45 protein-coding genes, 2 pseudogenes and 1 riboswitch (2 of these 48 only partly in view) are annotated in these 57,671 nt (G+C 59.7%); of the genes and pseudogenes, 18 read left to right on the top strand and 29 right to left on the bottom strand.

Going from position 1 to position 57,671, the window contains the following annotated elements:
* Positions 1-1,336: the start of an alpha-mannosidase gene (locus ACIOTN_RS15955; protein WP_402735695.1), read on the bottom strand. It extends 1,685 nt beyond the left edge of the window; the window shows 1,336 of its 3,021 coding nt (coding positions 1-1,336); it begins with the start codon at positions 1,334-1,336; the stop codon falls past the left edge of the window.
* 108 nt (positions 1,337-1,444) lie between these two features.
* The gene (locus tag ACIOTN_RS15950; RefSeq protein WP_105657364.1) at positions 1,445-2,113 is read right to left on the bottom strand and encodes a histidine phosphatase family protein; all 669 of its coding nucleotides are present in this window, start codon (positions 2,111-2,113) and stop codon (positions 1,445-1,447) included.
* A 207-nt stretch (positions 2,114-2,320) separates the two neighbouring features.
* On the opposite strand from ACIOTN_RS15950, the gene ACIOTN_RS15945 reads away from it, so the two are divergent.
* A complete protein-coding gene (locus ACIOTN_RS15945; RefSeq protein WP_133833191.1) occupies positions 2,321-2,890 on the top strand; it encodes a TetR/AcrR family transcriptional regulator in 570 nt (189 codons plus the stop codon).
* A gap of 49 nt (positions 2,891-2,939) precedes the next feature.
* Here the strand turns inward: ACIOTN_RS15945 and ACIOTN_RS15940 are convergent, their stop codons facing one another.
* Positions 2,940-4,277: an MFS transporter gene (locus ACIOTN_RS15940; protein WP_402735694.1), complete on the bottom strand. Its 1,338-nt coding sequence runs from the start codon at positions 4,275-4,277 to the stop codon at positions 2,940-2,942.
* Between the two features lie 187 nt (positions 4,278-4,464).
* On the opposite strand from ACIOTN_RS15940, the gene ACIOTN_RS15935 reads away from it, so the two are divergent.
* From ACIOTN_RS15935 to ACIOTN_RS15915, 5 genes are all read left to right on the top strand, one after another.
* Positions 4,465-5,202, top strand: coding sequence for a hypothetical protein (locus ACIOTN_RS15935; protein ID WP_146112913.1), 738 nt, complete (start codon positions 4,465-4,467; stop codon positions 5,200-5,202).
* A 97-nt stretch (positions 5,203-5,299) separates the two neighbouring features.
* Positions 5,300-6,970: a bifunctional phosphoribosylaminoimidazolecarboxamide formyltransferase/IMP cyclohydrolase gene (gene purH / locus ACIOTN_RS15930; protein WP_402735693.1), complete on the top strand. Its 1,671-nt coding sequence runs from the start codon at positions 5,300-5,302 to the stop codon at positions 6,968-6,970.
* Between the two features lie 357 nt (positions 6,971-7,327).
* Complete coding sequence (locus ACIOTN_RS15925; RefSeq protein WP_181148832.1) at positions 7,328-9,223, top strand: BCCT family transporter; 1,896 nt, start codon at positions 7,328-7,330, stop codon at positions 9,221-9,223.
* A 295-nt stretch (positions 9,224-9,518) separates the two neighbouring features.
* Positions 9,519-10,736, top strand: coding sequence for an NRAMP family divalent metal transporter (locus ACIOTN_RS15920; protein WP_105657371.1), 1,218 nt, complete (start codon positions 9,519-9,521; stop codon positions 10,734-10,736).
* Between the two features lie 13 nt (positions 10,737-10,749).
* Positions 10,750-11,559 (top strand): putative hydro-lyase, encoded by an 810-nt coding sequence (locus ACIOTN_RS15915; protein ID WP_402735692.1) that lies wholly within the window; start codon positions 10,750-10,752, stop codon positions 11,557-11,559.
* Positions 11,560-11,675: 116 nt separating this feature from the next.
* Here ACIOTN_RS15915 and ACIOTN_RS15910 read toward each other — a convergent pair whose 3' ends face one another.
* The 7 genes from ACIOTN_RS15910 to ACIOTN_RS15880 all read right to left on the bottom strand — a co-directional run bounded on the left by ACIOTN_RS15910 (position 11,676) and on the right by ACIOTN_RS15880 (position 20,128).
* Positions 11,676-12,671 carry an adenosine deaminase gene (locus ACIOTN_RS15910; RefSeq protein WP_402696597.1) on the bottom strand — a complete coding sequence of 332 codons (996 nt, stop codon included), beginning with the start codon at positions 12,669-12,671 and terminating at the stop codon, positions 11,676-11,678.
* A 395-nt stretch (positions 12,672-13,066) separates the two neighbouring features.
* Positions 13,067-13,741 (bottom strand): GntR family transcriptional regulator, encoded by a 675-nt coding sequence (locus ACIOTN_RS15905; protein WP_365945765.1) that lies wholly within the window; start codon positions 13,739-13,741, stop codon positions 13,067-13,069.
* Positions 13,742-13,793: 52 nt separating this feature from the next.
* Entirely contained in the window at positions 13,794-15,533 is a 1,740-nt protein-coding gene (locus tag ACIOTN_RS15900; protein WP_402735691.1) for an acetyl/propionyl/methylcrotonyl-CoA carboxylase subunit alpha, read from the bottom strand.
* A gap of 9 nt (positions 15,534-15,542) precedes the next feature.
* A complete protein-coding gene (locus ACIOTN_RS15895; RefSeq protein WP_402735690.1) occupies positions 15,543-17,147 on the bottom strand; it encodes a carboxyltransferase domain-containing protein in 1,605 nt (534 codons plus the stop codon).
* Entirely contained in the window at positions 17,144-17,902 is a 759-nt protein-coding gene (locus ACIOTN_RS15890; RefSeq protein ID WP_402735689.1) for a LamB/YcsF family protein, read from the bottom strand. Before ACIOTN_RS15890 ends, ACIOTN_RS15895 begins: the two co-directional genes overlap by 4 nt.
* Before the next feature lie 225 nt (positions 17,903-18,127).
* Positions 18,128-18,277 carry a hypothetical protein gene (locus ACIOTN_RS15885; RefSeq protein ID WP_402735688.1) on the bottom strand — a complete coding sequence of 50 codons (150 nt, stop codon included), beginning with the start codon at positions 18,275-18,277 and terminating at the stop codon, positions 18,128-18,130.
* A 165-nt stretch (positions 18,278-18,442) separates the two neighbouring features.
* Positions 18,443-20,128, bottom strand: a complete 1,686-nt coding sequence (locus ACIOTN_RS15880; RefSeq protein ID WP_402735687.1) for a formate--tetrahydrofolate ligase — start codon at positions 20,126-20,128, stop codon at positions 18,443-18,445.
* A gap of 460 nt (positions 20,129-20,588) precedes the next feature.
* Here ACIOTN_RS15880 and ACIOTN_RS15875 point away from each other — a divergent pair.
* Positions 20,589-20,791: pseudogene (locus tag ACIOTN_RS15875) on the top strand (transposase); the annotation flags it as partial.
* A gap of 160 nt (positions 20,792-20,951) precedes the next feature.
* Here the strand turns inward: ACIOTN_RS15875 and ACIOTN_RS15870 are convergent.
* The 5 genes from ACIOTN_RS15870 to ACIOTN_RS15850 form a co-directional block, all read right to left on the bottom strand.
* Complete coding sequence (locus ACIOTN_RS15870) at positions 20,952-21,518, bottom strand: type II toxin-antitoxin system RelE/ParE family toxin (RefSeq protein WP_208294216.1); 567 nt, start codon at positions 21,516-21,518, stop codon at positions 20,952-20,954.
* Positions 21,515-21,814, bottom strand: coding sequence for a prevent-host-death family protein (locus tag ACIOTN_RS15865; RefSeq protein WP_402735686.1), 300 nt, complete (start codon positions 21,812-21,814; stop codon positions 21,515-21,517). The genes ACIOTN_RS15870 and ACIOTN_RS15865 overlap by 4 nt, the downstream gene beginning before the upstream one ends.
* A 125-nt stretch (positions 21,815-21,939) precedes the next feature.
* Complete coding sequence (locus tag ACIOTN_RS15860) at positions 21,940-22,479, bottom strand: hypothetical protein (RefSeq protein ID WP_133833179.1); 540 nt, start codon at positions 22,477-22,479, stop codon at positions 21,940-21,942.
* Positions 22,480-22,492: 13 nt separating this feature from the next.
* Entirely contained in the window at positions 22,493-23,632 is a 1,140-nt protein-coding gene (locus ACIOTN_RS15855) for a hypothetical protein (protein ID WP_402735685.1), read from the bottom strand.
* A 790-nt stretch (positions 23,633-24,422) separates the two neighbouring features.
* A complete protein-coding gene (locus ACIOTN_RS15850; protein WP_402735684.1) occupies positions 24,423-25,883 on the bottom strand; it encodes an MDR family MFS transporter in 1,461 nt (486 codons plus the stop codon).
* Between the two features lie 147 nt (positions 25,884-26,030).
* On the opposite strand from ACIOTN_RS15850, the gene ACIOTN_RS15845 reads away from it, so the two are divergent.
* A complete protein-coding gene (locus ACIOTN_RS15845) occupies positions 26,031-26,624 on the top strand; it encodes a TetR/AcrR family transcriptional regulator (protein WP_402735683.1) in 594 nt (197 codons plus the stop codon).
* A 212-nt stretch (positions 26,625-26,836) separates the two neighbouring features.
* On the top strand, positions 26,837-29,059 hold the full coding sequence (locus ACIOTN_RS15840; protein ID WP_402735682.1) for an NADP-dependent isocitrate dehydrogenase: 2,223 nt from the start codon (positions 26,837-26,839) through the stop codon (positions 29,057-29,059).
* 167 nt (positions 29,060-29,226) lie between these two features.
* Here the strand turns inward: ACIOTN_RS15840 and ACIOTN_RS15835 are convergent, their stop codons facing one another.
* From ACIOTN_RS15835 to ACIOTN_RS15825, 3 genes are all read right to left on the bottom strand, one after another.
* The gene (locus ACIOTN_RS15835; RefSeq protein ID WP_402735681.1) at positions 29,227-30,249 is read right to left on the bottom strand and encodes a TIR domain-containing protein; all 1,023 of its coding nucleotides are present in this window, start codon (positions 30,247-30,249) and stop codon (positions 29,227-29,229) included.
* A 118-nt stretch (positions 30,250-30,367) separates the two neighbouring features.
* On the bottom strand, positions 30,368-31,900 hold the full coding sequence (locus ACIOTN_RS15830) for a deoxyguanosinetriphosphate triphosphohydrolase family protein (protein ID WP_402735680.1): 1,533 nt from the start codon (positions 31,898-31,900) through the stop codon (positions 30,368-30,370).
* Positions 31,901-31,940: 40 nt separating this feature from the next.
* Positions 31,941-32,861 (bottom strand): 2-hydroxyacid dehydrogenase, encoded by a 921-nt coding sequence (locus ACIOTN_RS15825; RefSeq protein WP_402735679.1) that lies wholly within the window; start codon positions 32,859-32,861, stop codon positions 31,941-31,943.
* Positions 32,862-32,993: 132 nt separating this feature from the next.
* Here ACIOTN_RS15825 and ACIOTN_RS15820 point away from each other — a divergent pair, with 132 nt between their 5' ends.
* Positions 32,994-33,224 carry a hypothetical protein gene (locus ACIOTN_RS15820; RefSeq protein ID WP_402735678.1) on the top strand — a complete coding sequence of 77 codons (231 nt, stop codon included), beginning with the start codon at positions 32,994-32,996 and terminating at the stop codon, positions 33,222-33,224.
* 382 nt (positions 33,225-33,606) lie between these two features.
* Here ACIOTN_RS15820 and ACIOTN_RS15815 read toward each other — a convergent pair.
* From ACIOTN_RS15815 to ACIOTN_RS15805, 3 genes and pseudogenes are all read right to left on the bottom strand, one after another.
* Positions 33,607-33,699: pseudogene (locus ACIOTN_RS15815) on the bottom strand (recombinase family protein); the annotation flags it as partial.
* A gap of 235 nt (positions 33,700-33,934) precedes the next feature.
* A complete protein-coding gene (locus tag ACIOTN_RS15810) occupies positions 33,935-36,340 on the bottom strand; it encodes a P-loop ATPase, Sll1717 family (protein WP_257745956.1) in 2,406 nt (801 codons plus the stop codon).
* A gap of 242 nt (positions 36,341-36,582) precedes the next feature.
* Positions 36,583-38,088: a toll/interleukin-1 receptor domain-containing protein gene (locus tag ACIOTN_RS15805; protein ID WP_402735677.1), complete on the bottom strand. Its 1,506-nt coding sequence runs from the start codon at positions 38,086-38,088 to the stop codon at positions 36,583-36,585.
* A gap of 1,197 nt (positions 38,089-39,285) precedes the next feature.
* Here ACIOTN_RS15805 and ACIOTN_RS15800 point away from each other — a divergent pair.
* Positions 39,286-40,452: a hypothetical protein gene (locus tag ACIOTN_RS15800; RefSeq protein ID WP_402735676.1), complete on the top strand. Its 1,167-nt coding sequence runs from the start codon at positions 39,286-39,288 to the stop codon at positions 40,450-40,452.
* A gap of 76 nt (positions 40,453-40,528) precedes the next feature.
* On the opposite strand, the gene ACIOTN_RS15795 is transcribed toward ACIOTN_RS15800, so the two are convergent.
* From ACIOTN_RS15795 to ACIOTN_RS15785, 3 genes are read right to left on the bottom strand one after another with little or no spacing between them, the layout of a single operon-like run.
* Positions 40,529-41,077 carry a flavin reductase family protein gene (locus tag ACIOTN_RS15795; RefSeq protein ID WP_257745961.1) on the bottom strand — a complete coding sequence of 183 codons (549 nt, stop codon included), beginning with the start codon at positions 41,075-41,077 and terminating at the stop codon, positions 40,529-40,531.
* Complete coding sequence (locus tag ACIOTN_RS15790) at positions 41,064-42,104, bottom strand: methionine synthase (protein WP_402735675.1); 1,041 nt, start codon at positions 42,102-42,104, stop codon at positions 41,064-41,066. The genes ACIOTN_RS15795 and ACIOTN_RS15790 overlap by 14 nt, the downstream gene beginning before the upstream one ends.
* 19 nt (positions 42,105-42,123) lie before the next feature.
* Positions 42,124-43,116 carry a DUF1852 domain-containing protein gene (locus ACIOTN_RS15785; protein WP_402735735.1) on the bottom strand — a complete coding sequence of 331 codons (993 nt, stop codon included), beginning with the start codon at positions 43,114-43,116 and terminating at the stop codon, positions 42,124-42,126.
* Positions 43,117-43,238: 122 nt separating this feature from the next.
* Between ACIOTN_RS15785 and ACIOTN_RS15780 the strand changes: the two genes are divergently transcribed.
* The 5 genes from ACIOTN_RS15780 to ACIOTN_RS15760 all read left to right on the top strand — a co-directional run bounded on the left by ACIOTN_RS15780 (position 43,239) and on the right by ACIOTN_RS15760 (position 49,808).
* Entirely contained in the window at positions 43,239-44,180 is a 942-nt protein-coding gene (locus ACIOTN_RS15780; RefSeq protein ID WP_402735674.1) for a LysR family transcriptional regulator, read from the top strand.
* Between the two features lie 228 nt (positions 44,181-44,408).
* A riboswitch (SAM riboswitch) is annotated at positions 44,409-44,499 on the top strand.
* 83 nt (positions 44,500-44,582) lie between these two features.
* The gene (locus tag ACIOTN_RS15775; protein WP_402735673.1) at positions 44,583-45,884 is read left to right on the top strand and encodes an O-acetylhomoserine aminocarboxypropyltransferase/cysteine synthase family protein; all 1,302 of its coding nucleotides are present in this window, start codon (positions 44,583-44,585) and stop codon (positions 45,882-45,884) included.
* Positions 45,884-47,095, top strand: a complete 1,212-nt coding sequence (locus tag ACIOTN_RS15770) for a cystathionine gamma-synthase (RefSeq protein WP_402735734.1) — start codon at positions 45,884-45,886, stop codon at positions 47,093-47,095. Before ACIOTN_RS15775 ends, ACIOTN_RS15770 begins: the two co-directional genes overlap by 1 nt.
* 71 nt (positions 47,096-47,166) lie before the next feature.
* Positions 47,167-48,036, top strand: coding sequence for a GyrI-like domain-containing protein (locus ACIOTN_RS15765; RefSeq protein ID WP_402735672.1), 870 nt, complete (start codon positions 47,167-47,169; stop codon positions 48,034-48,036).
* Positions 48,037-48,098: 62 nt separating this feature from the next.
* A complete protein-coding gene (locus ACIOTN_RS15760; protein WP_402735671.1) occupies positions 48,099-49,808 on the top strand; it encodes a DUF222 domain-containing protein in 1,710 nt (569 codons plus the stop codon).
* Between the two features lie 64 nt (positions 49,809-49,872).
* Here the strand turns inward: ACIOTN_RS15760 and ACIOTN_RS15755 are convergent, their stop codons facing one another.
* Entirely contained in the window at positions 49,873-50,391 is a 519-nt protein-coding gene (locus tag ACIOTN_RS15755; RefSeq protein ID WP_402735670.1) for a gamma carbonic anhydrase family protein, read from the bottom strand.
* A 37-nt stretch (positions 50,392-50,428) separates the two neighbouring features.
* Positions 50,429-51,271 carry a formyltetrahydrofolate deformylase gene (purU, locus tag ACIOTN_RS15750; RefSeq protein WP_400342512.1) on the bottom strand — a complete coding sequence of 281 codons (843 nt, stop codon included), beginning with the start codon at positions 51,269-51,271 and terminating at the stop codon, positions 50,429-50,431.
* Between the two features lie 215 nt (positions 51,272-51,486).
* Between purU and ACIOTN_RS15745 the strand changes: the two genes are divergently transcribed.
* Positions 51,487-53,343, top strand: coding sequence for a hypothetical protein (locus tag ACIOTN_RS15745; RefSeq protein ID WP_105657402.1), 1,857 nt, complete (start codon positions 51,487-51,489; stop codon positions 53,341-53,343).
* On the opposite strand, the gene ACIOTN_RS15740 is transcribed toward ACIOTN_RS15745, so the two are convergent.
* Positions 53,320-54,387: a flavin-containing monooxygenase gene (locus tag ACIOTN_RS15740; protein ID WP_402735669.1), complete on the bottom strand. Its 1,068-nt coding sequence runs from the start codon at positions 54,385-54,387 to the stop codon at positions 53,320-53,322. The two genes, ACIOTN_RS15745 and ACIOTN_RS15740, sit on opposite strands and share 24 nt — an antisense overlap.
* Positions 54,388-54,557: 170 nt before the next feature.
* Here ACIOTN_RS15740 and ACIOTN_RS15735 point away from each other — a divergent pair, with 170 nt between their 5' ends.
* Complete coding sequence (locus ACIOTN_RS15735) at positions 54,558-55,421, top strand: bifunctional methylenetetrahydrofolate dehydrogenase/methenyltetrahydrofolate cyclohydrolase (RefSeq protein WP_402735668.1); 864 nt, start codon at positions 54,558-54,560, stop codon at positions 55,419-55,421.
* 73 nt (positions 55,422-55,494) lie between these two features.
* Here the strand turns inward: ACIOTN_RS15735 and ACIOTN_RS15730 are convergent, their stop codons facing one another.
* A complete protein-coding gene (locus ACIOTN_RS15730; protein ID WP_402735667.1) occupies positions 55,495-56,871 on the bottom strand; it encodes an MFS transporter in 1,377 nt (458 codons plus the stop codon).
* A gap of 16 nt (positions 56,872-56,887) precedes the next feature.
* On the bottom strand, positions 56,888-57,671 hold the 3' portion of the coding sequence (locus ACIOTN_RS15725; RefSeq protein WP_402735666.1) for an NAD(P)/FAD-dependent oxidoreductase. Its footprint extends 422 nt past the window's final position; the window shows 784 of its 1,206 coding nt (coding positions 423-1,206); the start codon falls outside the window, past its right edge; its stop codon occupies positions 56,888-56,890.

Here is a 57,671-nt window from a genome sequence, read left to right as displayed (position 1 = left end):
GGCGCGAGGCCTTGGCGACTTCCTCCCCGGAGAGCTGCGAGTTGTAGGTGTCCATCGACGGGAAGTGGCTGAACACGCGCGAGCCGTCGATGCCTTCCCAATCGAAGGTGTGGTGCGGGAATTTGTTCTGCTGGTTCCAGGAGATCTTCTGGGTGAAGAACCATTCGAAGCCGGCCCGGCGCATCAGCTGGGGCAGGGCAGGGGAGTATCCGAAGGAATCGGGCAGCCATACGCCCTTTGAAGCGATGCCGAATTCGTCGCGGAAGAACTTCTGGCCGTAGAGGAACTGGCGGACCAGCGATTCACCCGAGGGCATCACGGTATCGGACTCGACCCACATGCCGCCCAGCGGCAGGAAGCGCCCGTCGGCAATGGCCTTCTTCACCCGATCCCAGACCTCGGGGCGATGGGTCTTGAGCCACTTGTACTGCTGGGCGCTGGACATGCCGTAGAGGAATTCTTCCTCGTCGCCCAGCAGCTCCACCATCGAGGAGCAGGTGCGGGAGACCTTGCGGATGGTTTCGCGCAGCGGCCACAGCCAGGCCGAGTCGATATGCGAGTGGCCAATCGCGGAAATCTGGTGCGCGCTGTGCTCGGCCGGGGCGGCCAGGACCGCTGCCAGCTCCTTGCGGGCGGCCTGCGCGGTCTGGGTAATCCGCTGCAGGTCGAGCACGTCCAACGCGTTGTCCATGGCCTGCAGGATCTGCATCTTGCGCGGGCCGGCCGGCAGCTGCTCTTGCAGATCCAGCAGCACTTCCAGATCCAGCGACAACTCGTGTACTACGGATTCAAAGACCGCCAGGTCCATGCGGCGGGTGGTGTACAGCCGGCGCGAAGACGAGGTAAGGATATCGCCCTGCTCGGTGGGGAGGAACGGGTGGTAGTCCAGCAGCACCGGGTTGGATGCCGCTTCCAGGTACAAGTCGATGACCTCATTGCCTTCGGCCTGACCGGCAATGGGCACCCACTGGTTGCGCGGGTTGATCGCCTTGATGGTGATGCCATCGGGCCGGTAAACCAGGCCCTCGCACTGGAAGCCGGTCATGTTGATGTCAAAGCCCAGATCAATCACGGCTTCCACCCGGCGTCCGGCCCAATGCGCCGGAACCTGGCCCTGCAGATGGAACCATGTGGTGCCCCAGGCCGCGCCCCACGGGGTACCCACCTCTGTGGGCTGGTAGTCCAGTGCAAGGCCCTGCGCAGGAGCTACCGGCTCTCCCGGCAATTCGTGCCAGGAGAGGGTCAATGGCATGGTTTCTGAATATATCGCTGGAAGGATACGTTCGGTCAGAACGCGGCGGACGCGTCCGGTGGTCAGGGAAATGTCGTCGTGCATGAGGGCCTTCCGTTTGTGCGCTCAGCGGAAAATGAGCTCCCCTGCCAGACTACCGAAAAAATAGATGCTGAGTTGGTGCAACTCGCGATCCCCGGTGGAGCGGGGTGCTCAGGGGATGCCGTCCTCGCCACCCGTCACGTCCTCGGTGAGAACATCGCGAACGAAGTCGCCACCGAGCGGTTCTGGATTCCACCGTTCCAAGGCCCACGTTCCGCCGATGCCCAATTCCAGCAAGGAGCCACCGGTATTCTCGATATGCAGCTCTGCGGCATCGGCAGGCGCCATCTTCGTAGCCCATGCGCTGAAGACGCGAATGGCGGCACCATGGCTGAATACCGCGACCGTGCCGGAGTAGTCCTGTGCCCGGGCGATGGTTTCCAGGGCCTTGGAATATCTTTCAATGAAGTCGTAGCCGTTCGGCCCGCCGGGCATCTTCTGCTCCCAGTCGCCATGCATCCACGAATGCAGGCACATGCCGTAGGCATAGCGTGAGGCCTCGTCGGCCTGCATCTCCAAGGTCCCGGCTGAAATCTCCTCGAGGCCGTCAATGACCTGCAGCTTCTGTCCGGTGGATTCGCTCAATGGCTGGGCCGTCAGCTGCGTGCGGTTCAGCGTCGAGGCATAGATGGACTGCAGCTGCCCGCCACTGAATGCCTGCGGCAGGGCACGAGCCTGGCGATGCCCCAGCGGAGTGAGGCTGGCACCCGGGTAAGCGGTATCAAGCTGCCCGGCAACATTCGATGGGGTTTGTCCGTGCCTGATGAGCTGAAAACGCATATCCGAGGATTCCTTGGCCTTGAGGTTCTAGATCCTAGGGATAGCACGGTTTCTGGAAATGCGGAATGGCTGGGCGAGGGCGCGGGGAGCAAACTTTTCGTTCTGGAAAGTTGATTTCCGCTTCGTCAGAGCACTGCCTGTCCGCTATCGTGAAATCGTCAGGTGGCAAGTCGTGCGCCAGAATTTCCTTCAGATCGGATTCCACTCATGCGTTCAGATGCTCTTCGGCGACGTGAGAACATCCTTCGAGCAGCTCGTGAATTATTTGCAGAACACGGCGCCCAGATTGCGATGGAAACTATTGCAGAGGCCAGCGGAGTGGGCATCGGCACACTGTATCGAAACTTTGCTGACCGGAATGCGCTGGTTGAAGAAGTCACCCTCGGCACGCTTGGGGATATCCGAATCGCTTCCCAATCAGCGGTTCAGCGGCTTGAAGACGGTGACACGGACGCTTGGGAAGTTCTGCTTGGCACGCTGGTCCAGCAGAATCTCGGGGCACTGAGCGAAGCGCTCGGGCTGCAATTACCACGGAAGATCAGCCCCCGCATTCTGGAGGTCCAGGCAGAGGCCGGCCAGTCCCTGCACTCCGCCTTGGACTTGGCCAAGAACGCGAATTTGGTCCGCAAAGACGTAACGGAGATAGAACTGATTGCCACCATCGGGGCCATGACCCGTCCACTGCCGCGGGCCTTCAGCAAGAGCCAGCCTGGTTTGGAGGACCGCATCGTGCAGATCATGCGCGACGGCTTGCGCCCGCAAACTACGCAGGACTAGCAAATGCCAGCACCAGAAGGTGCTGGCATTCGCCGCTGGCAGATGATCCTTAATCCAAACTCATGCCGCGGGTTTCTGGAGCGAATCGCGACATGAAGACGACGGCGACCAGCACCAGCGCAGTCGCGCCGGCAAAGAGCCAGCCCAGCCCGACCACTGGCCACAGGGCCGCGAAGAGCAGGGGACCGAAGCCGGCGGCAAAGCGGGACATGGTCGAGGCCCAGCCGAAACCGCTGGCGCGCAATTCGGTGGGGTACAGCTCGGAAACGTAGGCATACAGCACCGGAATAGCGACCTGGACCACCACGCCAAAGACCAGCACCCAGGCAATCGCGGTCGCTGGGATATGCAGGTTCTGGGCTACGATCACAAGCACGATGCCTGAGATTGGCGCGGAGATCGCCAGCAGCCATTTACGGCCAACCCGCTCCACCAGCAATGCTGCCAGAACAACGCCCACCAGCCCCATCAGGGCCATCACCGCGGTAGCGAAGAACGACGCTGACTGGGCCATTCCGGCCTCGGTCAGAATCGATGGCAACCAGGTCAATGCCAGGTAGTAGACCAGCAAAATGGTCATGAACAGCAGCCAGCTGGTGGCGGTGATCTTCCAGGAGTACCGCCACAGCGAAGCGACCTGCTCCCACCAGCGCGGTGCCTTTTCCAATTCCACAGGTGCAATTACGTACTCGCGCTCAGTGGCCCCGGTGCGTTCCACGAGCTGGTCGATGACCGCACGGGCCTCGGCGTCGCGGCCCTTGGCTGCCAAGAACAATGGGGATTCGGGCATGGAGCGTCGTACCAGGTACACCATGAACGCGGGCAGGATCATGACTGCCAGGATCAGCCGCCAATTATCGGCGGTGGCCATCACCCACCCCGAAACGAAGAAGGACAGTGCCGCGCCCACCGGCCACCAGCCATCCATGGCGGTGAGCACGCGTCCGCGCAGCTTGGCAGGGGTGAACTCGCCGACGAGCGCATAGTCCACCGGGATGCAGCCTCCCAGGCCGACGCCGGCCAGGAAGCGGAAGGCGACGAAGAAGCCGAAATTCGGGGACAGCGCGCCGAGGATGGTGAATAGCGAGAACATCAGAAGCGTCAGGCTGAAGGCGTTCTTGCGTCCATAGCGGTCGGCGATCCCGCCCCAGAGGAAGGCGCCCAGCGCCATGCCCACCAGATTGGAAGTGCCCAGCAAGGCCGCGGTGGGACGGTCAAGCCCCCACTCTTCGGCGACCAATGGAATCAACGCGCCGTTGAGGGTCACGTCCCAGGCATCGAACATGAAGCCGAGTCCGCCGATAATGAAAATGGTGCCCTGCACCTTCCATTTGAACGGCAGCTCTTGCACGATCGATGTGCCAGAAGGCAGGGGTGCGGAAGACACAGTGGTGCACCTTTCGGTGTGCGAGCAGAAATGGTTTGTACCGCGTGAAGCATAGCCGAAAACCAGGTTCCAGGTGTAGCTCTCTACGCTTCTTCTCCCGCCACGTCAAGGCCTGTTGTCTGCGCCGGCAAGGGGGTAATCTCTGGACATGGGAGTAGATTGGACCGCTCTCGAAGAGGCTATACGGGTGACTGCCCTTCGACACGCAGCGGAAGTGATAGCTGGACACCCCGACCAGGACTTCTATGCCATTGCCTTGCATGGAGTCAGCACCGAGGAAAGCGAAAGCATCGCCATGCCGTTGCTGGCCTTGAACTCGGTGCAGGCCCTGGAACGAGATCGCCTCACGGAGTCTCGCGAGCAATTGGTGGAACGCGGTGAAGACGCCGATGAGCCTGCCGATTACGAGGACCGTCCCGATGCCGAAGGCGATGGAAGCCTTGAACCTGAAACCGTCACATTGGAAGACGATTCGCTGCTGATCACGGATTCCGATGATGAAGACGAAGACCAGCCGGATGACGAGGATTCCGACGGGGAAGATCTCGACGACGTCTTGGCCTCCTTGGAAGCGGATCTGGAAGACAGCGACGAGGAGAGCTTCTACTCGGATAAGTGGGAACCCAGCGATTGGCACTGGTCATCCATTGATTTATGCGAAGATCCCGCGGCCACGCTATGGTCCGAGGCGATGACCGGACTGGCAGCGCGTGATGGCTGGGAACCTACCATCAAGCGCTATTATCACACGTTGGTTGCGGTAGCCCGGTCGTTGCGCGAAGAGCTGGGCGAACGGACCAAGGCAGATCTCGTGGCCTATGTCGCAGATGAAGAACATGCAGAAAAACTTCTGCAGCTTTGCCTGACTGACAAGCAGCTTTCTTCATATTTCCCGCACCTTTCCTCATTGCCGGAAGGGGCTTGACACGAACTGAAATTCCGGTGCCTTCCTTGGTTAGAATGAAGGCGGTGGCCTCTGCGCTGCCCGCCCCATTCATTCTCACCGCCGGGAGAAAAATTTCGTGAGTAAGACCGTGCTGGACAAAGTCGCTATCCGTCGCGCACTGATTTCCGTCTACGACAAGACCGGCTTGGAGGAGCTGGCCGCTGGATTGCACGCCGCAGGCGTGCAGCTGGTATCCACCGGCTCCACAGCCAAGAAAATCGCTGCCGCTGGAATTCCCGTGACCGAGGTCGAGCAGGTGACCGGTTCCCCTGAAATGCTCGATGGCCGCGTCAAGACCCTGCACCCGCGCATCCACGGCGGCATCCTTGCGGACCGCCGCGTCACCGAGCACATGGACATCCTCTCCACGATGGATATCGAGCAGATCGACCTGGTAGTGGTGAACCTGTACCCCTTCGTGCAGACCGTCGCCTCGGGTGCCTCGCAGGATGAAGTCGTCGAGCAGATCGACATCGGGGGCCCAGCCATGGTCCGCTCGGCAGCGAAGAACCACGCCGCCGTTTCCATCGTGGTTGATCCAGTTTTCTACCCGCAGGTCATCTCAGCAGCAGCCGAGGGCGGCTTCGATCTGAAGACCCGCCAGCGCCTGGCCGCCAAGGCCTACGCTCACACCGCAGCCTACGACACCGCGGTAGCCTCGTGGACCGCAAGCCAGTTCCTGGATGAGGACGGCGACGGCGTCATCGACTGGCCAGCCTACGCAGGCGTGGCCCTGCAGCGAGCCGATGTGCTGCGCTACGGCGAAAACCCGCACCAGCAGGCAGCGCTCTACGTTGACGAAGCCGCTCCAGCCGGCATCGCCCAGGCTGATCAGCTGCACGGCAAGCCAATGAGCTACAACAACTACGTGGATGCAGATGCTGCACTGCGTGCCGCATACGACTTCGAGAAGCCGGCTGTGGCTGTGGTCAAGCACGCCAACCCTTGCGGTGTGGCCGTCGCTTCGGATGACGCGGCAGATCCAATCGCTGATGCGCACCGCAAGGCCCACGCTACCGACCCGGTGTCCGCATTTGGCGGCGTGATCGCCGCGAACCGCACGGTCACCAAGGAAATGGCTGAAACCGTCAAGGGCATCTTCACCGAGGTGGTTATCGCCCCGGACTTCGAGGCCGAAGCCGTGCAGATCCTCTCGGCCAAGAAGAACATCCGCCTGCTGGCACTGCCAGATGGCTACGGCCGGAACAAGAACGAGTTCCGCCAGGTAAGCGGTGGCATGCTGGTCCAGGCCGGCGACAAGATCGACGCCGAGGGCGACAACCCGGGGAACTGGACCCTTGCTGCCGGCGAAGCAGCTGACGCTGCTACCTTGGCAGATCTGGAATTCGCCTGGAGCGCCGTGCGCGCTGCCAAATCCAACGCGATTCTGCTGGCCAAGAATGGTGCAGCAACGGGCATCGGCATGGGCCAGGTCAACCGCATCGACTCCTGCAAGCTGGCCGTGGAACGTGCCAACACCCTGGGCGTGAAGGTCGAGTCCGGCGCGGATGCAGCCGGTGGCGCTGAGAACGCTGACGCGGCTGCTTCGGAACAGCGTGCCGTGGGCTCCGTGGCCGCTTCGGATGCGTTCTTCCCATTCGCCGACGGCCTGCAGATCCTGATCGATGCCGGAGTGAAGGCTGTCGTGCAGCCCGGTGGTTCGGTGCGCGATGAGGAAGTCATCGCGGCAGCGAACGAAGCCGGTATCACGATGTACTTCACCGGTGCACGCCACTTCTTCCACTAGTCGATCCGCGTCGTGAGGAAGGCTGCTGCCAAGACATCCAAATGTCTTAGCAGCAGCCTTCTTCGCTTGCTGGCAAGCTGCCAGCAGATAGGCACCAAGCTCACTATGACGGCCGCCGTATGCGGGCTCTGCTCCCGTCCTCGGTGCAAACCGGCAAATCGACTAATCCATCTGATTGCCTAGGGAGAATGCCAGTTTCTGAACAGCCTAATGGGTAGGGTTCTCTTCGGGGGTCGAGCAGGTGGAATGGAATTAATCGGGTCCGACGCAATATTATGTGAAGTTATGGATACTGATAAGTCACGTCCAAGAAGTTCAGCAGACAGGTCTGGAGAAGTTTCTTCGGCTTCTCCAGATATGCAAGAAAGTTCGGGGAAGAAGGCCAACAAGGTTAAGAACGCATTGCGCGGTGTCGCGAAGGAACCAGCATTTGGGATCCACCCAGGTTTGATTCCGGGGATCAGCGTTGAGGACACCGGAATCAAGTTTTCGACGCGCCGCAGCGTCTTCGTTGTGGCGTTGCTGGTTTCAACCGCGGTCTTGGTCTGGGCCATTTTCGCGCCGAGCAATCTGAACCTGGTGGGAACGACCATGCAGAGCTGGGTCGTGGAAAACTTCGGCTGGCTCTTCAATCTCACCGTGGTTGGAATCGTCATTTTCATGCTGGTGGTCGGCTATGGTCCGACGGGGAAGATCCGCCTCGGCGCCGATGACAGCGTTCCCGAGTTCTCGACAATTTCCTGGATTTCGATGCTCTTCGCTGCGGGGTTGGGCATTGGCTTGATCTTCTACGGCCCGCTTGAGCCGTTGAGCCACTTCATCACGCCGCCGCCTTCGACAACTGCCGAAGCGGAATCCGCGGCAGCGGTGCTTCCAGCCATGACCGACTCGATTTTGCATCAAGCCAGCTTCGCATGGTGCATCTATGCGTTGGTGGGCGGAGCCTTGGCGTATGCGTCCTACCGTCGCGGTCGCCTGCCTCTGATCTCCTCGCTCTTCGAACCGGTATTCCCCGGAGGAAATAACAAGGTCCTGGGCAAGATCATCGACATCTTCGCGGTGCTGGTGACCCTGTTCGGCACTGCAACCTCGCTGGGCATCGGCGCGCTGCAGATTCGTACCGGAACGAACATCATTACCGGGCTGGAGCTGGGCAACGGATATGTTGTCGTCGTGATCAGCATTCTGACCGCGGTCTTCACGCTGTCGGCCGTAGCCGGCATCAAGAAGGGCATTCGCCTGCTTTCTAATGCGAATATGACCCTCGTCGTAGCCATGGCCTTGTTCGTGCTGGTCACCGGACCCACGGTCTTCATCCTGGACTTGGTTCCTACCTCACTGATTGCCCTGATCGGCAACTTGCCTGAGATGCTTACCGTTGCCGCGAGTCAGGGCGAGGTGCAGAAGGAATACTTGACCGCCTACACGACTCTGTATTGGGCATGGTGGATCTCGTGGTCGCCATTCGTGGGCATGTTCATTGCAAAGATTTCCAAGGGCCGCTCCCTGCGCCAATTCGTGACCGTGGTGGTCTTTGTGCCGGCCGCGATTTCCATCATCTGGTTCGTCGTTTTCGGTGGCAGTGCCATCTGGATGCGGATGACCGGGCAAGACATGGAGGTGAAGAACTCAGGTGAGAATGTCATGTTCGATCTGCTCTCGAATCTTCCGTTCAGCCCGGTGATGTGGGTGGTCTGTCTGGTGGCAATTCTGGTGTTCTTCGTGACGGCAGCGGATTCCGCAGCCAATGTCATGGGCTCGATGTCCCAGTCCGGTCGACCCGAGCCCTCCAAGCCCGTGACCATTGTGTGGGCTGTCGCCCTCGGCCTGATTGCCATGTTCCTGCTGCTGGCCGGCGGACGCAACGCGCTGTCTGGCTTGCAGTCGATCATGGTAACCTGCGCCTTGCCGTTCACCGTGATCCTGATCGGCGTGATGATCTCCTGGGCCATGGACCTGAGCAATGATCCGCTGATGATCCGCCACCGCTATGCGGTCGAGGCGATCCGCGGCGGTGTCCGCCGGGGCATCGACGAGCATGGCGATGACTTCGTCTTCGGCGTGGCCGCAGTGCCCGAGGAGGAAGGTGCGGGCGCGGACTTCGAAAGCGATGACCCGGCGCTAACCGAGTGGTACACGGATACCGGAGTGCTGGATATCGTGGAAGTGAAAAAGGAACTGACCGATGAGTCCGCGACGCCTAAGGGAATCGAGGCCAAGCACGAGGAGCTTGGCGATTCGAAGCAGTCCTGAACGCTGCGCTTCCTGGGATGCAGCGGCAAGAAACCTTTGGGGCCGGGCAGGGCACCGAGTAATCGAAGGCCCGCGCGGCCCCATTTGCCTGATCGCCGCACGGAGCCCTGATCACCTTCATATTGGCGTTTTCAGCTGAACCGGCATGCGGGTGAGCTGCCACAGTAATTTAAAAGCGCAAAAATTCGAAAATTGTTGAACAACCCGTTGCAATAGTTGTTCAACAACCTGTATTGTCTTGTGCGTTACATTGATTCTGTGACAGCTGTCACCACTATCGCATTGGAACGTCATCATGGCACTTCCTGAGTCAACATCCCAAAGCAGCAAGGCGCGGCGCACGGCGCTCCTAGGCGCCATGTTCCTGATGGCCACCAGCGCCATCGGACCGGGCTTCATCACCCAGACCACAGAGTTCACGGTCCAAATTGGCGCGGCCTTCGCCTTCGCCATTGTCGTCTCCATCCTTGTGGACATCGCGGTCCAGCTGAACGTCTGGCGCGTGATCGGGGTATCCGGAATGCGTGCCCAGGAACTGGGCAACAAAGTCGTCCCTGGCATCGGTTGGGTACTGGCCGCACTGGTATTCATCGGCGGCATGGTCTTCAACATCGGCAATATCGCCGGCACAGGCCTGGGGCTGAACGCCATGCTGGGTGTTGACGCCAAAATTGGCGGCGCCATCTCCGCGGCCATCGCCATTCTGGTCTTCCTTTCCAAGAAAGCCGGCATGGCATTGGACCGCATTGTGGTGATGCTGGGAGCCGTCATGATCCTGCTGATGCTGTACGTGGCAATTGTCGCTGCCCCACCGGTGGGCGATGCGATCCGCAACGTGGTGCTCCCCGAGAAGATCGATTTCTTGATCATCACCACCCTGATCGGCGGCACCGTTGGCGGCTACATCACCTACGCCGGCGCCCACCGCATGATCGATTCGGGCACATCGGGCGTGGAGCATGTCAAGGCGATCTCCAGCACTTCGACGCTGGCAATTATCGTCACCGGTGTCATGCGCGTACTGCTCTTCCTGGCGATCCTCGGCGTTGTGGCTGGAGGCGTAGCGCTGACCAGCGACAACAAGGCTGCCGAAGCTTTCGGCCACGCCGCGGGCCCCATCGGCATCCGTGCCTTCGGCGTCATCCTCTGGGCCGCTGCGCTGACCAGTGTGATCGGTGCCGCCTACACTTCGGTTTCCTTCATCACCAAGCGCACCACCCCGGAGCGCACCCGCAACCTGATCACCGTGGCTTTCATCGTGGTCTGCGGGATCATCTACCTGTTCCTGGGCAAGGCGCCGGCAACCCTGCTGATCTTCGCCGGAGCCTTCAACGGTCTGATCCTTCCGGTGGGCTTCGCAATACTGCTCTGGGTCGCATGGCGCCGCCGCGACCTGATGAACGGATACAACTACCCCAAGGCCCTGCTGGTCATCGGCGCCTTGACCTGGCTGCTCAGCGTGTACCTCGGCTGGAACTCGATTTCGGGTCTGGCAGCCCTCTGGAACGGCTAGGAGCCAAGCAACCATGAAGGACTTGAAGAATCTCGGGCATTCCGAACGTGCGGCGATGGCCCCGAGCGAAGCTCGCGAATTGTTCCGTGCCGGGCAGGTGCTGCCTACCGCCGGGATCAGCGCTGGATATGCGCAGGCAAATCTGATCATCGTTCCACGGGAACTGGCCTTCGATGTGCTGCTCTTTGCCCAGCGCAACCCCAAGTCCTGCCCGATCCTCGGTGTCCTGGAGGCGGGGCAGACCAGCAACGAGTTGCTGGCAGGCGGGGACATCCGTACCGACGCGCCGAAGTACATGGTTTACGAAAACGGGGTCAAGGTGGATGAGCCCACCGACCTGTCCATGTACTGGCGTGATGATCTGGTGACCTTCATTGTCGGTTGCTCGTTCACCTTCGAGAGCGCACTGATGGAAAGCGGCATTTCCATCGCGCATATCGACCAGGGCGTGAACGTGCCAATGTACAAGACCAATATCCGCTCGCAGTCGGCCGGAGCGATGTCCGGTCCGATGGTGGTCTCCATGCGTCCGATTCCTGCCTCGCAGGTTGCCGACGCGGTACGCATTACCTCGCGCTATCCAGCTGTGCACGGGGCTCCAGTGCATATCGGGAACCCCCAAGAGCTGGGCATAGCAGATCTGGGGTCACCTGACTTCGGAGATGCAGTGCAGATCCCGGAAGGGACGATTCCGGTGTTCTGGGCCTGCGGCGTCACGCCGCAGGCAGCAGTGATGGAGTCCCGCCCGGCCTTGGCCATCGGCCACGCACCGGGGCACATGCTCATTACGGATATCAGGGATTCCCAATACCAGGTTCCCTAGCCCATAGACCGAACGAGGCGGCCTCACCCCAAGGGGGCCGCCAAGTTCCCGCCAGGGCCTTTGGCACTGGATCGAACGCGGTGGCCTTCCCCCAAGAGGCCGCCGCGTTCCCATGTCTAAAGGCTTTGCCGCTGAACCCAGGCCTGGACTTCGGCAAGCAGTACCTGCTTGGATTCTTCATCCAGGAATGCGGATTCAAAGGAATTCCTTGCCAGCGTAGCCAACTGCCCGGTGCTGAAGTTGAAGCTTGCCATGAGCGAGGCAAAATTGGCATCCATGTATCCGCCGAAATAGGCAGGATCATCAGAATGCACCGAAACCTTCAAGCCCTTTTCGAGCATCTGCGGCAACGGATGATCGGCCATGGTGTCCACCGCACGCAAGCGGATGTTGGATAGCGGGCAGACAGTCAAAGGCATCTGCTCGTCGACCAAGCGCTGAACCAGCGTCGGGTCGTCCAGGCAACGGATGCCGTGGTCCACGCGCTCAACCTCCAGCAAGTCCAGCGCCTGCCAAATGTAGTCAGCAGGGCCTTCCTCGCCCGCATGGGCAACGACGTGCAGGCCGTGGGCGCGGGCATAGGCAAAGACTTCCTGGAACAGCTCGGGCGGGAAACCCACCTCCGAGGAATCCAGGCCGATGCCATCGATATCGTGCTTCTCGGCGACCAGCACCTTCATCAAGTCCATCGCTTCTTCCGCTGGGGCATGGCGCCAGAAGCACGCGATGAGCTTGTGGGAGATCCCCCAGCGTTCTGCGCCCTCGGCCAGGCCGGAACGGATGCCGGCGATGACCTCGCCCAGGCCCAGTCTGCGCTGGATGTGAGCCTGCGGATCGAAGAACAATTCCACATGGCGCACGCCGGAGTCATGGGCGCGCTGCAGGTAGGCCACGGTGATTTCGTGGAAGTCTCCAGCAGTGCGCAAGACCGCCATATTCGCATAGAACAGGTCGAGGAAGGATTGCAGATTGCTGAACTGGTACTTGGCACGCAGCTGGTCAACGGTGGCATAGGGCAGCTCAACACCGTTTTTTGCCGCCAGCGCCATGATCATTTCTGGCTCCAGCGTTCCCTCAAGGTGGATGTGCAATTCGGCTACAGGCAATTTCACGGGTGGTGCGACCTTCCAAGCAGGGGACGAGGGCCTAGGCCGTGATGAAACGGCGGTGGCGCGCAATGGTTTCGTTAAACCATACGTTGGCTATCTATGTGCTTGCTTGGTTTGTCCGTGCGTCGAGGAAACCCGCAGGGCGCTGGGCTTGCGGCTGTCCGCACCGGCAGGCAGGCGGCGGCGATAGCATCAAGGATCCGGAAAAACCGGTGATCGCAGTGAAAATTCCGCGGAGCAAACCCGGATTCGGCGTCGGGGGCATCCTTGGAAAACAAGGGTGCACAACCCGATGAGGCAAGCGCTGGAGGCTGGCATTTGCCGCAAAGCAGTGAGGAATGCACGGCGCGGATGAGATGGAAATCGCAAGTGGCATGGGCCAAGGCCCTGCTCCATGCCTACTCCGAGCGTTGGGCGATGTGGCTGAGCAATTCAGCTTCAGCGGTGTCGAGATAGCCGCGCAGGGTCTGGGCGGCTTCCAAGCGCTTTCCGGCGCGGAGCATGGCCAGCAGATTCGCATTGCGCTCTACGTAGTGCGAATGGAAATCCGGGGCGTCGCTCATGGCGTGGAAGACCAGGCGCATGCGGGCCAGCACGCGGCTCATCAGCTCCTGGAGCAGTTCGCTGTCGGAGGAGGCGACCAGCTGCTTGTGGAAGGCCTGATTGGCATTGGCCATCCGCGGCACGTCGCCGGCAGCCAGACCTGTGCGAGCCTCCTCGATGATCTTGCCCAACCGGTCCAGGTCGATGTCTTGGCCCCACGCCAGGCATGCCGGCTCGACGGTACGGCGCACCGCATAGATTTCCCGCACATCATCAGCATCCGGAGAAGCCACGAAAACACCCCGGTTGGGGATCCGGGTGATGATCAGCTCGCTATTGAGCAAGGTGAAGCTCTCGCGCAAGGTATTGCGCGAGAGCCCCAACGATTCAGCCAGGGTCTGCTCGGAAAGCTTGTCACCGGGCAGTAGCTCGCCTTCGGCAATGCGGCGGCGCAGCTCATTGGCAGCCCAGAGCCCGCTGTGCGCGTGTGGGGCCTTGGCTGGATGCGAGGTGCTGCTGGTGGCTTTCATGCTTCCAATTTATCCCAACTGGCCTGCGGCTACGGATTCCATGGCCTGGACGCTAGCCGATGGTGCCCAAGGTGTCGCCGCGGCGTACGGCTGACCCTGCGCTCAAGTCCGCTGCACGGAAGATGCCATCACGGTGCGCGGTGATGGTGGATTCCATCTTCATCGCCTCGACGATGGCAATGCTCTGCCCTTCGGCGACTGCACTGCCATCTTCAGCAGCGAAGCGGACGAGATTCCCGTCCATGGTGCTGCGTACCGCGGCGGCATCGACCTGGCCGGCAGCATCATCCTGGGTGGCGGCGGCGGTGCCGGCTCCCGGGGTATTGCGCAACGCGTTGGTCAGTGCAGCGGGAAGACCCAGCTGGACGGCCTTGCCATCGAGCTCAATGGTGATGGTTTCACGGCTGGTATCGCGCTGGTCCAGATCCATCTCGTCGCTGGCCTCCACCTCGTTGAGGAACTCGTCCTCGATCCACGTGGTGTAGACGCCCAGGGATTCGCCGTTGAACGCTTCGTGCTCGATGACAGCGCGGTGGAATGGCAGGACCGTGGGAACACCGGCAATGCTGATTTCTTCCAGCGCCAGGCGGGCACGGCGCAACGCCTGGTTCCGGTCGGCCCCGCGCACAATCAGCTTGGCGATCATCGAGTCGTAGAACGGCGGAATGACCGAGCCGCTGCGCACGCCCGAGTCCACGCGCACGCCGGCGCCGGTTGGCGCTTCGAACCGCTCCACGGTGCCCAGCGCAGGCAGGAAGCCGCGAGCCGGGTCCTCGGCATTGATGCGGAATTCGATGGCATGGCCGGTGGCCTGGGGGTCCTCGGTAATGGACAACGGCAGGCCATCGGCAATGCGGAACTGCTCGGCCACCAGATCGACGCCGGAAGTCTCCTCGGTGATCGGGTGCTCCACCTGCAAACGGGTATTGACCTCCAAGAAGGAGATCAGACCGTCCTGCGCCACCAGGTATTCCACGGTCCCGGCCCCGACATATCCGGCTTCCTTGCAGATCGCCTTCGCGGACTGATGGATCCGGGTCCGCTGCTCATCGGTCAAGAACGGGGCAGGCGCCTCTTCCACCAGCTTCTGGTGGCGGCGCTGCAAGGAGCAGTCGCGGGTGCCGACGACCACCACATTGCCGTGGGTATCGGCCAGCACCTGGGCCTCGACGTGGCGCGGCTTGGCCAGGAAACGTTCCACGAAGCATTCGCCACGGCCAAAGGCCACGGTGGCTTCGCGGGTGGCGGACTCGAAAGCATCGGAGATCTCATCGAGCGAGTAGGCGATCTTGATGCCGCGGCCACCGCCGCCGAAGGCCGCCTTGATGGCGACCGGCACGCCGTACTCTTCAGCGAAGGCCCGCACCTCGCCGGCGTCCACTGCCGGGCCGTCGGTGCCCGGGGCCAGCGGCGCACCTGCGCGCACCGCGATCTGCCGGGCCGTGACCTTGTTGCCCAGTGCTTCGATGGCCGCGGGAGGCGGACCAATCCAGCTCATGCCGGCTTCGATGACGGCGGTGGCGAAGTTCGCGTTCTCCGAGAGGAAACCGTAGCCGGGGTGCACCGCATCGGCGCCGCAGCGCTTGGCAATCTCGATGATCTTCTCGATATCCAGGTAGGTGTCCGCACCGGTGGAACCGTGCAGCGGGTACGCTTCATCTGCGCGGCGCACGTGCAGGGCGTCGGCATCCGGGTCCGAGTAGATGGCTACCGACGAAATATTTGCGTCGGTGGCCGCCCGGGCAATGCGGACCGCGATTTCGCCTCGGTTGGCGATGAGAACTTTTTTCATGGCAATTCCTTAGGCGTCTGATGCCGCGTGGCTGGCAGCGGGATGGAGTTCGAATCGAATTCTGCTTCCGGGCGGAAGCTGCGCGGCTGCGCTGAGATCTTCGGCAATGACGGTGGCGATCACCGGATAGCCGCCGGTGACCGGGTGATCTGCGAGGAACAGCACCGGCAGGCCGGAGGGCGGCACCTGCAAGGATCCGCGGGCTACGCCTTCACTGGCCAGTTCCCCGGAGCGGACGCGCTGCAGCGGCTGCGCGCCGGTGCCCAGGCGCACGCCCACGCGGTTGGATTCGCTGGTGACATCCCAAATCTGGGCGGCCAGCTGGTCCAGGCCCGCCAGGCCAAACCAATCGGCACGCGGACCGGGCATGGCGCGCAGCGTGTACACGCCGTTATCGTCTGGGACCGGCAGGGTGCTCGGTTCGCTGTTGCCAACGATGTGGCCCAGCTGCGGGCGGTTCACCGGCAGCATGCCACCGGCTTGCAGAGGCTGGGGACCGACGCCGGAGAGGGTGTCGGTGGACAGCGAGCCGAGGACCGGTTCCTGCTCGATGGTGCCGCGCACCGCAAGGTAGCTGCGCAGTCCGCGGCCGGCGGGTTCAACCTCCAGACGCTCGCCGTGCAGCAGCGCGAACGGTGCATTGGCCGCGGCCTGGCGCGGGGTGCGGAGCAGGTCGTCTTCGGCCGGGGTGATCCAGAGTTCTGCTTCGGCGCCGGTAAGCGCCAGCACCTGGTCTTGCTCGGCTTCAACGGTGATGCGGCTGCCGAGGTTCTCGATCACGGCCTGGCCTGGTTGGTTGCCCACCAGACGGTTAGCCTGGTGGAAGGCGGCCGGGTCTGCGGCTCCTGCGACGCCAACTCCGAGGTTGCCGTAGCCGATGCGTCCGGCATCCTGGAGCAGGGACTGCAGGCCGGCGTCGATGATTTTCAGGCCACCGGCAAGTGCCTGCTCCGATGCTTCGTTTCGTGCGGCGGGTGCCTGGCTCACCGATATTTTCCGGGTGGCCCGGACGAACTGCACGGTATCCTGCGGCCGGATCAATGCAGGATTTTCGCGCTGCAAATCCCACATTTGCAGATCGGTATGCCCAATCAGCTGCCAGCCCCCGGGGGATTGGCGCGGATAGACGGCCGAGTACTCACCGGCGAGCGCTACCGCTCCGGCGGGCACCTTGGTGCGCGGGGAGTCTCTGCGCGGGACATTCAAGTCCTGGTTTTCGCCGAGCAGATAGGCGAAGCCGGGAGCGAACCCGCCAAATACTGCACGCCACCTCTGGCTGGTGTGCGCATTGATCACAGCCTCGGTGCTCAGCCCGGTCAGCTCGGCCACGGCGGCGAGGTCTTCGCCATCGTAGTTCACTGGTACTTCAACCAGCTTGCCCGCAGCGTGGAGTGCAGAAGCTACTTCAAGTTCTGGCAGTGCTGCCATGGCCCGTTCGGCGCTCTGCGCGGAATCGAATTTCAGCAGTACCGTTTGCGCGGCGGCCAAGAGGTCGCGCTGTCCGGACAGGGGAGAGGTTTCCAAGGCGACGTTGAGCGCCAAGACAGCATCGAGCGAGTCCAGGTCGATGAGCAGATCATGGGAACCTGCCCGGTGAATGGCGCGGATGCTCACGCGAAGCTCCGGATCTGCACGCCGGCATGTTCCAGTCCTGCGCGCACGGCGCTGGCCATGGCCACTGCACCGGCAGTATCCCCGTGCAGGCAGATGCTCTCGGCTTCCATCTTGATGGTGCTGCCGTCCACGGCAACAATGGTGCCTTCGGTGGCCAGGCGGACCATGTTCTCGGTGACCTGCGCGGGGTCGTGCAATACGGCGTTGGATTCGCGGCGGGAGACCAGGGTGCCCTCGGGGGTGTAGTTGCGGTCGGCGAAGGCTTCTGCGACGCCGCGCAGGCCAGCGGCTTCGGCCTTTTTCAGGGCGACAGCACCTGGCAGCAGCAGGACCGGCAGGTCGGTGCCGAAGGCCTTGATGGCATCGATGACGGCCTGGGCATGCACCTGGTGGTGCACGATGGCGTTGTACAGCGCGCCGTGCGGCTTGACGTACTTGATTTCGCTGCCTGCGGCGCGTGCCAGGGCCTGCAGGGCTCCTAGCTGGTAGAGGATGTCATCGGCCAATTCGGTGGCCGAGCAGTCCAGGAAGCGGCGGCCGAAACCGGCCAGGTCGCGGTAGCCCACATGGGCTCCGATGGTGACGTTGGCGCTGACCGCATCGCGGCAGGTCTGGGCGATGGTGCTGGGGTCTCCAGCGTGGAACCCGCAAGCTACATTGGCCGAAGACACGGAGGTGAAGATGGCGGCGTCGTCGCCCATCGTCCAGTTGCCGAACGACTCGCCTACGTCTGAATTCAGGTCTATGTATGGCATTGTGATCCCCGTCTCGTGAAAACCTCTTGGTAAAAGAATGCCCCACTTTCGGTAATTGTTCAACAATCTTGGCAGGGTTTTTGAGCATCGCTTCCCGGAATTCTGCTGGAGTGGTGTTCCCATCTGTCATCTGATCAGGCGTTTTGCACGTGGAATACTAAAGCCCGAGGCCAGGAATCCTTGCGGAATCCTGGCCTCGGGCAGGTCTTGTGGCTGGCGGTGCGGCTACTGGCCTTCTTCGCCGTCGGAATCTTCATGCCCGAACGGAATAGGCGCGTTCTGGGCCGCATCCGGATCAGGGACAGTAGTGTTCTCGCCCTCTGGGTCCGGAGTCTGAGCTGGACCTGTGGTTTCGTAGTGGTTTTCGGTTCCCATGGTTATTTCCCTTCATCCGTGCCTTGCTTGGTCGCCAGCTATCGGGTGCTGGTTCACATAGCCTAGCCGTGAATCGTGGCGAAAAGCGGTGCGATCAGGGAATTACCATGTTCGCCCGCCGTGGAATCCCGGCACGCTGGCGATCCCCGCGGCCTTGCCTGGCCGCTAGGACAGTCCGATGGCGTTGCCGTGCTCGTCGACATCCATGTGCAGGGCCGCTGGCACCCGCGGAAGTCCCGGCATCGTGGTGAGCGCCCCGGTGATGGCCACGATGAATCCGGCACCGGTCTTGGGGATCAGCTCGCGGACCTGCACGGTGAAGCCGCTGGCGGCGCCTAGCAGCTGGGGGTCATCGGAGAAGGAGTACTGGGTTTTGGCGATGCAGACCGGCAGGTGCGACCAGCCATTGTCGTGGATCAGCTGGAGCATCCTCCGGGCCTTGGGGGAGTACTCGACGCCTTCGCCGCCGTAGACGCCGCGCACCAGGGCCAGGATCTTGTCTTCGACCGGCTGCTGCAGCTCGTACAGCGGGGCAAAATTGCCCGGTTCCCCGATGATCCGCAGCACCATGGCGGCCAGCTCGCCTGCTCCGGAGCCGCCCTGGCCCCAGACATCGGCGATGGCGCAGGCAATGCCCTGCTGTTTTGCCCAGCCGGTGACCGCTTCCAGCTCGGCATCGGTATCCGTGGTGAAGCGGTTGATGGCGATCACTGGCTGGATGCCGAACTTCGAGACGATCGAGGCGTGGCGTTCCAGGTTCGGCAGCCCGGCCCGCACGGCCTCGACGGTTTCTTCCCCCAGCTCCTCCTTGGGCACCGAACCATGCATCTTCAGTGCGCGGACGGTGGCGACAATGACCACCGTGTCCGGCGGGCACCCGGCGTAGCGGGCCTTGATGTCCATGAATTTCTCGGCGCCCAGATCGGTGCCGAAGCCGGCTTCGGTCACCACCACGTCGGCCAGTGCGCGGGCGGTGTTGGTGGCGATGGCCGAGTTGCAGCCGTGGGCGATGTTGGCAAAGGGCCCGCCGTGGATGAGCGCGGGAGTGCCCCCGATGCTCTGCACCAGGTTGGGCTTGATGGCTTCCTTGAGCAGCAGCGCCATCGCACCCGCCGCGCCCAGGTCATCGGCGGTGACCGGGGCCTTGGCGTAGGTGTATCCGACGGTGATCCTGCCCAGCCGGGCGCGCAGGTCCGCCAGCCCGGTGGCCAGGCAGAAAACAGCCATGACCTCGGAGGCGGCGGTGATTTCGAAGCCTGTTTCGCGCGGCACCCCGTTGGCGGTACCGCCCAGGCCGATCACCACGTGGCGCAATGCGCGGTCGTTCATGTCCAGCACCCGCTTGAAGGTGATGGATCGCGGGTCGATGCCCAGCTCGTTGCCCTGCTGCAGGTGGTTGTCGAGCATGGCCATGAGAAGGTTGTTCGCACTGGTGATGGCGTGGAAATCCCCGGTGAAATGCAGATTGATCTCGTCCATGGGCAGCACCTGGGATTGGCCTCCACCGGTGGCTCCGCCCTTCATCCCGAAGCTCGGGCCGACCGAGGGCTCGCGCAGCGCGATGATGGTCTTGGTCCCGGTGGCAGCCAGCGCGTCGCCCAGGCCCACCACCATGGTGGATTTGCCTTCCCCTGCCGGCGTCGGGGACATGCCGCTGACCAGGACGACTTTTCCGGGCCGGCTTCCGTTGGCCGGCAGCAGGGCAGGATCAATTTTGGCCTTGTACTTGCCGTAGGGCTCCAGCGCGTCCTGCGGGATTCCGGCCGCCTCGGCAATCCGGGAGATCGGCCTGAGCACTGCCCGCGAGGCAATGGCCAGATCGCTCATATCGGTTTCCGGCAATGCTGCCATGTTGTGTCCCCTGTCTGGCTGCCCGGTGACCCGGGGGTGAGGAAGACCAAGGCTTCTGGTTTTCCCTGATTGGCCTTCAAGCTATCACCTTGCAGGCGAGGCGAGAAGGCTGCACCGGGCAGAACATGGATCGGTGTCTACCCGAGCCGGGCCTGGCGAAGTGGTAACAATACCTGTTCCACATTTCACGGAGAAGGTGCCCCTCTATTGAAGCCAGCGATTCTCAGCTCCGAAACGGCACAGAACCAGCTGTGAGGCGTCATTGCAAGCAATCTTGATAGGCGTCGGATGGTCAACACGATGAGCGCTTGGTTAGGACGTTTGCCGCGCTCACGTTCCCGGACATAGTGTTTCCGGATTGTCGGATCCAAGCGGAATGATGCAGTGAAGAGTGGTGAAGCGATAACGTGATTCGAGGATCAACTGAAAACCTTACGACTGAGCTGCCATGAACTATTAGAGCACGTTGCTCTCCGGACGAGTCGAAGTAGACGAGAGCCTTTTCGGGGCCCCCGCCCCGGTCGTACAGGACGTGGTGCGTCCGGAAAGACTCTGGTGGCGGGTGCTATTGAGATTTCAGATGATGGGTGGGGCCGAGCCTGACTGGCAATTATCCCTGATGCTTCGTCGGCATCGCTGCGCAAGTTCATCACCGCGAATGTTGATACAACATAGTGAACAGTGCGGGTTTGCGACGAGGCAGCCTGGAATTCGAGTAGTGCGGGCAACGATAATTCATTGCCGATGGGAGAGCATCACCGGAAATCTTCAGACGTTCGGATCCGTGCGGTTGCCGCTGAGCTCGGCGGTGCCGGCGGAAGGTTTAGCTGTCAGCGCTGCGGGACCAATGCTGCATGAGTCTTTGCTGGGCTTGCTGTTCGCTCAATCCTGAAATCTCTTGTGTGGACAGATGAAGTTGTTCTACGAGCGCAGCTTCCATCCACTCGGGCAAGACAGATCCCCGTGCGGGTTCAGGTTGAGCTTCAACGGATTCGTAGAGCCGTCCCATCTGGACAATGACGTCTTTGAGCGATTGAATCTTCGGGTCATCGCCCATGCGTGCGACCCGTGAGGTGAGCTCATCGTAAACCTCGCCATCCGAACGAGCTCCAACAGCCCAGACCTCAGAAATATCAAGAATTGGGCGGCCGGACGCGTCTTCGGTAATGCGCCATACGATTCTCCAGTCGCGATCGCCAACGACTAACTTGCGGAAACCGACTAGCGCACCGAGCAAGGGCTCGCCAGCCTCAGGAGATTTTTCGAGCAGCAGCATCTTCTTGAAAACGGATCGCACGATCTGCGGATCCTTTTTGTGAAGACGATGTAGGTCAGATACTGCGTCTTCAGTTAGCCGGACGATGCACAGGCGGTCTTGAGGCTGATTCACGAATTATCAGACTGGGCTTCTTCGACATTTTCCCCCTCAAGTTCTGCGCGGTTCAAATTGAAGAATTCCATCGCTTGGTCGAGCGTCGTGCGCACGCCGCTATCAGTGGCAAAGCGTGCCATCACCAGCGCAGCATCGCGAAGAGTGTCCCGGTCATGACGCAGCTGAGCGATTTCCTTGGCGGAAACGACTTCGGCCACGACCTTGCCATGGCGCGACAAAGGGGTATCCCGGCCCTCTTCGGCGGCGGCGACAAGCGCAGAGAGCCCCGCGCGTGATGCTTCGGTGATGCTCAAAGTAGTCATATGAAAACTATATAGATTTCTACCTAGATTTTCTAGTTTGCCTTCCGTGCCTCGTTAAAGCAAAAGCTGGGTCGCCACCCTTGGTAGCGACCCAGCTTGAGAGAGCGGAGGATCCGTTAGCTTGAATGCTTCCGTTCAAGGAACTGATGACGCAACGAATTCACAGACTGGAGGGCTTGGCTTTCGTCGGTTCCAATGTTTTCTTCGACCCATGAGTAGTAGCGGTAAGCTTCATCCAGGATTCCCGGAATAAAGTCGTCGGGATCAACAATGTTTGTTTGGCGATTAACAGTGAAAAGTGTAGATCGTCCTTTCACTTCCAGTCGAAGGGGCACTGGCTGGCCAGGAAACAGCCTTTCAGCTGACCCTTTCTCCATGAACTCTTCTACCAGCTCAAGGAGCTCAAACCAGATTCCTGTAACTTCATCCCACAGGTCACCCGAGATCAAATCGATCCCGTAGTAAGACAGAGAAAGAAAACCTTCACTGCCGTAGGGATTTTCTTTGAGTCGATTCCGCCACATCTCGGCAGCCCGTTCGGGTTCCTGAAACATGCTTACCAAGTAGTTTTCGGGATTAGCGACGAAATCCTCGATATCCGTGACCGTGTGCGGAACCAGAATGTATGGTTCGCTATGTACGGCTTGTTCTTTCATCTCACCTTGATTCTTATCGCGGGTAGAATTGGACAACTCGGCCTCTGTCAATGACCATCTTGTACTTCACGTTGTTATAGGTTCCTTCGAGCTGTATTCGCTTGTTGGTTCCACCGCTTTTCAGTTTACTTTGGTTCTGCTTCATGGCGCCATGAACCAGATTTCGTACATCGCTGATTGACATCTTCGGATTGAAAAATGTTTGGCTACTCTTAGAAGAACCATCCCAATATTTTGGATGATGCCGCTGAAGAATATGCTTCATTCCGCTCTTATCCAGTTTGAACGTATGTGAACCCGTTCTGTAAGAAAGGGTCTTGAAGGAAGACAACGCGTTGACAACTCGTGAAGCGGGAGCCTTAGCGTACTTGACGGTTTTGGAGCCTACCTTGATTACGATGCTGGTAACCCTGATAGCGATAATAATTGCTGGGATCCAAAACGGATCAGCTACGACTGGGTATTCATGGTCTTCCCCAATGTCTACTTTTTGGACCAAGTCACCATCGTGAAGCTCATACCAAGTTCTGACTGTTTCGCCACTTGCATCAACTGCCCATGCAGGTTCAAATCGACTGGTCAGGACGGATTCGTTTTCATCGGGGAAAGATTGAAAGACGTCTACTCCGCCATCTTGGGCAATCTCAGCGAATGACCCTTCCGGTAGCCCCAGTTCATACCGGAACTCATGAGGCGCATCGGCATCGTGAATAATTGTCTGTGCACGTATAGCTCCATCGTCATGAGTCTGCAGTGCAAGATCTATTTCATCATCGCTGAATACAGCAGTGCCATCGTCGAGCATTTGCACATCACTTGGCGCACTCTCAATGGGTAGTCCGAAGCTGAACTCCCGTTCCACATTCTCTGCGCCAATTACAAGCGATTTACCTTCTTCAGTTGCTTGGACGAATACCGCGCCCTCGCCGGTGCCGAACTCCAGAACTTCAGAGTTCAGCGTCGGTTCAACTAAATTGGCTTCAGTTTCTCCCGCTGCCGCTAAAGCATCCGACAGGAGCTCTTGTGTCGTTACTTGGCTCGGCTCGGAGGGGTCCGCGAGGCTGGCTGACGATGCAGTTACAGAGACTGCGCAGGCGATGGCTATCGCCGATAGGAGCCGAGAACGAGTCCGGCGGAACAAAGTGCTATTCATTTTCTTCTTTCCTATGCGCCAGGTGAATACCGGGTGCATGGTTGTGGCATGCCTAGGAATATCCAGCGACTTTGCATTCAAGTCAGATGCAAATGCATCCAAGGCAGCACTACGGACACGGGATTGTCCGAAAGTCCCTACTCAGCCCAGTATGAGTCGCTATAATAAATAGTAATGGTTTAAACCCGATGCAGTGGGGTTTTTTGTGAGAAGGAGAGAGCTTTCGCTTAAAGGGTGCACTTGCCTACCGGGAAATAGGGCTGTTCGCTGGAAAGTTGGTCTCGGCAGATCCGACAGTTGAGTGAGAATTCAGCTGCTATTGGGATAAATGAGTTGGAAAACGATCAATGACCTGCCGCTGCTCGCTAATGAACGGCGCGGAATCGGGCGGCGTCCGTGGCAGTATGCACCCAGGTGTGCAAAGAATGTGGCCGTCGAGTGTCGGTAGCAGATTATGACGTATGTGGTATCGGGTTCCCTTTCCGGTGCCCAGTAGAAGCGCCTAGGCAACTGTGTGCTTCCCAACATGAATCGCGGACCAGGCGGTTTCCTGGCCAGCCTTGCGTTTGGGGAACTTATGACGTCGTCGTAGCCATGCAACTGCCCAGAACCCAACGGGCAAGGAAGCGGCCTGCAGTCCGAGGTGCCTCCAAGGACAAGTGAAGCCCGAGCGGAGGAATTCCTCCGCTCGGGCTGATCGCAGTCTTATCCGTGCTGCCTGCCACTCTTCTGGATACCAGCGCCCGCGCGATTTCAGACCTTCCTGGCGTGCTGCGCCGGGGGTAGTGCGTTAGTGATTGGCGTTAGGCTTTTCGCCCTTGACCAGGAATGCGAAGACGATGCCGATCGTGGCCAGCGCGGCGCCGACGATGAACGAGATATGCGCGCCAGAGAACAAGGCCTCGGCCAGCTCGGACCCGGCGTCCAGCTGGACCTTTGACAGCAGCGACATCACGGTCACGAAGACCGTGGTGCCGATGGCACCGCCCAGCTGCTGCGCGGTATTGAAGATTGCCGAACCGTGGCCGAACAGGCGCGGATCCACCGAAGCCATCGCCGAGGACATCAGACCGGTCATCAGCAGCGCCAAGCCGATGGAGAAGATGATGTGGCAGAGCATGAACATCCACAATTCGGTCTGCGCGGTGACGGTGGCGTACATCCACTGCCCGGCGGCCAGGAACACGGCGCCGGGGATCAGGACCGGGCGCGGACCGCGCTTGTCGTAGATCCGCCCGAAAATCGGCGAGGCGATGGCCTGTGCCAGTCCGCCGGGAAGCAGCATGATGCCGATCTGCAGCGAGTCGACGCCCTGCCCGGATTCCAGCAGGATCGGCACAATCATCAGCGAACCGAGCAGGGTGCCGAAGGCAATCATGATCATCGCGATCGCGAAGCTGAAGCTGCGCGAGGCAAACGGGGTCAGGTTCAGCAGTTCGCGGCCGCTGGCGGCCAGCTTGACCTGGCGGATGATGAACAGTGCCAGGGCCACCAGGCCGATGGCGAAGCTGGCGATCATCATCGTGGCGTTATCCGCGGCATGCTCGATGCTGGAAATGCCGTACACCAGGAACCCGAAGGCCAAGGCGGATAGCAGGACCGAAGCGGAATCCACCTTGATCTTGCGTGCACTGGAAGGGATCTTGAAGAAGATGGCGCCCAGTACCAGGACCGCCACGGCGATTGGCAGCATCAGGATGAAGATGTAGTGCCAGCCCAATGCGTGCACGATGGCTCCCGAAGCGGTAGGCCCGATAGCCGGGCCGACGCCGATGACGATCGAGTTCAGGCCCATGATGGTGCCGCGCTGGTGGACGGGCACCAGCGTCAAGGTGGTGGTCATCAGCAAGGGCAGGACGATGGCCGTGCCGACGGCCTGGATAACGCGTGCCAGCAGCAAGAAGCCGAAGCTCGGCGCCAGCACCGCGATGACGGTGCCGAGGATGAAGCTGATGATGGCGAAGAAGAACAGCGACCGGTGCGCGAAGCGCTGCAGCAGGAAACCGGTGGTGGGGATGACGACCGACAGGGTCAGCAGGAATCCGGTGGTGAGCCACTGGCCGGTGGACGCCGAAATGCCCATGTCCTGCATGATGCCGGGCAGCGCCACCGTGAGCACGGTTTCGTTCAGGATCATCATGAAAGCGGCCAGGGCCAGCGAGGCGATGATGCCTGTCAGGGTTTTGGCGGAGAGTTGCCCGGCGGGCGCCGCGCTTGGCTTGGCGCTGGTTCTAGGGGGATTTGTAGTCACGAAGTCTTCTTCCTGTGGAGTGTCAACCGCTAAATACTGTCACACTCTGCCACTTTTTCGTAAGCGAATCTGTCAGACTGTGACAGGAAACAATTTTGGTGGACGACGCCTGCGCAGCACAGGCAGTCCGGAGCATCGGAGAGCGCCATGGGGATTCGCGAGGAACGCAAAGAGGCAACGATCCAGTCCATCCGGGCGGCAACCCTGGACCTGGTGGAACTCCATGGTCTGGAATCGGTGACCGTGGGGCAGATCGCTGCCCGGGCCGGCATCTCTGAGCGGACCTTCTTCCGCTACTGCGAATCCAGGGAAGCGGCCATGGTGCCGGCGCAGCATGAATTGATCCAGGCCGTGACCGAATGCCCCATCGCAGACGGATCCACGAGCGCGCAGATTTTCCGGCTGCTGGCCAACGAATGCCGCCGGATCCTTGTTGCCGAGATCCGCGGCAATGAATACCGCCGCATTTCCCGGTTGATAGCCACGGAGCCGAAGCTGCTATTGGCCATCACCCGGCAAGATCAAGCCTTCTGCGCTGCCACCTCGCAGGAGCTGCGCCGCCGCGGGCTGGTGCCGGCCATGCCCGCCTTGATGATTGGCGAAGCCTTGGCCGCCCTCTGGCGCGTGGCCTGGCAGAGCTTCGGCCAGGCGGAACGCGCCGGGGAGCCTGCAGGTCCCGTCGAACTCTTCGATGAGGCCATGGCGAATCTCGAAGCGCTGGCCGGCGGAAGAGCCGAATAGCGAATAACTCTGTTGAGTTATCGCTGATTAACTTAAATGTGACGAACTGCTTGCAGGCTGTCCAGCCCGGCATTTCGGTGAAGAAACGGCGTTGCCGCGCGTATTTCCCGCTGCCGCAAAGTGTGGTGCAGAGCAAAATCAGGTAGATTTGGAACGTTGAGTTCAGGGCGGTAACACCGCTTCCGCACGACGTTCAGGGAGACGCCACACCTATGGCAAAGATTATTTACACCCACACCGACGAAGCGCCTATGCTGGCGACCCACTCGTTCCTGCCAATCGTGGAGGCCTTCGCCTCGACCGCCGGTGTGGAACTGGAGACCCGCGACATCTCGCTGGCTGGTCGCATCATCGCTACCTTCCCGGATTATGTCACCGAAGAGCAGCGCATCGGTGATGCTCTGGCAGAACTTGGCGACCTGGCCAAGACCCCGGATGCAAACATCATCAAGCTGCCGAACATCTCGGCTTCGATCCCGCAGCTGAAGGCTGCCATCGCCGAGCTGCAGGCTGCCGGCTACGCGCTGCCTGACTACCCGGATAACCCGACCTCGGATGAAGAGACCGACGTCCGCGCGCGCTACGACAAGATCAAGGGTTCGGCTGTGAACCCGGTCCTGCGCGAGGGCAACTCGGACCGCCGTGCACCACTGAGCGTGAAGAACTACGCCCGCAAGTACCCGCACTCCATGGGCGAGTGGGCCGCTGATTCGAAGACCAACGTGGCCACCATGGGCGTTGACGACTTCGCGGCCAACGAGAAGTCCGTAGTCATCGACGCGGACAAGAAGATCTCGATCCGCTTCGTCGGCGAAGACGGCGAAGTCAAGGTCCTGAAGAAGCCTTTCGACGTGCTGGCCGGCGAAGTCATCGACGGCACCGTCATGCACGCCGCGGCCCTGTCCGAGTTCCTGAAGAACTCCGTGGCCCGCGCCAAGGAAGAGGGCGTGCTGTTCTCGGCTCACCTGAAGGCCACCATGATGAAGGTCTCCGACCCGATCATTTTCGGCCACGTGGTGAAGGCCTACTTCTCCGAGCTGTTTGAAACCTACGGCGACGAGCTGGCAGCAGCCGGCCTGAACCCGAACAACGGCCTGGCTGCCATCCTCGGCGGCCTGGACGAACTCTCCGACGAGGTTCGCGCCGGCGTCGAGAAGCTGATCGCCAAGGGCCTGGAAGAAGGCCCGGCAGTTGCCATGGTCGATTCCGACAAGGGCATCACCAACCTGCACGTCCCATCGGATGTCATCGTTGATGCTTCCATGCCGGCAATGATCCGCCTGGGCGGCAAGATGTGGGATGCCAAGGGCGACACCGCAGACACCCTGGCTGTGCTCCCGGATTCCTCCTACGCAGGCATCTACCAGGTGGCCATCGACGACTGCCGTGCCAACGGCGCGTTCGACCCGACCACCATGGGCACCGTGCCGAACGTCGGCCTGATGGCGCAGAAGGCCGAGGAATACGGCTCGCACGACAAGACCTTCGAAATCGCTGGCAATGGCCACGTGCAGATCGTCGACGAGAACGATGCAGTGCTCATCGAGCACCAGGTCTTCGCTGGCGACATCTGGCGCGCCTGCCAGACCAAGGATGTAGCCATCCGCGACTGGGTGAAGCTGGCAGTGAACCGCGCCCGCGCCTCCCAGACCCCGGCTGTCTTCTGGCTCGATGAGAACCGCGCCCATGACGCAGTGCTGATCGCCAAGGTCAACGAGTACCTCAAGGAGCACGACACCGAGGGCCTGACCATCGAGATCCTCTCCCCGGTCGAGGCGACCCAGTACTCGATCGACCGCATCCGCAAGGGCGAGGACACCATCTCGGTGACCGGCAACGTGCTGCGCGACTACCTGACCGACCTGTTCCCGATCCTGGAACTGGGCACTTCGGCCAAGATGCTCTCGATCGTTCCGCTGCTGGCTGGCGGCGGCCTGTTCGAGACCGGCGCCGGCGGTTCGGCTCCGAAGCACGTGCAGCAGCTGGTGAACGAAAACCACCTGCGCTGGGATTCGCTGGGCGAGTTCATGGCCCTGGGTGCTTCTTTCGAGCACCTGGCAGTGAACAACGACAACGCCCGGGCCCAGGTTCTGGCCGACACCTTGGATGCAGCAACCGGCACCTTCCTGCTGGAAGACAAGTCGCCTAAGCGCAAGGTTGGCGAGTTGGACAACCGCGGCAGCCACTTCTACCTAGCCAAGTTCTGGGCAGAAGAATTGGCCAAGCAGGACAAGGACGCCCAGCTGGCTGAGGCGTTCGCCGCAGTCGCCAAGGCACTGGATGAGAACGAGGAAACCATTGTTTCCGAGCTCGCCGAGGTCCAGGGCAAGGCCGTGGACATCGCTGGCTACTACCGTCCAGACGAAGCCAAGACTTCAGCTGTGATGCGCCCAAGCGCAACCCTGAACAAGGCTCTGGAACTGCTGACCAAGTAGTTCTTCCGAGTTGAGCAGGCAGGCACCGCCCCATTGGGGCGGTGCCATTACTGGTTAACCATTGTTTGAAGCCAGCCATACCGGATACGTCATGCTGGCTCAACTTTAAGAGGCTGGTCTTGGGCACCACGCTGCTCTGCGGCGCCCTGACGCTGGAGATCCACGACCTAAAGCCTGTTGGCATCTACGTTTAGGCCAGCTCCCCGAAACTCCCTAATGAGTGACTGTTTCCACATGCCGTTTTCATCAAATGGTATGTAGACGACACCGGCAAAGTCGGACGGCATTTCAACTCCCGGCTCGTATAGGGCAGTAACATTCCCACGGCCTAGCGCGGCTAAGGCATAGCCGAGCTCGAAGATGACGTTCTGGCGTGCGCGTGGCTTTTCGTCTGTGTTGGATCTGGATCTTCCTAGATCATCTCCCGTCATGAGAACGACCGCGAAGGATGACCTGTCACCAAGATGACGCTCCAGCTTTTCGATTACCGTCTGTCCTCGGCTGGCCTGATCACCTAAAACGATGACATTCAGATCCGAAGTCTGGCGTATGAGGAGATGGACCTGATTTATAGCGTCATGGTCGTGGCCATGCACGATGAATACGGTATTCAAACTTGTCGCCTCCTTTGTTGCTTTAGCGCCACTATCTTGATCGTCCTTCTCGTACAGGTCAAGATTGGCAAGGAGCCGTCGGAGGCGGTCGACTTTGGTCCGAGAATCTGTCAGCAGATCTTCAATTGGTTTGTCGCCATCGCTGAGCGATGGAAAGGGATTTTTTAGTCCCATGGCTGACACATAGTCCGTGTGCGGGCTGCTTTTCGCGAACCCAACGGGAGTGAACGCGTGCTCAAGCAGCAACGTATTTCGTTCATCCCAAGTTGTAATCGCCTGGCGCAGAGCCGACCGTTCCGATTCTGAATCCCGAGACATATTTTGGAGGACTTTTTGGGTAGCGATGGCTTCGCCGATCTTCTCGGCCAATGCTGCCTCGCTCATTCTCAACTTTGGGGGCATGCATTGATCATATCGGTCAGAGATCCAAAGTCCCGTTACAAGATAGCTTCCAGCAAATTGTCTGTGTGTCTTTCGGACTACCGCTTTGGCATAGGCCAGCAAGTTGACCCACGGACGCATCGTGCCATCAACCCCATTTCGTTGTTTGAGGGCGAGCTTCTCGATCTGGTCCAAGGAGCCGGCTTAGGGCAGCTGGCTGTGGTTAGGGAATGTCGAGGGCCGTGACATCCTCAGGCTAAGTGGCTGCGGTGGAATTATGGACTACTGCATTGACTATATGAAGAGAAGCACCTCAAAGTCCGCGACCTGCTTCCCAGAGGTTGTCGGCGGTGCCGGTCAGCAAGGCGTTGAGCGAGACGGCCTGCGCATCGGTGAATGAGGCGATGTAGTCCACGATGGCCCGTGACTGGCCCAGGCGCTGCACCTCGTCTGGTCCGGCTTGGCGGAATAGCTCGGGGGACAGCTCGCGCAGGTGCCGGTACTCCTCGGTGGCGGCTTCCACCGAATCGAGCAGGCGACGCGGGGCGCGACCGGCATCATCGGGATCATTGAGCCAGCCGTGGAACCCTTCGGCCAGCGAGCGGATGATCCGGGTCTGCCCGCGCTGGTACACGGCCAAATCCGGGCGCTCGAGCACAAAGCGCGAGTGGACGAATTTCAGCACGATCACGTCATGCCAAGCCTCATCGCCCAACCGGACGTGGCCGCTGCGCACAGTGGGGGTCTGCTCGACAGTCACCGATGTCTGAAGCCGTTCGATCCAACGGCGGGTGAACGCGGTGACCGCGCGATCCGCTTCCAGCCCTCCGTCATAGGGAACAGCCAGTAGCCCGTCGACCAGGTCATGGCCCACCCGTTCCACGGATTCCCGGAATGCCTGCGCATTGGCGATCCATGGATCTTTGGCCAGCGCCCGCCGCCAGGTCTGCTCCAAGGCATGTCCCGGGCGCCGGGCATCGAGCTCTGCCTGCTTCAGCCGTCCCAGGCTCGACGAATGCTCCAGCCAGGCGCGCAACTCCGCCGAAACGCTGGTGTACTGCAGCACCCCGGCGCGGTAGAAGTCATCCAGATCATGCACGGCATAGGCAATGTCATCGGCGATGTCCATGACCGAGCTCTCAAGGGTCTGCTGGTGCTGGCCGATGTTGGGGAACACCGAGAGCACATCGGCCATCTCATGGGCGTCGACATCATAGGCCGAATATTTCAAGGCCCCTGCCGCCGGGTCGGTCCCCACGCCGCGCGGCAGCATCTCAGGGGCCAGCGGGGCCAGGGCGCGCCATTCATTGCGCGTCCACGGGTACTTCAGGACGGCGGCGCGCACCGCACGGGTGAGGTTCATGCCGCGGGCGGTGGCATCGCAGCTGTCCAGTGCGGTAAGGATCCTGAAAGTCTGGGCGTTACCCTCGAAGCCGTCGGGAAGGTTCAGTATTCCCCGGGCCACGCGGTCCAGCTCCAGCTCTCCGAGGTGGCCGAAGGGCGGGTGTCCCAGGTCGTGAGCCGCTGCAGCGGCCTGCACGACTACCGGGTCGCAGCCACCCAAGTGGTCGACGAGTCTTCTAGTTGATTCATCAGCCTTACGCAGCCGGATGGCGATGGAGCGGGCCACCGCTGAGACCTTCAGCGAATGGGTCAGCCGGTTGTGCACCAGGGTGCCGGAGCCGGCCTGCGGGATCACCTGGGTGACCGAGGACAGCCGGGAGAAATAGGGGGAGAAGCGGATGCGCTCGATATCGATGCGGAACTCGTCCTCATCGTTCAGGCTTGGCTCAGCAATGGAGCGATCCCGCCCGCCGCTTTGATGTGTCTTGGCCCTGTATTCCATGGTAGAAACCAGCCTAGGGGATCAACGGCTTTGCGCCGTGTCAATTGATGATTCGGTTGGCGAGTTCTTCACCGTGCGCGAGGGCGATGACCTGGTCGACGGCCAGTTCTGAGACCAGCGAGATGAACTGTCCAGTGTCTCCGGCCATGTGCGGAGTGATGATGCAATTCGGGGCGGTCCACAGTGGATGGTCTGCCGGCAACGGCTCGGGGTCGGTGACATCCAAGGCGGCGTGCAGCCTGCCGGCTTGCAGCTCCGGCAATAGGGCGTCGGTGTCGACGATGGGCCCGCGTCCCACGTTGACCAGCAGCGAGCCGTCCTTCATTGAAGAGAGGAACTGAGCGTCAATGAGCTGCTCGGTTTCCCGGGTATGCGGCAGGGCAACAATCACCACGTCGGCGGTGGGAAGAAAAGCCCATAGCCTATCGAGAGAATAGATGGGGTAGCCCTGCTCGTGGACTCGTCCAGTGCGGGCAAAAGACGATAGTTCTGCAGGTTTGAATGGCAGCAGCCGCGAACGGATTTCGCTGCCGACTCCACCGGCACCGAGAAGCACCAACTTTGACCCGTGCAGCGAGCCGGTCCACGTCCGGGTCCACTGCCGCTCGCGCTGCTGCTGGCCAACTTGCGACAGCTGGCGCAGGGACGCCAGAACCAGGGCGAGGCAGTGTTCGGCGGTGGCATCTTCCACGGCGCCCTTGGAGTTGGTCAATGACACTTGTTCAGGAAGGTGCTCTAGAACCCACTCGTATCCGATGGACAGCAGGTGGACATGCTTCAGCCCCTTGATGCGGGAGACCCTTGAACGCAGCTCAGGATTGCTCGGACGTTCGGTGACCAGCACGTCGGCCGGCGGGGCGTCATTGGGGTCATCATTGATGTGCCAGAGGATCGGTTCGATTCCCGGAAGCTGCAGCCGGTCGACGAGATCCTGCCAGGGGAGCAATACACGTAATGCCATGCGAAGAGTGTCCTTTCGGTTGCTATGACCATTGTGTCTGTTGGCCGGCAGGGATGAAGAATCTGCTGACCGACTCGTTACTCCACATTAGTTATTCCAGAATGCAGATCAAATAACTAGTAGGCTGAACCCATGACTCACAGAGGGATCGTCGGAACAACCATACTGATGGGGCTTGGCTGGACCGTGTTCGTCCTTGGCCTCGCCGCGCTATTCTTCGACCCGATGGTCGGCGCGCTGTTGGCAATTGCCGGCGCGGTACAGGTCAGTGGCGGCATGATCACCGAGGCATTGAATAGGAAGCGGGAGGCGTCCGCAGTACTGCGAAACGGCAGAGAAGATAGTGTCGCTGCAATCGATTAATTACTGCCCGCAGCATGCTACCGCCTCTGAGGGTGTTCACGTCAGAGGCATGTGACAGGCTGGCGAATCTTTGAAGAGGCTGCTGGCTTACGACGTTGGGCCAACCGGATCGGCAGATGCCTTCTGGCCTGGGCAGCAGATCGTAGGTTGCCTGAAAGGTAGACCTTGATCTTTGAATGCCGAAGTAGCTGTGATGAGTTTCTTACGTCTGTTTTGTCGTGAATAGCCATTTCGCGCTTTTGGCTGCAGAAAAGGACTAAGGAGAATCTGGCTTGTTCTCTTCAGTCTGATGTTTCGGATAGCTGCCGAACGAATTTCTCCAGTCTTGCCGACCTGGTCTTATCAGTCTTGGCAATCATGAGCTGGTGCAGAATGTGATAGCGCGGCGGACGCCAGTGCAGAGGAGGTCTTGGACTTGCCGATCGGCATCTTGGGCTTTGGTGGATACGCGGGCATAGCCGATCAGCTTCGTCATTGGTACACCAAAAGTGTCTCGCAACTAATGTTGTAGGCATCATAGTACGCCAATGGTTGCGACACATAGTTGCGAGAATTTTGAACCATTGAGATTCCGCAGATTTTACGTGGCGGGGGTGGAGCCCGGTGAGACGTCTTACAACCTATAGGTTGTAAGACGTCTCTACAAGAGATTCTTAACGTAAGATCAGTCAACCTGAGAGAACGCTACCAATAGACTGCTCAACGGCTAGCTAGATACTCTCTTCAGACTCAAGTGTTAAGTCTCGGATCTCGTCGTCATGCAGATCGTCGTCTCGAACATCCAGATAATTTCTGAAAGCTGGATGTATTCGGTACCTAACCTGGCGTTCCAATCTTTTTGAAAGCCTCTCGGCTAACTTGATTTTACGTCTAGCTGACGCATCTCCTTCTACGTGTATGAAGTCACCTTCAGCGATCTCAACTCCTAGAAATGACGTTTTAATCAACCAGAATTTCACTTTATTTGCATCAGCCGTACCAGATAAAACTTCCGCTAATTCATCTTCGGTCAGGGTTGAATCGAATCCTGCGAATTCATACAGTATCTCTTCAAGATCAAAATCTTCAGCTTCGCTTTCAACAATTAATGCTTCAATGGCAAATTTTGAATACTCGGATTCAGCAAATATGACATCCGCTTGTTGAATTACGTGATGCTTCCTGTTGATGGCGGTCGTTAGTGCGGAGTTGGCCAAATATATTAAATCGCGAGGTCTCGGGAGGGTGCGCCAGAGTAAATAATCTCGTGTAGGCGTTCCGTTGACCTCTGGTGTAAAAACGTCAGACCATAAGTGGGAACCCTCAGTCTTGTGTTTAGTCCTTAGGCTTTTTGCACCGTATCTTTCTTCTAATACGCGAGCCAATAATTCTTGATCATCCCAGTGGACAGATAGCTGTCCGATTTTATCTGGTTCACGGGCATGGGAGGACATCACATCGAATATATCGGCCCTGAGGAACACGCTCAAGGTTAGATTTATAGATTCGGCACGCCCGTCGTTGTATAATTCCTTTTCAATTTTTCCGCTTGTTGTTAACAAGCTGAGAAGAAACTTCGACATCAGCTTATAGTCGGTTTCGTTTTCCCATGCTTTATCTAAATTATCAATTAGAACTGCTACCCGGTTGAGTTCGTGAAGAGATGACCGCAGTTTAATTTTGAGATTCTTTAGTGCGTGAATCCTGAGCCCATCGGCGATAATTTTTTTAGGATCGTATCCTTCCTTATTTTTATCGCTGATTTTGGCTTCAAGGAGATCTTCTATTATGCCTTCTAAGCGATCGGTCAGCGTGCCCCCTGTGTCAACGTGGAGATTTTCCAGTTCTAGTTCGAGGGCCCTTAGCGGCGTGCCTTCTGCGATTCCCGCTGGTTTACTTTCACCTGCTTTGATGGCATGAATTGCAATCTCTGTGTAAATTAGAAATGACCAAAGGTTGGTTAGGAGGTAATCGGATGTCGTGGACGCATCTACGTCTTGCAAGAACTCGATTAAACCCTTCAGTTCGTAAGACGATGGTTTAATTGGAACTACAAGGTTTCGTCTGTCTTTTGCCAGCTCTGCATTAGCTTGGCTCATTGTTGCTGATTTGCCGGTTCCCTTACGACCGATGAAAATTTTGGCTCTTCCCTCGAGAATAGCTCGAAATTCACTTGTCTCAATGAAATAATCATTCAGATTCTCCAGTTCATATTCGGCTACATATTGCCCGAAGGAACTGATAGGTAGTTCAATGTCCAAAGCGAGACGGCCTAAACGCTTGTTTGATCCGCTCGGTTTTGGGAGGTTTGCTAACCAACTTTGAACATGGTCTTGAAGCGCAGCCGACGTGGAATAGGTAAACAGGATGTCTTTGTAGTCCAACGGTGCGGTGAAACCGTTTTCAGCAACTAGGAGAAGAGGTAGCTCTAATCCGTATGCTAGACCGGCGAGGAAGCTAGCCCTGGCGTTATGCTCCTCAGAACGTATCCTCGTGGGGGGCAAAAGATGGAAAATTGCAGCAGATGATCTGTAGATCTCTCGAACATAGAATTGTAATGGCGCTAATCCTAGATCGTCACTTGATCCTAAAACTGTGATCGCGCTATTTCGCTCGAGCATCTTGCTTAGCGCTGTCGAGGCTGTTGTTTTTATGGGTAATGCTGGAGCGAATATCGCATTCGGTTCCCGGGCCTTGGCGCCGGCTAGCAATGGATCGAATAGTTTCGGTTCTGATAGTTCTGGGCGTTCGCTAGTTATCCTTGAAATTATTCTTTCGGGATTCCCCTGGTAACCTAGACGACCGAAAGTTGATAGAAGATTAAGATCGTTCCACTTTCTGACGGCCTCTGTGTCCGTCTCGTCTAGAAGCAGCCACAGTACCTTGTTATTACTTAACGCGTAACCTGCTTCGAATAGGACGTTACTGTTCATTGTGCTGATATCCGCCATGACGGCCGAGGCGCTTTGGATAGCCTCGCAAATCGTACTTATAAGTAGCTGGCCTTCAATCGGCAGAGTCTCCCACCCTGTCGCATTGATACCTCGCGCTTGTAAAGTAGATATAGCTTCGCGGAGCGTTTCTGCTCGTAGCGGAGAGTTGCCTCCATAGGCAAAAAATATTCCATCTTGGCTCATGCTTCAAAGATCACACGAGTCTATGGTCTTAAATGGCACCCCTCTGCGGGTCGCTGCAATTCCTTCCGCTGGTTTGGATGAAGATGAGGATCTGTTTTCTCAGTCCACTAGGCGAACGCGCTGAATTTCACATCAACTCCCTCGACCTCGGCGAGCATTAGTTGTTGCGCAGCTACGAGAAAACGTCAACTAGCCGCGGACATGTGAGGGGCCAGCACCTAAGGGTGCTGGCCGTCCCAAAATTACCAGCTTATCCTTCTCGCGTATTCTCTGTAGTCTTCGTTGTACTTATCAATTGCGGATAAAGCTCTAGGCAGATCTCCTCCGAAAAGTCCTGCTTGTAGAAGAGCTCCTGAGGCACCTTCGCGTTCTAATTTCGATCTCAATTGATCTACTGGTGATTGCGATGCATGGCGCAGAGCCCAGGTGGAGCGGCCAAACCAGTTGGAACGAGCATATTGGGCGTTATGACCCTGATTTAGGGCATCTTGAGTAGATACATCTTGGCCGACTACACCCAACATGAGCTCCGAGAGATGATAGTTCTGAGTATGTTCTTCTTCTGTCCACTCGAAGATAGGCTTCATAACTGAGTGCAGCCAGTCGGGTATTGGTGTGTGTAATTTTCCTAGCTGCCTGTTGTTGTACTGATTGAATAGCTCAACTGGATCATCGCCAGAGGTCTCAGCCCGTGAAAAAATTGATGGCAAGGAAGCGCTGGTATCAAATGGTTTCCAGTATCCAGTTGCATCAAGTACTCCTATAGTGCTTCCAACGTGATAGTTTTCCGGAACGCGAGGACCGGCCAAAAGAGTCTTAAAATTGTCCCACCTGGAATATGCCGTGCTGGCCAGCGCTGCGACGGCGATTACAGCTACCGCTGCTATATGTCGAACGTTGTTTATGGATTCGTAGCCGTCATGGTGCTTGCTCGCAGCCGAGACAATGTTTTTGATACCTGCCGTCCACGGAGATAGAGAATCTGCGGTTCCCCATCGAGCAGCTATGGCTAGGGAATAGCAAAATGGGCGTACTGCTTCCCAAGTTTCGCTTGCTAACTGAACGAAATTCCTAATCTGATCTTCGTTCGTTCCGGAACGCACCTGCGAGCCATAACGAGGATCATCATTCAGAGTCTCAAGCGCACTTCGTACTTCCCCAGCGATCAAATCATCTAACTCAATCTGCTTTGCCGGATTAACGATCATCTCTTTAGTCAGTCGGCGCAGTAGTTCAGGACGCTCTTGGGACCGAGATTCCTCCACAAACGCCAGAGTAGTAGCTGCATTTTCGTTCGCGCCCATGAGCCTATTAATCTTGTTGGTTAGCGCAACCGCTTGCTCAGGATAGGAATCTCCGAAAAGGTCTACTCGGTTTATATCGTTCAGTGATCGATTAGCACCAATTCCCCAATCTGGGACGCTGCCGTCATCAAAGCGGATGGGGATTATCCAAGTTTCTCCCGGAGGCATCCTTCTGAACTCTTCGACTGCCAAATGAAGTTCTTCGTTCATGTTGTTTCTTGGACGGTTTCGCGAGTTGTCAGAAAAGCACGCAAGGAAAACCAATGAGTTATTGCGAATGGCTTCCTTGATCTTGATTTTCCAATCGTCCCCAGGTTCAAGGTTTTTTAGGTCACGCCAGAAAGGTATCTGTGCGGCCTTCAGCATTTCACATAGCCGATCAACACACTCTTTGTCTTCACGGACGTATGAAATGAAAACGTGTTGTCCCTCGTTATTTGTCATAAAGAGATCCTAAACGACCTCTACGACACAAGATGAACGTTTTCGTGCCGAAGAGGGAATAGGTTACCGCTATTCCGGCGACGTGGTATCCGCTATTTCTGGATGCCCGGAACACCTAGCCGGACTAGCCGAACCAGCGAGGCGTCTTTGGCACGGTTTCACCCATTACTGCTACTGCTTCACCCAATCCCAGCTCCCAAACACTGCGGAATATTGCCATCACCTCGTTGAATAAACGTGCGCTGTTAGGCCGGACTCATCTTCTCTGCCAGGACTTCACCGGTGCCGTATTCCTTGCCATAGTCGGCCACGCATCGATATTGCGATGAGCAGGTTGGTCCGTGTAGCCCGCATCGCGGGTTGCGTTTACTGACTGCGGCCCAGAGTCGCGACGGGGCGGTTCGCATGACTTTTAACATGGTGTTAAGGTCCGCCGCGGAAACGTTCGCATCTTGCTTGCTCGATCGCATGACTACTTCATCAAGGACCAAAGACTCACAATGAGGCCAATTCGGAAAAATGTATCAATACTCGTGAAATGGAAGTGCTTTCTCCACATAGTTTATGGCACTGAGTTTTGCGAAGAAGTGCCCTCAAAAATCTGTTGAGTTTTCAACTGCTGGAGGTTTTCGCTGAAGCGCACGGATTGATGTGTCACAAACGACCGTTATTGGCGTGCGCATAAGACCCGATTAAGGTGGTGACGAATTGCTGGCGGGTCTGCTTCAGTATTGTTGCATGCATGGCTTTTTGAAAGTCCCTCGGCCAACGCCGCGCCTTCCAGTTTCCAAAATGATAACAAAGTCCTGGCAAAAAGTTCTTATCACGACCTGTGGAAGGTTGAAATGTCATTCCGGTTGACAGAGCCAGAACTACGGGCTAAGCCGATCTCCCACCGCGAAAAGGATTCTATTGATGCTCAGATTCCAACAGCTTCTTAGTCGGCGATCGTGATCTTGCGAGTGGGTCGCTAGTCAATAGAAGGAGGCGAGCGTAATCTCGAATATTCCTTTCCTGACTAGGCTCGTAGGAAACGCGTTTTATGTGAAAAAATTTCTTTGTGAATCTTCGGGTAATGAGCTAGATTTACCCTAATCATCAATTAGTGGGCACGAGAAAGAGCGGCTTTAGCAATAATTGCTAATTTATTCCGTTGTGAGGTTCTTGCGCCGATTCGCACTCTTTAAAGTAGGATAATTGAAAACTAAATTAAGCGCGACGGCGATATCGACGGCACTGATCACGGGATTGGTGCTTAGTGGCCCGGCAGCAAATGCAGAAGTGATTTCGGATGGGGCTGTCTCTACCCCAATGGAATTGTCAACGTCAGCGGAAGCGCAGACGGAACCAATTGCGTCTCAGTCTCCTGTAGCGGACGTCGTTGAACCAGAGGAACACATCCTTCCAACTGAGGCAGAGGCGATGTTGGATAAGGAAGAGCCTGTCGTGGCCGAGACATCAGAACCGGCCATCGACCCGGCAACTGAATCCTCGGAAGCTCAAACTGGCGAGTCCGACGTGGCCACAGAATCTGAATCCATGGTGACGGAATCAGCTGCTTCGGCAGAATCTGACGCTGCATCTGAGCTCACTGATGAAGTTAGTGAGTCGGCCAAGCCCACCGAAACGTCATCGGACGTCGCAGTCGAGGATGAAGACCCTCGCTGGGCCCAAATTGACGCGCTGCTGCCCGAAGGCAGTGAGAATTGGGACGAAGCTCAGTGGGAAGCTTTCGAGCAAACTGAAGCCGGGCGGGAGATGAACCGGCTTCTTGATGAATTGCTTGCTGAAGATATCACCTGGGACGAAGAATTCGACCTTTCTGATGAAGAGCTGGCTTTCTGGGAGTCCATCAATGAGCTTATTCCTGAGGAAAGTTTCGACTGGGATGAAGCGCAGTGGGAAGAATATTTCCAATCCGACAGCGGGCTCGAGCTGATTGACTTGATCCTGCCTTTTATGATGGAAGGCATTGAGAGTGATGAAGACGCCGCGGAGATCCAAGCATTCCTCGAAGAGGTTTTTGCTAACGACCCAGAACTGCGAGCGTATTACCTTGAAATGTACTTCGGCATCCAGCCGGAGACTGAAATCGGTGGTTCGGGAGGTCCAGAAACTGAGGAGGAAGCAACCCCATACGAAAGCCAGTCTCCAACGGCTAGCGCCGAAATCAAGCCGGCAGGTGAGGTTAGCAAGGAGCCTGCTTCCGAGAAACAGGCCCTCACGAAGGCTGCCGGTTCCACCGCGCCGGCGTTGGCGAACACCGGTTTTGACGGCTTTTCAGCTGCAGGGCTAGGACTTCTCATGGCCCTTGCGGGTGCGGCAGTTGTGGCCCGCGGAAGCAGGAAGTCCGCCAAGCACTAACGCGCTGCGGCGAAAGACCGCTAGTGCAATCTGAGGCTGTTCGGCCGCTGTCCCAGGGGACAGCGGCCGAACAGCCTCAACTGGTTAACTGCGAGTTTTCATCCAGGCGGTGCCAGGCGCGGTTGTGGTAAACCAGTCCGTTGCCGGGCTGGCCGGGTTCGCTATCTCGTTCAATGTGCGACTCAAGGGCGCGCGCGACAAAAACTGTGGATGTTCCTGCCTGAACCCGTTCGATGACCGCGCAACGTACCCAGGCCCGGACGCCATCAAATACCGGTTCCCCGGTGCTCAGCCTTGACCACGTTTGCTTCTGTGCGAAGCGGTCGATCCCACTGGTTGCCCCCAATTTAGCAACCTCGATGTCATGCGCATCCAAGCTGTGAACTATAAGAGATGTTGCGCGGGTCAGCACTTTGGCCGCCGAGGACAGCGCAGAAATCGAGAAGACGAGCAATGGCGGATCAACGCTGATCGAGGCCACGGACGTTGCCGTGAGAGCAACCGGTCCGTCGCCGGCATCGGCGGTTATCAGGCTGACGCCACCGGGGTGCCCGCGGAAGATCGCTTTGAAGTCATCCGCGGGCAACGATGGTGTCGCCGATTCTGTCACTTCAGACGCGGGCACCAACAAGCTCCTCGCGCAGGATGCCAGCCCCTGCGCTGAGCGCACTGAGCTTGGCCAGGGCCACATCGCGGCGGAACGGGGCCATGCCGCAGTTGGTGCTGGCAATCAGCTTGTCCGCATCGACATATTCGAGAGCTTTGCGCAGGGTCTGCGCCACTTCCTCGGGAGTTTCCACAGCGTCATTGGCCACGTCGATGGCTCCAAGCATCACTCGCTTGCCGCGCACCATTTCGACGACCTCCAGCGGGACATTCGAGTGGTGGGATTCCAGCGAAACGGTATCGACGGAGGAAGCCTGCAACAGCGGGAAGGACTTCTCGTAGTGGCGCCACTGTGCGCCGAGAGTAGCTTTCCAATCATTGTTCGCCTTGATGCCGTAGCCAAAGCAGATGTGGACTACGGTCTCGGCTTTGAGCCCCGCGCAGGCACGCTCCAGGGCAGCGATGCCCCAGTCGGCCACCTCATCAAAAAAGACGTTGAAGGCAGGCTCATCGAATTGGATGATGTCCACTCCAGCGGCCTCGAGCTCGCGGGCTTCCTGGTTCAGGATGGTCGCGAATTCCCACGCCAGCTTCTCCCGGCTACGGTAGTGCGCATCGTACAAGGTATCAACCATGGTCATCGGGCCTGGCAGGGTCCACTTGATCTGCTTGTCGGTGCAGGAACGCAGGAACTTTGCGTCCTGGACAAAGACGGGATTTTCACGTTCAACGGCACCGACGACGGTGGGGACACTGGCGTCATAGCGGTTACGGATGCGCACGGTCTCGCGCTTCTCGAAGTCGACACCGCTCAGGTGCTCGATGAACGTGGTGACGAAGTGCTGGCGGGACTGCTCGCCGTCGGAAATGATGTCGATGCCGCGCTGGGCCTGCTCGAGGACCGCTGCGCGCATGGCGTCCTGCTGGCCTTCGCGCAATTGCGCGCCCTCAAGCTTCCAAGGGGACCAAAGTTTTTCAGGCTCGGCGAGCCATGAGGGCTTGGGCAGGCTGCCAACAATTGACGTGGGGATAAGCGGAGAAGTCATGGGGGAATCTTTCTGGATCTTAGGCGACTGGTGACGGGCAGGAAGCGGACCACTGATCGAGCAGTTGGCGATTCGGGGTGATGAAATGCTCTTCGGTGAACTTGCCTTGGATCTTGCCCAGTTGGGTTCGCTCTTCGCGGTCATAGAAGACGCGGGTGGGGGAGAAATCCTCGGCGCCAAGGCTCGGGTGGTACACAGCTGGAGCCGCCGAATTGGCGTTGTAGATTTCCGGACGGTAGATCTTCTGAAACGTCTCCATGGTGCTGATCAGGCTGATCAGCTGCAGGTTCGTGTAGTCGTTGAGCAGGTCGCCACGGAAGTAGAAGGCCAGCGGTGCGACAGCACCCGGCGGCATGAAGTATCGCACGCTCAAGCCCATTTTTCCGAAGTACGCGTCGGTCAATGAATTTTCATCTTGCTGGTATTCCAAGCCGAGCACTGGATGGCTGTTGCCGGTGCGGAAGTAGGTCTTGGAAGTCGAGACGCTGATGCAGACCACCGGCAACTGGGCAAAACGCTCACGGTACGCCTGTGAGTTCAAGAAATGCTGGAAGAGCTGCCCATGGAGATCGCCAAAATCCTCCGGAAGCACCGGGGCTCCGCTGTCATTACACGAAGCTGGAAGCACCACGCTGAAGTCGTAATCGCGGACATAAGAAGAAAAATTATTGCCGACCATGCCATGGGACCGAGTACCCATGAGTTTATCCACGATCGTGGTTTCAAGCACTTCTAAAAGTGGAAATTCCTGATCGGTATTATCGGCAGAAAAATGAACATTTGCGGAAATGATTTCCAATTCAAGAGAATAGCGGTCGCCTTGGGGATTATCCCAGTGAGCCAAGGAATTGAACCGGCGGTTGATCATCGTCAGGGCATTGCGCAGGTTCTCTTCACGGCGCTCTCCGCGTGCCAAATTAGCGAAGTTTGTCGTGGTGCGCGAATTTGTCGAAGGGGAATAATTCTCGTCGAATCTTGTGGTGCTAATGCTGAAATTTAATGCGTCTGCCATGATGGCCAATCTGTATTTGGGAGGCCTGGGCAGGCCGAGGGGAAGTCGTTGCGTCAATCATGCAGGGTGATTCTTGATATCAGGTAACTCGATATAACTATGGATTCATATAGACTCGATCTATGGTTCAGGGAACAAATGGCTTGACACTGCAGCAGCTGCGCTATTTCGTGGCGGTGGCCTCCGAGGGATCCATCTCCGCCGCAGCCGACCTGATTTACGTCGCACAGCCCAGCATGTCGGCGGCGATGAAGGAGCTTGAATCACGGGTCGGGCGCACCTTGCTGATGCGCTCGGCCAGGGGAGTGACGCTCACCGCCGAAGGCGCAGAATTCCTCGGCTACGCCCGGCAGGTGCTCGAGCAGGTGGAGCTTCTTGAGCACCGCTACCTCGGGCGCCCCGCCGCGCGGCGGCTGCTGGGCGTCTCGACCCAGCACTACTCCTTTGCGGTGGATGCCTTTGTCCGGATGGTCCAGGCCAGCGGGGCCGAGGAGTACCAGTTTTCGCTGCGCGAGACCCGCACCGAAGAAATCATCGAGGACGTGCGCACGCTACGCAGCGACATCGGGATCCTCTACCGCAACGACTTCAACCGGAAGGTCATCGACAAGCTGCTGCGCGAATCCCGGCTGGTCTTCCACCCGCTGTTCCTGGCCGATCCGCACATCTTCATCTCGCGCAGCAACCCGCTGGCCACCCGGGACCAGGTCACGCTCGAAGACCTCGAAGACCTGCCCCGGCTGACCTTCGACCAGGGCGCGAATAATTCCTTCTACTTCGCCGAGGAGGTGCTCTCCACGCGCTCCAGCCAACGCGAAATCCAGGTCTCCGACCGCGCCACCATCTTCAACCTCATGATCGGCTTGGGCGGGTACACGATCTCCACCGGCATCATCAGCGACGAGCTGGATCCCTCCATCGTGGCCATCCCGCTGGCCATCGAGGAGCGCATCGAGATCGGCTGGATTGACCACGCCGCCATCCCGCTCACCGACCAGGCCCAGCGCTACCTGCAAGAAGTGCGAACGGTGGTCGCCAGCTTCGGGGTAGAAGTGCTCGGCTGAGCCGCCAGCAGCGTAACCGCCGGTCATGGAGCACCGGCGCATCGTCACAAAATTCAGGAGAAACCGCTAAACCATGCGGTTTTTCTCAATTCTGCGCGTCACAAAGTGGTGCCAACCACCGCGTCGTCATGACAAGGCGACGACATATGAAGCGTAGCGGCCTTGTATGAAGCCGGGCGCCGGATATCGCTTGCACCGTTTGCGGCGGATAGCCAACCATGGAAGAACAACCCATCAAGAGCGGCCGAGAGATCTGGCTCGAAGACGCCGCAGCAACCATCGGGAAACCGAAAGGTGCTACCGCCAGGAACGATGGAGCAGTTCCGAACGCGTTTTTGCGTAGCTTCGTGCCGCCGCACGATGCCAATCGGTGCACTCCCTCGCAGACAACGAGGAGGAGCTATGAGCCAAGGAACCGACGCGGTCCACGCCGGATATCGCCCGAGCGGAGACTTCCGCCCGATGTTGCCGCCACTGCACAATTCCGCAGCCTACCAATTCCAGTCCCACGCCGAAGCGATCGAAAAGTTCGCACTGCGCCAGGCCGGCTTCACCTACTCACGCACCGGCAACCCCACCGTCTCGATTCTCGAACAGCGCGTGGCAGCACTGGAAGGCGGAGCCCAAGCGGTAGCCACCGCCACCGGACAGTCTGCGGTTGCCTTGTCCCTGCTGGCCCTGACCCAGGGACCCAAGCACATCGTGGCTTCCTCCTCGCTCTACGGCGGCACCGTGGATCTGTTCACCGACACCTTCGCCGACTTCGGCATCCGCATCAGCTTTGTCGACCAGGCCGATCCGGCCGCCTGGGCCGGGGCCATCGAGGAAGACACCCGGGCCTTCTTCCTAGAGTCCGTCTCCAACCCGCTGTGCACCGTGGCCGACCTGCCCGCCATCGCGGCCATCGCCCACGAACACAACATCCCGGTGGTCGTGGACAACACCCTGGCCACGCCACTGAATATTCGCCCGCTGGATTTGGGTGCCGACATCGTGGTGCACTCAGCCACCAAGGGCCTGGCCGGACACGGCTCGGTACTCGGCGGGATCGTGGTCGACTCGGGGAACTTCGACTTCACCGATGCCGTCCGCTGGCCGCAAATTGCCGCCCCGCGCGTGCGGCTGAACAACACCTCGCTGCTTGAACGCCACGGATCGGCTGCCTACGCGATGCTGGTCCGCTCCAAATTCCTACACGATCTGGGCCCGACCCTGGCTCCGGCCAGCGCCCAGGGGATCCTCGCCGGAATCGAAACCCTGCCGGTGCGCGCCGCCCATGTGCAACGCAGCGTCACCACGCTGATCGATACTCTGGCCTCCCACCCGGGCATTGTGGCCATCCACCACCCGTCGCTGCCCACCCATCCGAGCCACGAGCTGGCCCAACAACTCACGCCCAAGGGCACCGGCTGCGTGGTTGCCATCGAGTTGGCCCACCCGTCGCTGGTCTCCCCGGTAATCGATGGGCTCACGCTGATCTCGCTGGCCGCCAATGTGGGGGACACCCGCACCATGATTTCGCACCCGGCGACCATGACGCACTGCCGGCTCTCCGCACAACAGCTGGCCGACGCCGGCCTGAACACCTCCACCCTGCGCCTGTCGGTCGGGCTGGAAGACCCCGCCGACCTGCTCGCCGACCTCACCCAGGCACTGGATCTGGCATTGGACCAGGCCCTGGCCCCACAAACCCAAGGAGCATGATGACTGGCTTCAACACCCTCGCCGTGCACGCCGGCCAGCACAAGGATCCGCACACCGGGGCGGTCGTGCCCCCGATCTACCAGACCAGCACCTTCATCCAGGACGGCATCAACGTGCTGCGTTCCGGGCATGAATACTCCCGCGGCTCGAACCCCACCCGCGACGGATTCCAAGAGCAGCTCACCGCACTGGAAGGCGGGACCGCCGGATTCGCCTTCGCCTCGGGCATCGCCGCCGAAGACGCGCTGCTGCGCGCGGTGCTGGAACCGGGCGACCACATCATCCTCGGCGCCGACGGCTACGGCGGCACCAACCGGCTGATCTCCAAGCTGCACAGCAAATGGGGGATCACCTCTTCGGCGGTGGACATCACCAGCCTGGATTCGGTGCGCGCCGCGGTGCGCCCGAATACCGCGCTGCTCTGGGTGGAGACTCCCTCCAACCCGCTGCTGGGCATCGCCGACCTGGCCGGCTGGGCGGACATCGCCCGCGAACACGGCGCCCTGCTGGTCGTGGACAATACCTTTGCCACTCCTTATCTGCAGCGCCCGCTGGATTTCGGAGCCCACGCGGTGGTCCACTCCACCACCAAGTACATCGGCGGGCACTCCGATGTGCTCGGCGGGGCCGTCATCGTGGCCGACCACCTCTTCCGCGGCCAATCCCTGGCCGAAGCGGTGGGCTATCAGCAGTTCGCCGGCGGCGCGGTGGCCGGACCGCAGGATTCCTACCTGGCAGCCCGCGGCTTGAAGACCTTGGGCCTGCGCATGGAACGCCACTGCGCTTCGGCGGACAAGCTGGCCGGCTGGCTCGATGCGCAGCCCGAGGTCACCCGGGTCTACTACCCGGGGCTGGAAAGCCACCCCGGCCACGAGCTGGCCAAGCGCCAGCAGCGCGGTTTTGGCGGGATCGTCTCGGTGGCCCTAATAGATGAGGCCGCCGCCCGCGCCTTCGCCCAATCCATGGAGTACTTCCAGCTTTCGGTGTCCCTGGGCGGGGTGGAATCCCTGGTCTGCTATCCGCGCGAAATGACCCATGCTTCGCTGATCGGCACTCCGCTGGAAATCCCGGCCAACCTGGTCCGCCTCTCGGTGGGCATCGAGGAAGCCGACGACCTGATTGCCGATCTGGAACGCGGCCTGGCCGCGGCCCGCGCGGCGTCCAAACCGGTCGTCTCCCGGGTATGTGAAAAGACTCTGGAAAACGCCTGATCGCTTCGAACCGCGATTATCGGGCGGCGTGCCCCTACCCTGAAGAATAGTAGTTGGGGAAGGGTGGAATCATGATCGGAATTCTCAATCGGCTTATCGAGCAAATCGAGGCTCAGCTACGCACCGAGATCAACCTCGCTGACCTGCAGCGCACCGAAGGCAGCACCGAATACCATGTGCGGCGGATGTTCTCCTCGCTGTCCGGCATGCCGGTCTCCGAGTACATCCGCCGGCGCCGCATGACCCAGGCCGCCGCGGATCTGCTTGCCGGTCAGGACCTGCTGAGCATCGCGATCCGTTACGGCTATGGTTCGGCCGAAGCATTCGGCCGGGCCTTCCGAGCGGTGCATGGCGCGTCCGTGGCCGATGTCCGCGAGCATGGTGGCCCCCTTCGAAGCCAACCAATCATCAGGTTCAGCCTGACCGTCGAAGGGAATCGTCCCATGGATGCACGAATAGTTGATCGAGAAGAATTCCAGCTCATTGGATACGCCACGCAGGTACCGCTGATTCACAACGGTGCCAACCCGCACATCCAAGCCCACATCGCCTCCATCCCGATAGCCGAGCACGCTCGGCTCAAGGAGCTGTCTTCCGCGCAACCTGCCGGTTTGCTGCAGGTCAGCGCACAGGTGGACCCCGATTACCGCGAAGGCAGCGAGCTGACCTACCTGCACGGTGTCGCCGTACCCGGTGGCATCCAGGTGCCGAAGGGCCTGGACGCGATTCAGGTTCCTGCTGGCCAGTGGGCGGTCTTCAGCGTTTCGGGCCCCTACCCGTCGGCGTTGCAGGACCTCTACGCCGCCACCGCTACCGCGTGGTTCCCGTCCAATCCGTGGCGTTTGCGCGTGGGGCCGTCCATTGTCGCCGTGCTCGATCGGGCCCCGGACTTCAGCACCGCGACCTGCGAGCTCTGGCTGCCGGTTGAAGCCGGCAACTAGACTTGTCCACAGCCCGTACACGCATGCCCTGCAGATCCATTTCTGCGGGGCATGGTGTACCCATGAGCAGAGAAATCGCGCAAGCGCTGAAGGACCTGGCCGACGCCAACGCGTTGGCCGCTTCAGCGACCCATGTCCTGGCCCAAGGCGGCCTCACCGCCGGCCAGGCCGCCTATTTTTCGATGCTCGCTGAAGACACGTCCCAATCTCTCGCCCGGACCCAGGTCCACGCGGCAGCTGCCCTGCGGCGTACCGGCGCCCACAAGCTCGACCAGGAATCCTTCCAGGCCATCTCCGATCTCGGGGCCCACCCCACCGTCGAGCAAATCGAAGCCGCCGAAGGACGTACCACGACAGCGCGTACGCATTTCAAGGATGCCAAAGGACTGATGACCGGCTGGCTGGATATCCCGCGCAGCACCGCCGCCGCCCGCCTGGTGCAGGCCGACTGCCTGCTTGGCGGCACGGACGAGGCAGGACAACCGACTGATCCGTGGCTGCCGGAGCTTGCTACGCAGTTCGACGACCCGAGCATTGATCCGCGGCTGGTGGCCTCGGCGGCAATGAAGCTGCATTCGCTCCGCAAGGATCTGGGCGAAGGCAAAGCCGCAGAGGCGAAGAAGCAGCAGCTCCAGGCAGAATCCGCAGCCTTCCTGCGTTCAGAGCCCAAGTCAGCGCGCAAGCACATCAACGACATGGTCTCGCAGATCAAAGCGGGCCAGCGCCCGCTCAAGGCTCTGCTCGACGGAATCGGAATCTTCAAGCGCGGTATGCGCAAAGGGCTGGTTGAATACATCATTCGTGTTCTCCCATCGCATGCCGCATACATCGAGGCCTACTTCGCCAATCTGGATAATCCTTCCACCGTTGCCGGCAACCGCGAGGGCTTGAAAGACGTCGATGCCCAGTTCACCGGTGAGGAAACCAGCGGCTGGGACGATGAAGAAAGCAAACCCGACTGGGCAAAAGACGGACCGGGTGGCGACGCTACGGAGGACATTGGAGATCTCGACTCGGAAGACGAGAATCTCCACTGCGGAAATGATGAGCTCCAGCCAGAAGCTGCTTCCGCCGAAGCGAAGCCGGCCAACGCTGAATGGGAAGACCTGAAACCCGAGCGAAGACGGCTCGTTGGTTTCATGGCTTTGCTGATGAGCGAACGGAAACCCAGCGGAGGCCCGCCGGAACAGCAATCAGGACTTGCCAGCGCGCAGGTGAGCGTCATCTTGGATTGGGATAAATTGCAGCATCGAACCGAGGATTTCGCTGTGACTTCCTCGGGGATTCTGCTATCCCCGGGGGAAACCAGGACCGCACTGTGCAATGCCGGGATTCTCCCGGTGGTGCTGAACGGCAAGAGCCTGCCCTTGGATCTCGGACGAACGCAGCGGCTATTCACCAAGGCCCAAGTCCGGGCCCTGCGGGCAGCCTATCGAGGTTGTTCGTATCCCGGGTGCAGCATGCCGGCGCAGAGGTGCGAGGCGGATCATCTGGATCCGTGGGAGAAGGGCGGGCGCACTGATATCAAGTCTGCGGTGTTGAATTGCTTGATTCACCATACGGCCAGGCATTGCGGGTTGTTCCAGGCGGTGAAGATCCCTGGGAGCCGGCCGATGGTGCTGTTGCCGCCGGAGTTGGATCCGGAACAGAAATTGCGGATCAACACCTATTTCATGACGCCGACCGAAGCCTTGGACGCCGAAGCGTTGGCGGAGGAGACCACAGTGAGGTGGCGTGCGGGATTGCTGGAAGTAGAACTTGCCGAGCCATGAGCAGCGCGCACAATGCTTAAAGCAAAAGCTCCTGGAAGCGTGTGCTTCCAGGAGCTTGCAAACTCTAGGCGTTGGCTTCCAGATGCTTGGCTGCCAGCACGAGATAGTGATCAGCGTTGGTCTTCAACCCGGCGACTTCTTCATCGCTCAGTTCGCGGCGGACCTTGGCCGGAACACCTGCAACGAGGGAACGCGGCGGAACCTGGGTGCCTTCCAGCACCAATGCACCTGCAGCAACCAGCGACAGCTCGCCAATCACCGCGCCATTCATGATGGTCGCGCTCATGCCCACAAGGCAGCCGTCACCTACGGTGGCGCCGTGCACCACAGCCGAGTGGCCCACCGAGATGCCCGCACCCAGGGTGCAAGGAAAACCTTCATCGGCGTGAAGCACGACGTTGTCCTGCAAGTTGGTGCCTTCACCCACACGAATCGGCGCCGAATCGCCGCGCACGGAGACGCCATAGAAGGCGCTGGAGTGATCCGCGAGGGCGACATCCCCGCTCAACACTGCGGTGGGTGCGACAAAAACGTTCTCGCCGACCTGTGGGGTCGACCCGTCAATAGTAATCATGTGGCTCATGCCACCTACTCTAATTGGCTCAGGAGCGCGGGGCGAGTCACGAGAAGACGATGGTGCGCTGGCCGTCGAGCATCACCCGGTGCTCGGCATGCCACTGCACCGCGCGGGTCAGTGTCCGGCCCTCCACGCTGCGGCCCAGCTCAACGAGCTGCTCGGCGGTGCGCGTGTGCGAGACGTGGGTGACTTCCTGGTCGATGATCGGACCTTCATCGAGGTCCGCGGTGACGTAGTGCGCGGTGGCACCGATCAGCTTCACGCCGCGGGCGTAGGCCTGGTGGTACGGCTTGGCGCCCTTGAAGGAGGGCAGGAAGGAGTGGTGGATGTTGATGACCCGGCCTTCCATGCGCTCGCAGAGCGAATCCGAAAGGATCTGCATGTAGCGGGCAAGCACCACCAGCTCGATGTTGTAATCTTCGGCGAGCTTGAGCAGCTCAGCCTCGGCCTGGGACTTGTTCTCCTTGGTCACCGGCAGGTGCACGAAGTCCACCCCGTAGAAGTCGGCCATCGGCTTGAGATCCAGGTGGTTGGAGACGATCACCGGCACATCGATGGGCAAGGTGCCAGCACGCTGGGCGAACAGCAGGTCGTTGAGCGCATGCCCGGCCTTGGAACACATGATCATGGTGCGGGTGCGCTTGGCGCCATCGTCCACACGGAGGGACATGTGGAAATCGTCGCGGATGGGCGCGAGCCCCGCGCGGATCTGTTCCAGGGACTGCTCGGTGGCTACCTCGATGCGCATGAAGAAGGTGCCGGTTTCGGGCGAGAGGAACTGCTGGGACTCGGTGATATTGCAACCGGCACCCAGTAGACCCCCGGAAATGGCATGGACGATGCCGGGACGGTCGATGCAAGATAGGGTGACGATGAAATTGTTCATGCATTGAGATTAACCGGCTGGCGCGCTGCATGCACATTCGTCTCGGTGGAGTTACACAGTTAGGCGTCGAAGCTACTGGATCATCAGCAGGTTTCCGCACTCAGCCGAGGTGCTTTATGCGTCTTCAAAAAACACCGTGCGAACTAATGATCAATACCTGGCCGCGCTATGACATGATGTCTATAAATTTGGCATTTTCACGCTTGGGGAAACACATGAGGCTGCTGCATCGTTTTACTTCGGTTATAGGCGCCACCGCCTTGGTATTCGCCGGGCTCGTGCCCCCAGCCCACGGTGCTATCAGCCCTGCAGACTGCTTCGAGTACATGGATGAGACCGCTAGTGTCGTCGTGGGTTTGTCCTGCAAGAACGTGGCATCGTTGCAGGAACTGCCGATGACGCGCGATATCCAGTGGATCGGCGTCGACACCCAGAAGGAGCAGGCGCTCGGTGGGCTGGAAGTCCTGGCCGCCAACCCCCAGTTGCAATCGGTGCGGATCAATAAGGCTCCACAGGAAATCATCGCGGAACTAGCCAAGCTGCCAGTGCTGGAGTCACTGTCATTGACATTCCCCAAGGGGCAGCAGGTGCAGCTGGCTGGGCTGGGACAGTTGTCTGACCTGAAGGAACTTGAAGTGCTCGCCACGAGTTCGACGGATTATCGCTGGGCCAAGGATCTGTCTGATCTCGAAGTACTGGATCTGGCTAGCTACACCAAGCCGCTCATCGAACTGAAGATCGGTGCCAGCACGGAAATTGAACCGGTGATCACGGTGGATGGCAGTGTGCTCAAGCCGTGGGAATACACCCGCGAACGAATCCTAGGCCAGATCAGCCCCACCGGATTCACCGCGAACAAAGCTGGATTCGCGGGTGTGGCGGCTGAACTCACCGACTTCGAGGCGGTGATCCCGGGACAGGAGAATCTGAAGTCTGTCAGCTACGCAGCCAGCTGGCACATTGGCGTGCGCGATACTGCCCAGCTCGGCCGAATTTCACTGAACAGGAACCCGTCGCTGGCGGGCCATGACGCGGCGGTCGTGGGAGATGCCCTGCTGGCACCGACAACCAATTACCCATACACGGCCCTGCAGTGGACCCGCAACGGGGCACCGATTCCCGGTGCCGTGGGAGAGAGCTACCAGCTGGTGCGCGAAGACTCCAAGAAAGTCATCGCGCTGAACTATGAGACGAAAGCAGTTCGTCAAAACGGCGAAGTATGGGTCCCCTCGGCGCAGGGGACGATGAAGTACGGAGCGCCGATTGCCGCGACAGTCGCCTCGATCGCCAAGCCGACGATCAGCGGCAGCAAGATCGTGGGACAGAAGCTCACCGCTTCCCTCGACGCCGCATACTTCCCGGAGTTCACACGCCATTATCAGTGGCTAGTCGACGGTTTCGAGATTCCGCGGGCTACCGCGAAAACCTATACCCCACCTCAGTCCTATGCCAACCGCAAGATCGCCGTGCGGGCAACTCTGCACGCGGCGGACGGAGAATCGGTATGGCTGCCGGCCAGCTCGGCAGTCAAGGTCGTCAAGGGTACGATCACGGTTGCCAAGCCAAAGGTCTCTGGAACCTCAAAAGTCGGTTCCAAACTCACCGCCAAGGCCGCCACACCGGCTCCCTCCGCCCAGTCCACTAAGTACCAGTGGCTGCGCAGCGGCCAGAAGATCAAAGGTGCCACGGCAAAGACCTACGCGCTCAAACCCGCAGATCTGAACCAACGGATCTCAGTCTCGGTGACCTATGCCAAGGCCAACTACACTACCAAGACCGTGACCAGCACTGCGACCGGGAAGATCGCAGCCGCCAAGCTCAAGGTCCTGAAGAAGCCGGTGATCACCGGCAAGAAATCCACCGGCAAGACCTTGAAAGCCACGGCAGGCAGCTACAACACTAAAAACGTGAAGATCTCCTACCAATGGACGCGCTCCGGAAAGATCATCCCCAAGGCCACCAAGCCGAATTACAAGGTCGTCAAAGCCGATGCCCGGAAGACCTTGGGCGTGTGGGTGACGGCCTCGAAACCCGGCTACACCACCGTGCTAACCAAGGTGAGCAAGAAGTAACTGGGCACGCTTTACCGCAACCGCGGACAGGAACTTGCTGGCTGCCAGCGCCGCCTTCCTCCCTGCCCGGGTAGCGCCCAAAGTCGAGGCCGACGCGCCATAGCCGACGAAGAACAGCCCCGGCACCGCCACGGCAGCCACCCCGTCCTCCATCAGGATGCCGCCTTGAGCCGTGTGCAGTTTCAGATCGCGCAAATGCCGGTGGGCATGCCGGAAGCCGGTCGCCCACAGGATCGCATCGATCTTTTCGCGTGACCCGTCGGAGAAGACGACGGCGTCGGATTCCAGCCGGTCGATCTTCCCCCGCGAAACCAGCGCCCCGGAGGCGATCCCGGCACGCATCTTCTCGGTGAGCAGCAACCCTGTGGTGCCCACCACCGACTTCGGCGGCAGCCCCGCACTGGTGCGCTCGTTGACCTGGCGCTCCACTTCCTGGCCCCATTCGGCACCGGTGGGAACATCGCGCCAGTCCGGTGCGCTGCGCGTGGACCACAGGGTATCCACGCCGGCAGCGCGCAACTGCACGATGAACTGGGTGGCACTGGCGCCGGCCCCGACCACCAAAACGCGCTGCCCAGCGAATTGCTGCGGGGAGACGAAGCCATTCGTGTGCACCTGCGGACCATCGAAATGCCCGGGGTAGACCGGCCAGAACGGATTGGACCAGGTGCCGGTGGCGTTGATGATGGTGCGCGCCCGGTAATCCGCATCGGCGTGCACCACGAAGTGCTCGCCGTCTTGCTGCACCGAGGTCGCCGGTGCGCCGTGGCGTACCGGCAACGCGAAGCGCTGTTCGTATTCCGCATAGTATTCGGACACCACCTGCGAGGCCGGTCGGGTGGAATCCTGCACCTCGAGCGGGAAATCGGGCAAGGGGTGGATGTGATGCGCGTCGCCCAGCGTGAGGGTATCCCAGCGGTGCTGCCAGGCCCCGCCGGGTGCAGGGTTCGCGTCGAGCACCAGGAAGTCGATGCCGCGCTTGGCCAGATGGTATGCGGCGGCAAGCCCGGCTTGCCCTGCGCCGATCACGATTGTCGAGTACACGCTTAAGGTAACCCTGCGCACTTCAAAGTCATTCCCGAAGCCATTTTCGCTACACTGGAACGCGTGACTGGCGTTAGGTGGGTAACCACCAGGGAGCTAATCGTGCGAGCCGCGCGCCTGGGTTTGCACACCACCCGCCTTGGGAACAGGGCACCTACGGAAGGAACAGCGTGAGCGCACGCATTCTCGACGGCAAGGCCACCGCGGCCGCCATCAAGCAGGAACTGGCCGAACGCGTTGCCAAGCTCAAGGCTGCCGGGCACACCACCGGACTGGGCACCATCCTGGTTGGCAACGACCCGGGCTCGGCCTGGTATGTCGGTGGCAAGCACAAGGACTGCGCCGAAGTGGGCATCGAGTCGATCCGCGTGGACCTGCCCGAGGAAACCACCCAGGACGAGCTGCTGGCCAAGGTGCGCGAGCTGAACGAGAACCCGGACTGCACCGGCTACATCGTGCAGCTGCCGCTGCCCAAGCACATCGATACGGACGTGATCCTCGAAGCCATGGATCCGGCCAAGGATGCCGACGGCCTGCACCCGATGAACCTGGGCCGCCTGGTCGCCAACGTCAACCGCCCGATGGCCTCCCCGCTGCCATGCACCCCGCTGGGCTGCGTGGAACTGCTGGCCCGCCACGATATCGACCTGAACGGCAAGCACGTGCTGGTCCTGGGACGCGGCGTGACCATCGGCCGCCCGGTCGGCCTGCTGCTGACCCGCCGCGACGTGAACGCGACCGTCACCCTTGCCCACACCGGCACCACCAATCTTCCTGAACTACTCGCCCAGGCCGATGTCATCATCGCCGCCGCTGGCGTGCCGCACATCATCAAGGCCGACGCCATCAAGGAAGGCGCGATCGTGCTGGACGTGGGCGTTTCCCGCGTGGATGGCAAGGTCACCGGCGACGTTGATCCGGCTGCCGCCGAGGTCGCGTCGTGGATCTCGCCGAACCCGGGCGGCGTGGGTCCGATGACCCGCGCGATGCTGCTGAACAACGTGGTCGAGGCCGCCGAGCGCAACGCCCGATAACGCGAAAGCTCCCAAGGGCCGGTTCCATGCGGAACCGGCCCTTGGCCTATGTGCTGGCGATTGCGCAAGGGGTCTAGGCGACCGGCTGCCTATCCTCGAGAGGAACGCGTCGGTCGAAGACCAATGCCCCGACTTCCTGCTCGGCCTGATTGGTGATGGACAGGTTAATCCCGGCTCGATCCCGCACCAGGCTGACGGCAATCAGCGAAACCGCCGTGATGCCGATCAGATAGAGCGCTACGGCGTCCGTTGACCCGGTGGCCTGCACCAGCGCGGTGGCAATCATCGGGGCGAAAGCACCGCCAAGAATTGCACCGAGCGCGTAGGAGATCGAGACTCCGGAGAATCGCACCGAGGCTGGGAACAGCTCGGAGTACAGCGCCGCCTGCGGACCGTAGGACAGACCCAAACCTACTGCGAACAACGCAAAGCCAAGGTACAGCATCGGTAGGCTGGCGGAGTTCACCATCCAGAACAACGGGAAGATGCACAGCAGCTGGCTGGTGAAGCCAATCTGGTACGTGCGTTTGCGACCGATCTTATCGGCCATGATCCCCGAGAGCAGGGTGAAGAGGAACCACATGACGGCACCGAAGGAGACCGCCAACAGTACCTCGGTGCGGCTGAACCCAACCGGTCCTTCAGGATTCGTCATGTAGGCCTGTAGGAATCCGCCGGTAGTCATATATCCAGCGGCGTTGTTTCCCGCGAAGATCAGCGCCGCGATGAGCACCAATGCCCAATGCTTCTTGAACAGCAGCAGTACCGGCACTTTGGTTTGGGCCTTCTTGTCTGCGATTTCCTGGAAAATCGGGGATTCATCCACGGCACGACGGATGAAGAAGCCGACAACCACGAGTACCACCGAGAGCAGGAACGGCACGCGCCAGCCCCAAGCCACGAAGGCTTCACCGGGGGAGATGACGCCGGTCATCAGCGCGGTGACCGCCGAAGCGAGCAACATGCCCAGTGGCACACCCAGCTGCGGATACGAACCTGCGCGCGCTCGACGGTCAGCTGGGGCGTGCTCCACTGCCATCAGCACGGCGCCGCCCCATTCGCCACCGGCGGAGATGCCTTGCAGGATGCGAAGGACTAGCAGCAGGATCGGTGCCAGAATTCCAGCGGTTTCAAAGTTGGGCAGTAAACCGATCAAGGTGGTGGATGCCCCCATGAGGGTGAGCGTGAGCACCAACATGGCGCGCCGGCCAATCTTGTCGCCGAAATGCCCGGCGAGAAATGCGCCAAGCGGGCGGAATAGGAAGGATATGCCCACCGATGCGAAGGCTAGCAACAGCCCGATCTGCTCGCCTGCAGGTTCGAAGAACAGGTGCGCGAAGACCAGCCCGGCGGCCGTGGCGTAGATGAAAAAGTCATACCATTCGATGGTGGTGCCGATGATCGTGGCCATGGCCACTCGGCGTTGGTTGGTGCTAGGAGCGGAGCTCATAATCAGATCCTTGCGGTTATCTGGCAGGAGCCAGGGTGAGAAGTTCCTTGAGCGTGTTGCGCTCGAGCATTTCTGCCGTGATCGGCATGCCGGAGGCCAATAGTTTGCGTGCCGCCTGATGATCGGCGGGCCGGTTGACGGATTCGACCGCGACCAGCAGACCCTCGCGCAACAGGGCGAGGGAGAATTTCCCGGTGCTCGGCTCTCCAAGCACCAGCTGGGTGTCCTGCGGTGCCCCGAGCCCGGCGATCTGGACCTTGATCTTGTTCTGCGTGCTCCAAAACCAGGGAACCTGCCCGTATTCGGTGGGTATATCGGTGAGTGTGCGGGCTAAGGTGCGGGCCTGGTCGGTGGCGTTCTGCACGGATTCCAGTCGGCACCTGCCCGTTGTGGACGGGTAGTTGGCGCAGTCGCCCAGAGCGTAGACCCCGGCGTGGCTGGTCTGCAAGGTGGCATCCACGACGATGCCATCCTGGATGCGCAGGCCAGCGCCGGCCGCCAGCTCGGTGTTCGGAAGCACCCCGATGCCATAAAGCACCAAGTCTGCATCGAGTATTCGACCCCGCGTCGAGTGGACTTGGAGTGCTCCGGCGACGTTCTCGATCCGCGCCACGCCCTCTTCGTTGTGCACGTCGACGCCGTGGGCACGATGCTCGGCCGCCAGCCAATCGGCGGTGGTGGAACTTAACGCCCGGTTCAACGGGCGGGGGCCGGTAGACAATACGCTGATACCGATGCCTTGTGCGGCTGCCACCGCCGCGAACTCCATCCCGATGAAGCCGGCACCGATGACTACCGCA

The sequence above is a fragment of the Glutamicibacter sp. NPDC087661 genome, from assembly GCF_044743275.1.
In the GTDB taxonomy this organism is placed as follows: domain Bacteria; phylum Actinomycetota; class Actinomycetes; order Actinomycetales; family Micrococcaceae; genus Glutamicibacter.
The sequence above is the reverse complement of the archived record's forward strand: the minus strand, read 5'-3'. Positions and strand labels throughout refer to the sequence as shown.

Excerpts from the sequence above, each read along its gene's own strand:
- ACIOTN_RS15950 (WP_105657364.1), bottom strand. The coding sequence starts at position 2,113 with ATGCGTTTTCAGCTCATCAGGCACGGACAAACCCCATCGAATGTTGCC.
- ACIOTN_RS15945 (WP_133833191.1), top strand. The coding sequence starts at position 2,321 with ATGCGTTCAGATGCTCTTCGGCGACGTGAGAACATCCTTCGAGCAGCT.
- ACIOTN_RS15925 (WP_181148832.1), top strand. The coding sequence starts at position 7,328 with ATGCAAGAAAGTTCGGGGAAGAAGGCCAACAAGGTTAAGAACGCATTG.
- ACIOTN_RS15920 (WP_105657371.1), top strand. The coding sequence starts at position 9,519 with ATGGCACTTCCTGAGTCAACATCCCAAAGCAGCAAGGCGCGGCGCACG.
- ACIOTN_RS15915 (WP_402735692.1), top strand. The coding sequence starts at position 10,750 with ATGAAGGACTTGAAGAATCTCGGGCATTCCGAACGTGCGGCGATGGCC.
- ACIOTN_RS15905 (WP_365945765.1), bottom strand. The coding sequence starts at position 13,741 with ATGAAAGCCACCAGCAGCACCTCGCATCCAGCCAAGGCCCCACACGCG.
- ACIOTN_RS15900 (WP_402735691.1), bottom strand. The coding sequence starts at position 15,533 with ATGAAAAAAGTTCTCATCGCCAACCGAGGCGAAATCGCGGTCCGCATT.
- ACIOTN_RS15890 (WP_402735689.1), bottom strand. The coding sequence starts at position 17,902 with ATGCCATACATAGACCTGAATTCAGACGTAGGCGAGTCGTTCGGCAAC.
- ACIOTN_RS15885 (WP_402735688.1), bottom strand. The coding sequence starts at position 18,277 with ATGGGAACCGAAAACCACTACGAAACCACAGGTCCAGCTCAGACTCCG.
- ACIOTN_RS15880 (WP_402735687.1), bottom strand. The coding sequence starts at position 20,128 with ATGGCAGCATTGCCGGAAACCGATATGAGCGATCTGGCCATTGCCTCG.
- ACIOTN_RS15860 (WP_133833179.1), bottom strand. The coding sequence starts at position 22,479 with ATGAAAGAACAAGCCGTACATAGCGAACCATACATTCTGGTTCCGCAC.
- ACIOTN_RS15855 (WP_402735685.1), bottom strand. The coding sequence starts at position 23,632 with ATGAATAGCACTTTGTTCCGCCGGACTCGTTCTCGGCTCCTATCGGCG.
- ACIOTN_RS15845 (WP_402735683.1), top strand. The coding sequence starts at position 26,031 with ATGGGGATTCGCGAGGAACGCAAAGAGGCAACGATCCAGTCCATCCGG.
- ACIOTN_RS15840 (WP_402735682.1), top strand. The coding sequence starts at position 26,837 with ATGGCAAAGATTATTTACACCCACACCGACGAAGCGCCTATGCTGGCG.
- ACIOTN_RS15830 (WP_402735680.1), bottom strand. The coding sequence starts at position 31,900 with ATGGAATACAGGGCCAAGACACATCAAAGCGGCGGGCGGGATCGCTCC.
- ACIOTN_RS15825 (WP_402735679.1), bottom strand. The coding sequence starts at position 32,861 with ATGGCATTACGTGTATTGCTCCCCTGGCAGGATCTCGTCGACCGGCTG.
- ACIOTN_RS15820 (WP_402735678.1), top strand. The coding sequence starts at position 32,994 with ATGACTCACAGAGGGATCGTCGGAACAACCATACTGATGGGGCTTGGC.
- ACIOTN_RS15810 (WP_257745956.1), bottom strand. The coding sequence starts at position 36,340 with ATGAGCCAAGATGGAATATTTTTTGCCTATGGAGGCAACTCTCCGCTA.
- ACIOTN_RS15805 (WP_402735677.1), bottom strand. The coding sequence starts at position 38,088 with ATGACAAATAACGAGGGACAACACGTTTTCATTTCATACGTCCGTGAA.
- ACIOTN_RS15790 (WP_402735675.1), bottom strand. The coding sequence starts at position 42,104 with ATGACTTCTCCGCTTATCCCCACGTCAATTGTTGGCAGCCTGCCCAAG.
- ACIOTN_RS15785 (WP_402735735.1), bottom strand. The coding sequence starts at position 43,116 with ATGGCAGACGCATTAAATTTCAGCATTAGCACCACAAGATTCGACGAG.
- ACIOTN_RS15780 (WP_402735674.1), top strand. The coding sequence starts at position 43,239 with ATGGTTCAGGGAACAAATGGCTTGACACTGCAGCAGCTGCGCTATTTC.
- ACIOTN_RS15775 (WP_402735673.1), top strand. The coding sequence starts at position 44,583 with ATGAGCCAAGGAACCGACGCGGTCCACGCCGGATATCGCCCGAGCGGA.
- ACIOTN_RS15770 (WP_402735734.1), top strand. The coding sequence starts at position 45,884 with ATGACTGGCTTCAACACCCTCGCCGTGCACGCCGGCCAGCACAAGGAT.
- ACIOTN_RS15765 (WP_402735672.1), top strand. The coding sequence starts at position 47,167 with ATGATCGGAATTCTCAATCGGCTTATCGAGCAAATCGAGGCTCAGCTA.
- ACIOTN_RS15760 (WP_402735671.1), top strand. The coding sequence starts at position 48,099 with ATGAGCAGAGAAATCGCGCAAGCGCTGAAGGACCTGGCCGACGCCAAC.
- ACIOTN_RS15755 (WP_402735670.1), bottom strand. The coding sequence starts at position 50,391 with ATGAGCCACATGATTACTATTGACGGGTCGACCCCACAGGTCGGCGAG.
- purU (WP_400342512.1), bottom strand. The coding sequence starts at position 51,271 with ATGAACAATTTCATCGTCACCCTATCTTGCATCGACCGTCCCGGCATC.
- ACIOTN_RS15745 (WP_105657402.1), top strand. The coding sequence starts at position 51,487 with ATGAGGCTGCTGCATCGTTTTACTTCGGTTATAGGCGCCACCGCCTTG.
- ACIOTN_RS15730 (WP_402735667.1), bottom strand. The coding sequence starts at position 56,871 with ATGAGCTCCGCTCCTAGCACCAACCAACGCCGAGTGGCCATGGCCACG.